The following is a 53288-nucleotide window of genomic DNA, read 5'->3' as shown; positions in this document are numbered from 1 at the left end:
GATTTAGCCATGAACCTGGCCGCCTGTGAATGATGGGGTTTGTGGATCGCTTACCCGGGATGAGCATCAGCGGGCCATTGAACTCGTTGTTGTCGGTGAGCATGATCGACGCGCTGATCGCGCGCATGCGCGGCATGCCGTCCTCGGCGTGCCAGGTTTCAAAGTCCGAGTGCCAGTCGAAGCCGGAACCCTGAAAGCCGTATTTGTCGTTGATCCGCGACTGATGAATGTAGACGTCGCCCCCCAGCAGCTGCTGAACCATGCCGAGGATGCGCGCGTCGCGGGTCAACTCGTCAAAGCGCGGCGAGATGCGGTGCATGTCGAACACCGAACGAATCGCACCGCTTTTCGGATCGCGAATGACGCCCTCGGACTCCAGAAGTTCCGGATCATGGCTCATCTGTTCGAGTTCCTTGAAGAACGGCGCCACGCGATCCTGGGAGAAGAACCCCTCGAACCACAGAAAACCGTCGCGCTCGAAGGCCGACAGCGCCACCTCGCCGAGCGGGCCGTTCCAGCGCTCGCTCGGCCCCGAGTGCACCACCGGATCGCGCCGGTTGTGGCGCGGCAAAGGCTGTTCGGTACGGCTGACGTAATCGTCGTTGCGCATGCTTGCGTCCTCCGTGATGACCTGACTCGTGCGCGTCGCGCACAGCGGTCGCGGTGCGGCCGGCAGACGAAAGACGAAAAACACCGGCCCCGCCCGCGAAACCGCTGCCGCGCGCGTCGTGTCCATGCCCTGTTTGTTACGAAATGCTAACGAAAGCAACCATGGCTTACCAACCGGCCGGGCCGCCCGCCGGCGGCAAAAAGAAACGGGGCCCAGAGGGCCCCGTCCCGGCGTCCGCCGACAATCAGTTCGAGGTCGTGGACTTGACCTCGATACGGCGTGGCTGGCTCTGGGCCTTTTTCGGCACCGTCACCTGCAACACGCCGTTCTCGGCATGGGCTTCCACCGCATCCGCATCCGCGGTGTCCGGCAGCGTGAAGCGGCGTACGAAACGCCCATAGCGGCGCTCGACGTGACGCGTCATGTGGCCCGTGTTACCGGATTCGTCGTCCGGCTTATCCTGCGCGCTGTCGTAGTGATAGTTGCGTTCGCCGCTCAATGTCAGCACGCCATTGCGCAGCGTGATCTCGATATCCCCGGGATCGATGCCCGGCACTTCGGCGTCGATCAGGTAGGCCTCGTCGCTTTCATGGATATCGATGGCCGGACGCCAGCTGCCACCGTAGACCGCCGGCACGTCATCCGCCTGGCCGTGGAACATGCGGTTGATTTCGTCGTTGAACTGCTGCAGAAGAGTCGACGGTTCATAACGCTGAATGGCCATAGTTACCCTCCTTTGTTGCTGGCTTGCTGAGCCTGTTTCTCTACTCCGGAGCTTGGGGACGACGGCCAACGTTTCAATAGTTACTTGATCGTTTTTTTGTACCCGATCGCCTGCACGCCCCGGCTGTTTCGTGCCTGCCCGGCCTCCGGCATACTGCTTCACTTTGCAGACATCATCCGGCGCGGCGCAGACGCCCGCCAGGCCATCCTTTATCATCAGGCGTTGGCGCCGGCTTTCGACTTGTGGGGAGTATTCGTAGTGTCCACGTCCCGTTTTTCCTTCCGACCCAATACAACACCGGTGGCGAGCCACGTGCGCGACACGATTCTGGCCGACCCGGGTTTCGGCCGGCACTTCAGCGATCACATGAGTCATGCCCGCTGGACCGCCGAACAGGGCTGGCACGCATGTGAAGTGCGTCCCTATGGTCCCCTGACCCTGGACCCGGCTTCCCCGGTGCTGCATTACGCCCAGGAAATCTTTGAGGGCCTGAAGGCCTACCGGCATGCCGACGGCTCGGTGTGGGGATTCCGCCCGACACGCAACGCCGCGCGCTTCCGGCAATCGGCCCGCCGACTGGCGTTGCCGGAGCTCGACGACCAGACGTTCGTCGAGTCCATTCGCGCGCTGATCGAGCAGGACAGCGCCTGGGTGCCCACCCCGCGCGACGAACGCGAGGAATGCAGCCTCTATATCCGGCCGTTCATGATTGCGAACGGCCGTTTCCTGGGCGTGAAGCCGGCCGCGGCAGTGGATTACTACGTCATCGCCTCGCCCGCCGCCTCATACTTCAAGGGCGCCGGCAAGCCGATCTCCATCTGGCTGTCGTCGCATTACAATCGCGCCGCCCCCGGCGGCACGGGCGCAGCCAAGTGCGGCGGCAATTATGCCGCCTCGCTGGTCGCCCAGCAGGAAGCGATCGACCACGGCTGCGAGCAGGTGGCGTTTCTCGATGCCGCGGAAAACAAGTGGGTCGAGGAACTGGGCGGGATGAACCTGTTCTTCGTCTACCGCGACGGCCGTCTGGTCACGCCCGCCCTGACCGGCACCATTCTCGAGGGTGTGACGCGCGATTCGGTGCTCACGCTGGCCAGGGAAATCGGCCTGCAGCCCGAACAGCGCGCCATCAGCATCGACGAATGGCGTGAGGGGGTGAACAGCGGTGAGATCAGCGAGGTCTTCGCCTGCGGCACCGCCGCCGTGATCACGACCATCGGTGCGTTGATGACCGAACACGACACCATCGGCGACCCCGAGCGCGGCAACGGCGAAGTCGCCCAGCGGCTGCGCAAGGCCCTGCTCGACCTGCAGTACGGCCGTGCCGAGGACAAGCACGGCTGGCTCACGCGTCTGGCCTGATAGCGCCGTCGCCCCGGGCGTCGACCGCCGGCCGGGGCGATCTCGTCATCACGCGCGAAGGTCGGCACGGTGCGTTCGCGCGATGGGTGTCGAGGCATTCTTGCGCATTCCGGAAGGCCCGGCGACGCGCCGTATCCGGTCATGCGGCGACAGGCCACCGCAGGTCGAAGCCGAGCGTCATCCCATGGCCGTGATCCATGGCAGCCGGGATCGGCCGAGCGCACCGTTCACGCTCGCCACATCGCCCTTCTTGCCATGGCCGTCGGCCGGAAGTCGTGTCCGGCGCCACATTCGTTCCGGCTTGGTATTACGAAAATAAAACGAAAAATAAACGAAATACGCACACATTAACCCCCAGTATTGCGCCACCCAGCACGCCCGGGAGGACCGCCATGACCCATGCGAAGCGCGATACGTCACGCCCGTCGCCCCGTCGCAATGCCGGCAAGGGCGCGCATCGAATCTATCCCGACGAGAACTCGATGCAGAACGCCGATCTGATCACGCGTCTGCGGGCGCGCCGGCTGACGCCGCGGGTGCTGTTGGCCTACGTCGCAGCACTGGGGCTGTTGCTGTTTGCCGCGCCCTGGCCGCCAACGTTCGCGTTCGGCAGCGTGATCGTGGTCCTCGGGCTGCTGTTGCGTATCTGGACCTTCGGCCATCTACGCAAGAACCAGAACGTCATCACCACCGGACCGTATGCGCACACCCGCAATCCGGCGTACGTGGGCTCGGCGCTGGTCATGACCGGGCTGTTCATCGCGGCCGGCAACCCCTACGACTATCAGGGGCTCGCCATCTGGATGGCCGGGATCGCGGGGCTGTATGTGTTTTTCAGGCACTACATGCCGCGCAAGTATCGTCGCGAGTACGGCAAGCTACGCGAGCTGTTCGGGCCCGCCGTGGATGAACACGCGGCCCACGTGCCGGATTTCTTCCCCCGGCTGACGCCCTGGCGCAGTGGCGACACCCAGCGTTTCTCCTGGGCCTGCGTGCGCGCGAACCACGAGCTGATCTGGCCGGTCGCCGGAATCGTGGCGCTGATCATCATCGGACTCGGCTGAAGCCGGAAGTCGCGGCGCCGAAAGCCGCTCTGGCAAAACGGCCGACAGGGTCGCGGCCCTTGCCCCATGGTTCCGGCGCCGCCGGATCCAGGCAACCATAAGGGCAACGCCTCGCGCTCGACCTCGCGAACATGTTCGGCGTACTGGCGGCGCGGCCGATGGCGAACCGGTTCACCCCGTTCCTGTACCGGGCGGCGCCGCGCATTCGCGTTGATCTCGATCAACAGCGCCATGGCGCGACGGCGATAACGTCGATGTCGGATTTTGTCTCTCCAGAGGATGACGACATGACGCAGATGATGAACGCCGCCGTGGTGCGCACCTTCGGCCAGCCGCTGACGCTCGACGAAATTCCGATTCCGGAACCCGGCCCGAACGAGGTGCTGGTCAAGATCATGGCCAGCGGCATCTGCCATACCGACCTGCACGCGGCCAACGGCGACTGGCCGGTCAAGCCCACGCCGCCGTTCGTGCCGGGCCATGAAGGCGCCGGCATCGTCGCTCGCGTGGGCCCGGGCGTGACGCATCTCAAGGAAGGCGACGCCGTTGGCATTGCCTGGCTGCACGATGCCTGCGGACGCTGTGAACACTGCATTACCGGATGGGAGACGCTGTGCGAAACCCAGAACATGAGCGGCTACACGGTCAACGGCAGCTTCGCCGAATACGCCATCGGGCATGCCGACTATGTCGCGCGCCTGCCGGACAACGTCGACTTTCTTTCCATCGCCCCCGTTCTCTGCGCCGGCATCACCACCTACAAGGGCCTGAAGGAAACCGAGGCCAAACCGGGCGAATGGGTGGCCATCTCCGGCGTCGGCGGGCTCGGCCATGTCGCGATCCAGTACGCCAAGGCGATGGGGCTGCACGTGGTCGCGCTCGACGTTACCGCCGACAAGCTGGCCCTGGCGCGCGATCTGGGCGCGGATGTCGCGGTCGATGCCACCGAGGCCACGGCCGTCGAGCAGGTCATCGATGAAACCGGCGGCGGCGCGCATGGCGTGCTCGTGACCGCGGTGTCGGTGCCGGCCTTCAACCAGGCCTTGTCGCTGGTCCGGCGGCGCGGCACCATTGCCCTGAACGGTCTGCCGCCGGGCGAGTTCAACACGCCGATTTTCGACGTGGTGCTCAAGCGTCTCACAATTCGCGGCTCGATCGTCGGCACCCGCAAGGACATGGCCGAGGCACTGGCTTTCGCGGCGGATGGCCACGTGCGCCCGCATATCCATGAAACGCGGCTGGAAAACATCAACGATGTGTTCGCCGACCTTGCCGTCGGCACGGTCGATGGGCGTATGGTCATTCGCATGTAGCACAGGGCTCCCATCGTGAAGCCCAGCCCGGAGGATGCGATATGCGCGCCATGGTTCTCGATGCGCCCGGCCGGCCGCTCCGACTCGACCACGCACGCGCCCGGCCCGAACCCGGTGCCGGCGAGTTGCTGATCCGGGTGCATGCCTGCGGGGTCTGCCGCACGGATCTGCATGTCGTCGACGGCGATCTGCCCGGGCCCGCCGCCGCGCTCGTGCCCGGGCACGAAATCGTCGGCACGGTCGCGGCCGTCGGCGATGGCGTGGCCGACATCGGCATCGGCGCCCGTGTCGGCGTGCCCTGGCTCGGCTGGACCTGCGGCGAGTGCCCGTTCTGTTTGAGCGGGCGGGAGAATCTTTGCGACCGCGCGCGCTTCACCGGCTATCAGATTGATGGCGGGTACGCCGATTATGCCGTCGCCAACGCCGGCTTCTGCTTCCCCATCCCGGCGGCATTCAGCGACCAGGCCGCCGCGCCGCTGCTCTGCGCCGGGCTGATCGGCTACCGCGCCTGGCGCATGGCGGGCAAGGCCCGGAATATCGGCTTCTACGGCTTCGGCGCCGCGGCCCATATCGCGATCCAGGTGGCACGGTTTCATGGCCAGAACGTCTATGCCTTTACCCGCCCGGGCGACGCCGCGGGCCAGGATTTTGCCCGCGGGCTCGGTGCGGTCTGGGCCGGCGACTCCGAAACACGGCCGCCCGACAAACTCGACGCCGCACTGATCTTCGCCCCGGTCGGCGCCCTTGTGCCTGCTGCGCTCGCCGCGACCGACAAGGGCGGCGTGGTGGTCTGCGCCGGCATCCACATGAGCGACATCCCGAGCTTCGCCTATCGCCTGCTCTGGGAGGAGCGCACGCTGCGCTCGGTCGCCAACCTCACACGCCGAGACGGCGAGGAATTCTTCGAAATCGCCGGCCGGATTCCCATCCAGACCACGACCACGGCTTATGACCTGGAGCAGGCAAACGAGGCATTGAGCGCGCTGCGCGACGGGCGGCTCGAAGGCGCCGCCGTCCTGCTCACCAATGGCCACGACGCCCAGGAACCACGCGCGGAGGAATCGCGATCATGACCACGGACGACAGGCTCGCCCAGCATGACGGCGTCGACGCACGCGCCACACAGCAGCAGGTGATCGACGCGCTCTGCGCGCCGGCGCGCTACGCGCACCCCGCGGATACGGTCGTGCGCATCGACACCCATATTTCGACGCTGCTGCTGGCCGGCGACTATGTCTACAAGATCAAGAAGGCACTGAAACTGGCGTTCGTGGACTACAGCACGCTGGCGCGGCGGCGCGCTTGCTGCGAAGCCGAGATTCAGCTGAATCGGCGGTTCGCGCCCGATCTCTATCTCGGCTGCGTGGCGATACGCGACGGCGACGACGGGCCCGGCTTTCGCGGCAACGGGCCGGTGCTCGAGTACGCGGTCCAGATGACGCGATTCGCCCCGGAAGCCCAGGGCGACGCCTGTGCGCGAGCCGGTCGGATCACCGCCGAAGCCGTGGACGGTCTCGCCGCCACCATTGCCCGCTACCACGAAAATGCGCCGACCGGCCTGCCCGAAACCCGCTACGGCAGTGCAGACTCGATCATGGCCGCCGCGCGGGCCAACCTCGACGAACTCGCCGCGCTGCTCGAGCCGGCCGCCAAGCCGTCATTCGCGTCATTGAACACCTGGCTGCGCGACCGCTTCGCCGAGGCAGCCCCCGAGCTCGCGCACCGCCGGGCCGACGGTTTCGTGCGCGAATGCCATGGCGACATGCATCTGGCCAACCTGATCTTCCGCGCCGGGCGCTGGGAGGCCTTCGACTGCGTCGAGTTCGACCCCGCATTGCGCTGGCTCGACGTCATGGACGACATGGCGTTCACGCTGATGGATCTGCATGCCCACGGTCTGTCCCAAGCCGGGCATCGGTTTCTCAACCACTATCTCGAGATCACCGGCGATTACGACGGGCTGGCCGTGTTGCGGCCCTACCTCGTACATCGCGCGCTGGTACGCGAAAAGGTGGCGCGACTCACCGGCGACCGCCCCGACACCGATCGCGACCGGCCGCGCTATCTCGATACCGCGCATGCGCTGTCGATGGCGCGGCCGCGGCTCGTCATCACCCACGGCGTCTCCGGTTCCGGCAAGAGCTGGGCGGCACAACGCGTGGCCGAGCATTTCGGCTATATCCGCATTCGCTCGGACATCGAGCGCAAGCGCATGCACGGGATTTGCCCACTCACCCACCTGGCCGACGCGCCCGGCGATGGTCTGTACGACGCGCAGACCTCGGCAGCAACCTACCAGCGCCTGTTCGCACTCGCGCAAATGGCGCTGCGCGGTGGATGGCCGGTCATTCTCGACGCCACCTTCCTCGACCGCGATCAACGACAGGCCGCGCGCGATGCCGCCCACGCGGCGGGCTGTCCGTTTCATATCCTCGACATGGATGTGTCGCCGGAAACCGCGCGTCGCCGTATACAGGCCCGCGGCACGTCGGATGCCTCCGATGCCGATACGCGCATTCTGGACCACCAACTCGCCAACTATCACCCGCTGGCGCGGCACGAGCGCGAAGACGCCCTGTGTACCTCGGGCGCATTCAGCGAATTGTGCGCGCTGTTCGAGTCGATCGAGGCCCGGGCCAGCGCCTGATCGCGGCCGGCGGCTCAGGCGTCGCCGCCGGCCGCGATCAGGCGTTCGCAGTGACGCGCGATCTGCTGTTCCTCGTCGGTCGGGATCACCCAGGCGCGCACCGCACTGTCGCGGGTGCTGATCCGCAACGCATCGGCGGCATTCGCGGCGCGATCGATTGCCACGCCCAGCCAGGCCAGCGGGGCCAGGATTCGGTCGCGGACCGGCGCGGCATGCTCGCCGATCCCGCCCGTGAACACCAGCGCATCGACGCCGCCGAGCGCTGCCGCCATGGCACCGATCTCGCACACGCAGCGATGAACGAACAACGCAACCGCTTCGGCCGCTTGCGACGTATCGCTGGCCAATAGCGCCCGCATGTCGTCGCTCAAGCCCGACACGCCCAGCAGGCCCGAACGGTTGTAGAGCATATCGTCGATATCGCCCACCGACTGCCCCGCCTGCTGCAGCAAGTACAGCACAACGCCGGCATCCAGCGCGCCGCAGCGCGTGCCCATCGGCAGACCGTCGAGCGTACTGAAGCCCATCGACGTGGCCACACTGCGCCCGGCCTCCAGCGCGCACAGACTCGCGCCGTGCCCCAGATGCGCCACGATCACGCGTGCCCGGGCCGCCGCCGGATCGATCGCGTCCAGACGGCCGGCGATGTATTCGTACGACAGACCGTGAAAGCCGTAGCGCCGGACCCCCTGCTCGAACCAGTGTCGCGGCAATGCGAATCGTTGCGCCACCAACGGCTGGCTGCGATGAAACGCGGTATCGAAGCACGCAACCTGCGCCAGCCCGGGATGAAGGCGCGCGATGGTGTGGATACCGGCCAGGTTATGCGGCTGGTGCTGGGGCGCGAGCGGCACCAGCGTTTCCAGCGCCGCCAGGCTGGCAGGATCGATGCGCACCGGCGCGGCAAAGCGCGTTCCGCCATGCACCACGCGGTGGCCGACCGCGGTCAAAGCCGCCCCACCGGCGCTGTCTTCGCATGCGGCCAGCACCCGTTCGAGCGCCGCGGGGAGACGTTCGGGGCCATCGGGCAGATCCGTTTCCCGGCGCAACCGTCCCTGGGCATCGCACAAGTGCAGGCGCGCGGGGTTGTCGTGATAGTCGACGAATGCGCGCAGGTGACGCACCAGCGCCCCGCCGCGGGCACGGCCGAACAGCGCCATCTTCAGCGACGACGAGCCCGCATTGACGACCAGATAACTCATGCGCGACTGCAGGCGGTGGCGCGGCGACGGCATCCCGGGGCGGCCATTCGCACCGCCCATTGATGCATGTCAACGCCCGGCGAATGGACACGGCCTATCGTTGGATTTTCGCACCAGGTAGAGCATCCCATGCAATCACTTCCTCATCATTATCACGTCCATGCCCGGGGTTCGACGGAAGGCGAGATTCGCCTCGGCGCCGATGGACTGCCCGAACTCGCGGCCACCGCGCCGCCGGAATTCGATGGCCCGGCCGGCTACTGGTCGCCCGAGACCCTGCTGATGGCCGCCGTGGCCGGCTGTTTCGTGCTCACGTTCCGCGGCGTCGCGCGCGCCTCCAGGCTCGATTGGGCGCGCATCGAGTGCGACGTCCACGGCGTGCTGGAACGCCACGAGGGCCGCAACCATTTTTCGCGCCTCACCGTGAAACCGCATCTGGTGGTCCGCGACGCGGCCGACGAGCACCTGGCGCGCCAGTGTCTGGACAAGGCCGAAACGGCCTGTCTGGTCACCAATTCGCTGACCGCCGACATCCAGCTCAAGCCGCGTATCGAGGTGATCGAAGACGCCTGATCGGCCGTGGTACCGACATCCACCGGCGCCCATCACGCCGCGCGATCCGGCGCGGCGTCCTCACCCAATGCCTTGATCGCCTGGACCATCCGGGTAAGCACGGCCTGGGCATCGCCGTACACCATGTTGCAGTTGTCGGCATAGAACAATGCATTCTCCACCCCGGCATAGCCCTTGCCCTGGCCCCGCTTGATCACATAGATCTGATGCGCCCGATCGACATCGAGAATCGGCATGCCGTAGATCGGCGACGATTTCTCGGTGCGCGCCGCGGGGTTGACCACATCGTTTGCTCCAATCACCAGCGCGATATCGGTGTCGGCGAATTCCGCATTGATGTCATCGCGCTCATAGAGCAGGTCGTAGGGCACGCCGGCCTCGGCCAACAGCACATCCATATGCCCCGGCATACGGCCCGCCACCGGGTGAATGGCAAATTTCACGGCCACGCCCGCGGCCTGCAGCAGTTTCACCAATTCATACAGCTTGTGCTGCGCCTGGGCCGCCGCCAACCCATAGCCGGGCGCGATGATCACCTTGCCCGCATAACGCATGGCGATGGCGGCGTCGCTGGCTTCCGTGGGCTTGAGACGGCCGCTCATCGCCGCGCCGGACGCCTCCTCGGCGATGGCGCCGAAATTGCTGAACAGCACGTTGCGCACCGAGCGGTTCATGGCGCGCGCCATCAACAGCGTAAGCAGGGTGCCGGCCGAGCCGACCACCATGCCGGCGATCATCAGCACCGGATTGCCGAGCACATATCCATCCAGGCCGACCGCCAGGCCAGTGAAAGCGTTGTAGAGTGAAATCACCACCGGCATATCGGCCCCGCCGATCGGCAGCGTCACCAGAACACCGAGCGCGAACGCGGCCCCAAAGAATGACACAGCGAGCGCCGACGTTCCGGCGCCGCCCGGCATGATCAGGATACCGGCGCCGAGCAGCACCAGGGCCGCCAGCACGCCGGCGTTGATGAACTGTTGCCCGCGCACGCGCCAGGGTGCGCCCAGCCGGCCATCGAGCTTGGCCCAGGCCACCACCGAGCCCGATAACGATATCGAACCGATGGCGGCACCGAGCAGCGTGACGCCCCAGTGCGCCAGACCCGTGCCGGTGCCGGCGACCAGCTCGGCCGCCGCAATCGCCGCCGCGGCGCCGCCGCCCATGCCGTTGTAGAGCGCCACCATCTGCGGCATGGCCGTGATCGCCACCCGCCGGCCGGTCCATGCCGCCCAGCCCAGGCCGAGCGCCAGCGCGAGCGCGGCCAGCCCGATTTTCAGCCCCAGCCCGGCCCGCGCGGCGGCCGGGACATCCAGCACGTGTAAGAAACTGGCCACGATCACCACCAGCATGCCCGCCCCCGCGAGCACGATGCCGCCGTGCGCCGTGACCGGCGACGACATGCGCTTGAGTCCATAGATCAGCAGGAAGGCGGCGACGAGACCGGCCAGTTCGATGCACAGTTGTATATTCACGGGTGGTTCCTCAACCCGGCTTGCGATCGCTGGGTTTGAACATCTGCAGCATGCGCTCGGTGACCACGTAGGCACCCGCCACGTTGGCCGAGCCCAACAGCACGCCGATGAAACCGATGGCCATGCCGGTAACGGAATGGGCATCGAGCAGTGCATACAGCGCCCCCACCACCACGATTCCGTGCACGAAATTGGAACCGGACATGAGCGGCGTGTGCAGAATCGCCGGTACCCGGGCGATCACCTCGTAGCCGGTGAATACCGCCAGCAGAAAGATATACAGGGCGATCACGCCGCCGATGGTCAGTTGTGCGTCCATACGGGCCTCGAGTCGATGCGTTATTCGGCAGTGACAGCGGCACTCGCGCGGGCCGGCTCGGCCGTGCCCCGCAGGCGCATGGCGGCCAGCACCTCGTCGGTCCAGTCCGGGGCGAGTTCGCCGTCGACGATCAATAGTTCGAGCAGGTTGCGCAGGTTGTGGGCGTACAGTTCGCTGGCGTGCTCGGCCAGCATCGACGGCACGTTGCACGGCGCGATCACGGTGACGCCGCCCTGGCGCACGGTCTCGCCGGGCCGGCTCAGCGCACAGTTGCCGCCACTGTCGGCGGCCAGATCGACGATCACGGCCCCCGGCTTCATGCCGGCCGCCTGTTCGGTGCTGATGAGCTCCGGCGCCGGGCGGCCCGGCACGGCCGCGGTGGTGATTACCATATCCGCGGCCTGAATATGCCGGGTCACGGCCCGGGCGACGGTTTCCTTCTCCGCGGGCGTCAGTTCCCGGGCGTAACCACCCTCGCCGCTGGCCTCCACGCCGGTATCGACGAAGCGGGCGCCGAGCGAAGCGGCCTCGGCGCGTGTTTCCGGGCGTACGTCGTAACCCGCGACCACCGCGCCCAGCCGGTGCGCCGTGGCGATGGCCTGCAAACCCGCCACACCCAAGCCCATCACCAGCACCGAGGCCGGCTGCAGGGACCCGGCAGCCGTGGTCATGCGCGGCAGAATCCGCCCCATTTGGGTCGCGCCCAGCAGCGGCGCGTAATAGCCGGCGAGCGCGGCCTGGCTCGACAAGGCATCGATGCCCTGCGCGCGGCTGATCCGCGGCACGCGCTCCATCGCCAGACAGATGACATGGCGCGCGGCAAGCCGCGCCAGCGCCGGCGCGGTTGTTGCGCCGCCGTGAGCGAAGCAGATCAGCAGGCTGCCCTCGCGCATGGCCTCGATGACACCGGGTTCCGGCAGCTGGACGGCGAGCACGATATCCGCGGCACTGACCAGCGCCGGGATGTCATCCACGATCTCCACTCCGGCAAACGCCTCGTCGCGACAGCCCATGGCCGCCCCGGCGCCGGCCTGCAAGGCCAGCCTGCAGCCCCATCGGGCCAACCGCTGGGCCACCGCCGGCACCATCGCCACGCGACGCTCACCGGGCTCGGTCTCACGCAATACCGCGACTCGAATCACCACGTCACCTGTCGGGCTGGTCCACAAATCAGGATCGATCATGCCGTGTGCCCGCGATGAGGCCTTGATTTCGGTCAAGTCATGCCGTCCGATCGGTCGCCGGCGGCGCGTCAGCGACCACGTTCTACCGCAGGCGGTGGGCTATTCCGTTGCGCCGTGGCCGGGATCGACTTGCGGCCCGCGCGCGGGCGGGCCGGCCGCCGCAAGGGCCGCAATCTCGGCGTCGGTGAACAGGCGCGAGCGCACGATGAAACGCACGCCATCGGCCGCTTCCAGGGAAAAGCTGTCGCCGCCCGCGGTCGTGACATCGATCGTGAGTTCGCATGACGCCCAATACTCGAACTGCGCCGGGCCGACGTAGAAGGGACAGCCTTCGATCTCGCCCAGCAGCACATCCCGGCTGCCCGCGCGGAAATCGGCCTGGCGCAAACACATCGGCGCGCTGCCCTCGCAGCAGCCGCCGGATAGATGAAAGATCAACGGTCCGTGGACGGCCGCCAGCCGGCGCACGAGCGCCGCCGCCCGCGGCGTGAATTGCAGTCGATCCGGCATACGACACCTCCCTCGACCCCGCGACCATCACCGGAACGCCCCGACGCTGGCGCCGGGGCGTTCGGGCTCAGCGATAGACCATGCCACCGTCGATGAGCACGGCCTGACCGGTCATGTAGTCGGAATCCGGGCCGGCGAGATAGGACACCAGTGCAGCCACGTCGTCGGGCGTCTCCGCTCGGCCGAGCGCAATGCCGCCCACGTATTTGTCGTAGGTTTCGCCCTTGGCTGCGCCCGTGAGCGAGGCGAACCGCGCATCGATCTCGTCCCACATGTCGGTGCCGACCACGCCCGGGCAGTAGGCATTGACGTTGATGCCCGAGGCGGCGAGTTCGCGTGCCGCGGCCTGGGTCAACGCCCGTACCGCGAATTTGGTGGCCGAATAGACGCCAAGCATGGCGAAACCCTCGTGGCCGGCAATCGAGGACGCATTGATGATCTTGCCCTTCTGGTTGCGCGCCCGGAATTTCTTCGCCGCCGCCTGGATGCCCCACAGCACACCCTCGATATTGACCCGGATGATACGGTCGACCTCTTCCGGCGTGACATCCAGGATCGGGTTCACCTGGGCGATGCCGGCATTATTGACCATCACATCGAATCCGCCGAGCTCGTGCTCGGCATGATCGACCGCCGCATGGACCTGATCGCGGTCCGAAACGTCGGCGACGAACGTGGTCACCCGCCGGCCGAGCGCCTCGATCTCGCGCGCCGCGGCCGCGAGCTTGTCGCCCTTGACATCGACCAGGGCGATATCCGCCCCGTCGCTGGCCAGCCGCCGGGCGATGCCCAGACCGATGCCCTGCGCACCGCCCGTGACCAGCGCGACCTTGTCTTCAATCGTCATCGTTCACTCCTTTTTCGCTAACAGTCGACGCAGAACCGGTGCCGACCCGGTCGTGATGACGCCCCGGTTCACATCCACCGCCGGCGCGCCACCCGTATCGATCCGTTCAGAACAAACCCATCGCTTTCGTGCTGTAGCTGACCAGCAGGTTCTTGGTCTGCTGATAATGATCGAGAATCATCTTGTGGGTCTCGCGCCCGAAGCCGGATTGCTTGTAGCCACCGAAGGCGGCATGGGCGGGATAGACGTGGTAGCAGTTGGTCCACACGCGGCCGGCCTGAATGGCGCGGCCGACGCGATAGGTATGATTGACGTTGCGCGACCACACGCCGGCGCCCAGCCCATAGAGCGTGTCGTTGCCGATTCGGATGGCGTCGTCCCTGTCCTTGAACGTCGTCACCGACAGCACCGGGCCGAAGATCTCTTCCTGGAAGATGCGCATCCTGTTCTGGCCGACGAAGACGGTCGGCTCGACGTAGTAGCCGTTGGCGAGCGCCTCGGCCACCTCGGCGCGTTGACCGCCGGTGCGACAGTCCGCGCCTTCCTGCTTGCCGACGTCGATGTAATTGAGAATCTTTTCGAGCTGGCCGGCCGAACACTGCGGCCCCATCTGGGTTTCGGGATCCAGCGGATCGCCGACCTTGATGGCGGCCACGCGGGCCACCGCCCGCTCCATGAACGCGTCGAAGATCGATTCCTGCACCAGTGCCCGGGACGGGCAGGTGCAGACCTCGCCCTTGTTGAAGGCGAACAACGCAAAGCCTTCCAGCGCCTTGTCGAAGAAGTCGTCGTCGGCGTCCATGACATCGGCAAAAAAGATGTTCGGCGACTTGCCGCCCAGTTCCATGGTCTGCGGAATGATGGTCTCCGCGGCGTACTGCATGATCTGGCGCCCAGTCGTGGTCTCGCCGGTGAACGCGATCTTGGCGATGCGCGGGCTGCGTGCCAGCGGGCCGCCGACTTCCGAGCCATGGCCGAACACGACATTCAGCACGCCGTCGGGCAACAGATCGCCGATCAGGTCCATGAGCACGGCCAGGCTCATCGGCGTATCCGAGGCCGGCTTGATCACCACACAGTTGCCCGCCGCCAGCGCCGGCGCCATCTTCCAGGCCGCCATCAGGAGCGGGAAGTTCCAGGGGATGATCTGGCCGACGACGCCCATCGGTTCCTTGAAGTGATAGGCAATCGTGTCGTGGTCGATCTCGCCGATGCTGCCCTCCTCGGCGCGGATGCAGCTCGCGAAGTAACGAAAATGATCGGCCGCCAGCGGAATGTCGGCGTTCAGCGTCTCGCGGATCGGCTTGCCGTTGTCGCGGGTTTCCACCCGGGCCAGCAGCTCGAGGTTGTCGGTGATGCGATCGGCGATGCGGTTGAGTATCGCCGCGCGCTGGCTCGGCGATTTCCGGGCCCACCCGGCCTTGGCGGCATGCGCCGCATCCAGCGCATGCTCGACGTCCTCGGCATCGGAACGCGCGATTTCGCACAGCGCACTGCCATCGATCGGGCTGGCATCGCTGAAGTAGCGCCCGTTCGCCGGCGCGCGCCATTCGCCGCCGATGAAGTTGTCATAGCGTGATCGCAGAATGCTTTCATCCAGTCTTGCGGATTGCGTCGGGTTCGGCATGGGTCCACTCCTGCATGTAAGGCCGCCTGGGCCGGTGGTAACGCGTGTGGCGCGCGCGGCGCGCCACCATGCCAAGGAGTCTAGGCCGCTGCCGCGCGCCGTCTTTGATCCTGATCACAGCAGCAAGACCCGGCGCTGCGCCCGGGCGCGACGGGTGGGTTATTCGACGCCGGCCGGGCCAGTTGCCACTGCCGCTAAAAGACCGCGCGGCGCCAGCGCGCTGTCGGCGCGACTGGCAATCACGACCGGCACGCGGGCGCCGACCACAGCCGCCAGATGCGCCAGATGCGTACCGGCACGATACTCGATCTGCCTGGCCCGCATGTTGCGGGCTTCGAGATCCGGCACGACCCGAACATCGGCCTGGCCCGCCAGCACCGACACGGTGCCCTTGGCCCGTGCGAGGCGCCGTAAAGTGCCATCAGCCGTTTCTGAACGCGGTGTTGTGGCGCCCGCACCCCGCCGGGATCAAGCGCCGGGCCGGGCGCCCCGATACGCCGTCATCGATTGCGTGCGGCGCCGACGATAAAAAATCATGGATTGGGATAGTATCGAAGTTTCGGTGCGGAAAAGTATTGATCCAGATCACAAGTCCATTTCCCAGAACGCCTACATTCGACACATATTCATCGTCTCGCAGGGCTCAGGCCCAGGAGAAGTCAGATGTCGATTCCCCGAATGGCCACGGTATCCGGTCGCCCCACCACGACCGCGCCGAGCCGCCCCTGGCCGCGACCGGCGGGGCCAACCACGGCCGGGCACGGCAAGTGTGTGGCCTGCATCTTCAAACCGCACTGCCTGCCCGCCGATCTCGACGGTGACAGCCTCAGTACCTTCGAGCATCAGATCTGGCGTTACTCGCGCCCGGTGAAAGCGGGCCAGACCCTCGTTCATCAGGGCGATGCAATCGATTCGCTCTATGCCTTGCGGGTCGGCTCCCTGAAGGCCTATATCGATGAGGCCGACGGCACCGAGCGGGTGATGGCCTTCCGGTTCCCCGGCGCGATCATCGGCCTTGCCGAACCGTACCAGAAGCAATGGGCGCGCAGCTTTGCGGCCCTCGAGGACAGCTGGCTGTGCCGCATCCCCTTGAACGCGATACACGATTCGCTGCAGCGCCAGTTGATTCGGCTGATGAGCGACTGTCTGCGGCGTGAGTACGAGTCGCATCTCACCCTGGCGCTGACCAGCGGCAGCCGAAGAGTCGTGTCGTTCCTGCTGGAGCTGAGCGGCATATTCAAGGCGCTGGGCCAGTCCCCGGGACATCTGCGCCTGCCCATGACTTACCTCGATGCCGCCAGCTATCTGGGCATGCGGCATGAGTCGCTCTCGCGCACGCTTTCCCAACTACAGAAACAGGGCCTGATCCGGAAAAGCGGCAAGGAGATTCATATCGACGATCTGCCCGGATTGAACCGCCTCAAGAACGACGACGCCGTCGTGCCCGCCGCCGACCGCTTCATCACAAGGCCAAAATCGGATGACGGGTCCCCCGCGGCCGACCCGGGCCGAACCGATACCCGGCGACGTGCCATCATCTGAGACGGGCGCAGGCGACGGACGGGCTCAGGAGTCGTCGTTCGGCCGTTCCTGCAGCCGGTAGCCATCGAAGGCATTCACCGATGGCGGCTGCGCCTGGTTGTCGCCTTCCGGGTCGCGCCCCTGCAGCCGCTCGGCGAATGCCTGCAGCAGGGCCTCGCTCTGCGGCAGCGCCTCCAGCAGACTATGCCCGGTGCGGCCATGCGCCGCGAACAGCCTGATCAGCGCGGTGAGTTCCCGGCACGACGGCTCGGTCCGCCGCGCCGACACATGCGCCCGCAGACGCTGCCGACGCTGCAGGATGAGCTGTTCCTGGCGCCGCAGACGCAGCCACCGATGCCGATGGACGGGTGACGCCGTGCAGGGCTGCGGCTCGAGCAACGCCGTTTCAGCAGACAAGTAGGCATCCGCCCGGGCGCTGAATATCCGGAGGCGCTCGCCTGCGCGCGCCCATTCCGACGCTTCGATCGCCGTCTGCATCTCCTTGAGCAGCGATACGCAGTAGTGGTTGCCGAGCATCGCCAGAACTGAAAAAGTCGTCATCGATTGATTTTATCATGGAACATTCGATTATCTTTGCGCTCCGGGACGCCGATCCCCTTGACTTCGCTCAATAATCGGCTGTCTACGCCCGCACTGTCGACACTGGATAAACGGTCGCAGATCACCGGCACATCCGGCACCCCGGCAACGGCGCGGCCCCGACCGCAAGCATACGCGCCCGGAGCCAACGGTCGCGCAAGACGCTGCGCCGGCGGCGCCGCTCAGTACGTCTCGGACCAGTCCTCGGTGGCGCATCGGGTCAGGCGTGCCGGATCCGTGAGGGTCACGTTTTTGCCTCGCACGGTGAGCATTCCCGCCGTCTGCAAACGGCGAAAGGCGCGGGATACGGTTTCCTGGGTCAAACCCAGATAGTTGGCAATCTCGGCACGCGACATGGGCAGCCGCAGCACGGTCGCGGCGCGCCCATTGCGGCCCAGCCGACAGCTGAAACTCAGCAACAGGATGGCGAGGCGTTCTATCGAGCGTCGCTGGTTGACGACCAGCAAGAGCTGCTCGTGTTGTGCCAGGGCACGACCGACCAGGTCCACGAACGCGTCGCGCAAGGCCGGCGCCTGGTGCATCGCTTCCTGCAGGCGGTGCAGCGGGAGGACGCGGACCCGGCTGGCGGTCACCGCGCTGGCCATACAGACGTGTTCACGTCGGGGCAGCGCATCCAGCCCCGCCAGCTCGGTGGGAAAATGAAATCCGGTGATCTGTTCGCGCCCTTCATTATCGACAATGACGGTTTTGAGCAGCCCGTACGTGACGCAGTACAAGGCGTGCATGCCGTGGCCCTGGCGGAACAGCGTTTCGCCGCGGACCAATTGACGCTCGCGCCACACTTCGTCGCCCAGCTGAGCCAGCGCAAGCGGGGACAGCGAATGCGGCAGGCAGAGCTCGTGGATGCTGGCGTTGCGGCTGTAATGCAGCAAGTCGGCGACGCGCAAACCCGGGTCGGATGCATGCTCGGTCATGCCTCAACACGCCACTAGCGTGGGCACCATCATGTTGCGCATCAGCGCCCGGCTCGTGGCGCCGACCACCAGTTTGCGCAGCCTGGCGTGTCCGTATGCCCCCATGCAGAGCAGATCCCCGCCCTTGTCCGCGACCACGGAAAGCAGCACTTCACTGACTTCCAACGCACCCGCCGCGACCGTCGTGATCGAGGCCTCGACCCGATGGCGCGCGAGATACGATGCGATGTCATCGCCGGTCACGGGGGCGACGGTCCCGGGCGGGCGCGTTGTCTCGGTCACGATGACGATATCGACAGCTCGGGCATGCATCAGCAGGGGCAATGCCGCACTGACCATGCGCGCCGACTCGGGCGATGCATTCCATGCCAGCACCACACGGCTGCCCACGCTGGAAAACCGATCCGCACGCGGGACAACCAGCACGGGACGCCCGGACAGCAGCGCGATGTGCACCGGCGCGTCGTAGCCGGCGTACCGCGAGCCATCGTTCGGATCGAACTGCCGGGTCATGATGAGATCCGAGTAAAGCCCCTCCTGCGCGATGGTATCGACCCACGACCCGGTTGCGGAAAACCGGCGCCAGGCCACATCCGGATATTGCTGCGCCAGCGCGTCGAATTCATCCATCGCCGCAGCGCCCTGGGCCGAGGCACGACTCGGATTGTCGGCATCGGCCGCGCCGGGATGCACGGCCGTAACCTGGGCGCGATGCTCACGTGCCAGCAGCAGCGCGTATTCACATACGGCCGCTCGTTCGCGGCGACTGCTCACGTCCAGCAGAATATGGGTGTAATTCATCATCGTCCCGCCCTCGATCCCGGGGCCGCGTCACGGGCCCCGCATTCATCCGCAGGCATCATATGCCGGCCCGCCGGGGTCAAGATTAAACAGGCCCCGCCCGGCGTGCATGCCTGACCGGGCGCGATGGCCCGCCGCGTCGCCGGCGCCGCGGCCTTCCACGCATGCGCTGTAACGCCGCCGTAACCAGACTGAATGAGTCGCCACGTCAGGACGTTGACTCCGGTCAACGACGTCGGCCGCGCCGAACAAGCAACCGCCCCATGATCGGCACCGGACACCCGCCGCCTCAGGCCGTGTACGCCGGATCGCATGATCGCCGTGTGGTATTCATGACATAAGTCATAAAACACGATGTGGGCGTGGCTAGCATGGGGTCCTCGTCCGACCACTTCGATTCCAAGCATGAAAGCGTCGACCCGGGACCCGACATGCCGCCCGCCCCGCGCGGGCCGGATCGACCGGCCCTCGGCGCGAACGCGTCGAAACGGCAATTGCCATGCATGCGTGTTCAAGTCGGGCTGCCTGCCGGCCGAGCTCGAGGACCAGCACCTGACCCGCTTTGAACAGACAGTCGGGCGCCCACAGCACCCACTGCGCGCCGGCCAGATACTGGTGCGCCAGGGGGACCCGATCGATACCCTGTATGCCCTGCGCGCCGGCGCCATGAAGGCTTTTTTCGACGCCGCCGATGGTACCGAGCGCGTGATGGCCTTTCGGTTCCCGGGGACGATCATCGGCCTGGCCGAGGCCTATCAAACGCGCTGGTCGCGAAGTCTTTCCGCCCTGGAAGACTCATGGCTGTGTCACATCCCGCTGCATGCGATCGACAATGTCCTTCAGCGCCAGTTGATGCATTTGATGAGCGAGTGCCTGCGGCGTGAATACGAGGCGCATCTCACGCTTGCCCTGAACGGCGGCGCGCGAAGAGTCATTGCGTTTCTGCTCGACCTGAGCGCGATATTCAGCGCCCGCGGGCAATCGGCCGTTGATCTGCGGCTGCCCATGACCTACCTCGATATCGCCAGCCATCTCGGCATGCGTCATGAATCCCTTTCGCGCACACTCTCGCAACTCGAACAACAAGGGCTTATTCAAAAAAGCGGCCGGATCATACATCTGAGCGATATCGACCGGCTGCGCCGTATCAAACACGAGATGGAAACACCGTGATCACGATGGCCATGCGCCCCGGCGCCAGCCGATGCCGGGGTTTTTCAGTTGTTCTTGTGCCAGTAATAGGAGCGCTCCCCGCCGGGACTGGCCTCGATCCGCGTACCGGCACGGCCCACAAGCAACAGTTCCGCATCGTTGAGGCGCCCGATCGCCGCGAAGCCGCCGGTCTCGCGAACAAACGCCTGGGCTGCGGCGATCTTCGGCGCCATGGAACCACCGGCAAACGTAATATCGTCCAGCGCGTCGGCGCCGACACGGCGCAGACGGCGGGCCTGCGGGGTACCGAAATCGGTCTGTACCGCATCGACATCCGTGAGCATCAATAACGCGTCCGCTTTAAGCTGGCGGGCCAGCAGGGCGCTGGTCGCATCCTTGTCGATGACCGCCTCGACGCCGGCATAGCGGTCATCCTCACGTCGCACCACCGGAATCCCCCCGCCGCCGGCGCAGATCGGGATCATGCGATGCCTGAGCAACAGGCCGATTGCGTCCAGCTCCAGAATGCGCCGCGGCGCCGGCGACGGCACCACCCGGCGATACGACGCCCCATCGGCGGCAATGTTCCAGCCATGTCGGACGGACAGGGCGTCGGCCTCGTGGCGGCTATACACCGGACCAATCGGCTTGGAGGGCGTTGCGAACGCCGCGTCATGCCGATCCACCTCCACCTGGGTCAGCAACGTCACCACGCGACGATTCAGCGGCAGTACGTTGGCCAGTTCCTGCTCCAGCAGATAGCCGATCATGCCCTCGGACTCGGCCCCCAGGACATCGAGTGGATACGCCTCGTCCGCCTTGTAGGCGTCGTTTTGCAACGCCAACAGTCCGACCTGGGGCCCGTTGCCATGCGCGATCACCAGCTCGTGACCAGCGGCCACGATGGGCAGCAGCGCTTCGGCCGCCACCCGGGCATTCTCGCGTTGATTTTCGGCACTCAGGGGCTGTCCGCGCCGCAGTAGCGCATTCCCGCCGAGTGCGGCCACGACCCGCATCTCAGCGCCCCAGCGTGGCGACCATGATCGCCTTGATGGTATGCAGCCGGTTCTCGGCCTGATCGAATACGATGGAGTGCCCGGATTCGAAGACCTCGTCGGTGACCTCCATCGCCTCGAGACCGTGGGTCTGAAATATCTTCTCACCGTAGGTGGTCTCGCGGTTGTGGAACGCCGGCAGGCAGTGCATGACGCCTACGCCCGGGTTGCCGGTCAGATCGAGCATGCGCCGATTGATCTGGTACGGCTGCAGCAAGTCGATCCGCGCGGCCCAGGCCTGTTCCGGCTCGCCCATCGAAACCCATACATCGGTGTAGAGAAAATCCACGCCGGCCACCGCCTCGCTCACGTCATCGCTGACCCGAATACGCGCGCCGGTGTGCTCAGCGAGCTCGCGGCAGTATGCCAGGTGCTCGGCAGCCGGCTGGCGCGCGGCCGGTGCCGCGATATGACACCCCATGCCGAGCTTGGCGGCGCCCACCATGAGCGATATGGCGACGTTGTTGTGGCCGTCGCCGACGAAGCAGAAAGTGATGTCCTTGAGCGGCTTGTCGCTGTGCTCGCGCATGGTCAGGAAATCGGCGAGCACCTGGGTCGGATGGAAGTCGGCCGTCAGCCCGTTCCAGACCGGTACGCCGGCATACGCTGCCAGCTCTTCGACGATGTTCTGGCCGAAACCGCGATACTCGATGGCATCGAACATGCGCCCGAGCACCCGCGCGGTGTCCTTGATGCTTTCCTTGACTCCCATATGCGACCCGCTCGGGCCGAGATAGGTCACATGCGCGCCCTGGTCGTGGGCCGCGACCTCGAAAGCGCAGCGCGTACGGGTGCTGTCCTTTTCGAACAACAGCGCGATATTGCGACCGAGCAGCCGCGGCTGCTCGGTGCCGGCGGCCTTGGCCGCCTTCAACTCGCGCGACAGATCGAGCAGATAGCCGATCTCCGCCGGACTGAAATCCTTGAGGGTGAGAAAACTGCGGTTGCAGAGATTGAAAGGCATAATCGGATTCCTTGGGAACAGGCGAACTAGACGGGATCGCGCTCGAGCGGGCAGCTCATGCAGTGCGCCCCGCCACGTCCGCGCGACAACTCGAAGCCGGGGATGGTGATCACCTCGACGCCGGCCTTGCGCAGCTGGGTATTGCTGTAGACATTGCGGTCGTAGGCGACAACCACGCCGGGCGCGATCGCCAGTACGTTGTTGCCGTCGTCCCATTGCTCGCGTTCGGCTTCGTATTCGTCGCCGCCGGTGGCGATCACGCGCAGCGTCCTGACCCCGAGCGCATCCGTCACCGCGTCGAGGAAGCTGGTCTCGGGGCGCAGATCGAGCGTGCCTTCGCGCTCGCCGGGGCGAAGGCTCCAGGTCCGGAACGATTCGACGGCGGCGGGAAACATCGTCGCCGCATCGCGGTCGAGCAATGTGAATACCGTATCCAGGTGCATGGCCGCACGCGCCTTGGGGAACGCGGCGGCGATCACGCGCTCGGCCCCGCCGCCGGCGAACAGATTCAGCGCCAGCGCTTCGACCGCCTGTGGCGTCGTGCGCTCGCCCATGCCGACAAGCACGGTGCCCTGGCCGATGGGCATGACGTCGCCGCCCTCGATGGTCTGGCCGTCGTAGCTGCGTGCCTCGTCACCGAACCAGAACGCAAACGGCTGATCGCGGAACAGTGGGTGGAAGCGATAGATCGCCTGGTAATTGAGTGTTTCGCGGCGCCGCGCCGGCTTGGCCATCGGGTTCACCGAGACCCCGCCGTAGATCCAGCATGAGGTATCGCGCGTAAACAGATTATTCGGCAGTGGCGGCAGGATGAAGTCGTGGCCATCCATGACTTCGGTCGTCAGGCCCGTACCGTGGAACGGGCTCTCGGCGCGGGCAAGGCCGCCGATGAGCAGGTCAGTCAGTTCCCGGGCCGGCAGCTCGGCGAGATAGGCCCGCACTTCGGCGCACAGCGCGACACCGATATTGCCGGGCGTAATCGCGCGCTCGAGCAACCAATGCCGCGCCTCGGCATCCTCGAGGGTCTCGGTGAGCAGGCGCTGGAGATACAGCACTTCGACGTCGCGCTCACGCAGCGAATCCACGAACACATCGTGCTCCTCGCGGGCGCGCTTGACCCAGAGCACATCGTCGAACAACAGGGCTTCGCGGTTGCCCGGCGTCAGCCGGCGCAAACTCAGATCGGGACGATGGACCAGCACGCGCCGCAGCGTGCCGACTTCGGAATGGGTGCCCAGCTGGCTCATGATCTAACTCCTCGGAACGGACAAACGTCGACGCGCGCGGCGGCCCGCCGCATCGATGCCGGGTAGACGGCGCCCGCCGACGCCGACGCGGCTCATTCGTGCACCACGTAGGTGTACAGCCGCGTGCGACCATCGCCTTCGGCGACCGCGTACAGGCCCTGGATTTCGTTGGCAAAACCGGCGAAGCGATTGGCCGCGGCCTCGAACACACGGAAATAATCGAGCATCGGGCGGGCCGCTTCGTCATAGCGCTCGCCGGGCACGATGACGCCGATGCCCGGCGGATAGACCAGCGCGAGCGTGGCCGCGATACGGCCCTCGATCTCGTCGATCGGCAGAAAATCCACGTCGTTTGCAATCAGGCGGTCGGTCGCCTGCTTGGGCGTGAGCGCGATCTCGGGAAAATGGGCGACACGGAACTGTTCACGTTGCAGGCTGGCGGTGTCGGCATCGCGATAGAAGGCATGCATCTCGGCGCACAAATCGCGCAGGCCGAGACCGGCGTAGCGCGCGCCGTGCGCCGCCACGAATGCCGGAATCACCGCGTCCAGCGGCGCATTGGCGTCATGCAGCCGTTTGAAGGCAACCAGGGCACTCAACAACGTACCGGCCTTGCTCGCCTCCAGGCCCGGCGTCAGCAGGAACAACAGGCTGTTGAGATCGTTCTTCTCGGGCACGATGCCCTGCTCGCGCAGATACTGCGCCACCACCGGGGCGGCAATACCGTGCTCGGCGTAGGCGCCGGTGGCCGGATTCAGCCCCGGCGTGAGCAAGGTAAGCTTGTTCGGATCGGTCATCGCATAGCCCGGCACGAGATGGCCGAAGCCGTGCCAGTCCGCCCCGGGGGCGAGCGCCCAGCAGGCCGGGTCGCTGGCCAGCCGATCGGTCTCGATGTCCGCCCAGGCGACCTCCTCGTCGATGGCTTCCCAGGGGCCCGACTGTGACAACCGCAGCCGATCCGGCACGAAGGGATCGAAGAACCAGCGCTTCGCCCGATCGGATTCGGTTGTCTCGTAATGGTGCTTGAGCTGGCGAATCTTCTTGCGCAGCTCGATGCCCAGACGAATGGTCTCGTCCCAGAGCACCTGACCGGAACGCCCCTTCATCATCTGCGCGCCCACATCCAGCGAGGCGAACAAGGGATAGTAGGGCGACGTCGAGGCATGCAGCATGTACATCTCGTTGAAGCGACGATGCTCGATGCAGCGTTTCTGGCCCGCGATATGCGCGTCGCGCACATGAATCTGCGACGCCTGCGAGAACCCGGCGAGCTGCTTGTGGGTCGACTGCGTGGCGATGATGCCGGGCTGCTTGTCGCCCAGGGATTCCAGCCCCATCGCGAAATGACCCGCAAACAGCGGGTGGAATTTCATGAAACCGGCCCAGGCTTCGTCGAAAAGAATGTAGTCGCAAAGCGGGCCCAGTTTTTCCAGGATCATCTGCGCGTTGTAGATGCTGCCGTCGTAACTGCATTGTTCGATCACGGCGACACGGAACGGCCGCTCGCGATCGGCGATCGAGGCATCGGCGACCAGCGGATTGCGGCGAATCGACTCGCGGATGCGGTTTTCATCCAGTGCGTCGTGATCGATCGGCCCGATCAGGCCGTAGCCGTTGCGCTGGGTCGGCAGATAGACCGGAATGCCGCCGGCCAGCACCAGCGCGCCGTGATGGGCCGACTTGTGGTTGTTGCGATCGAACAGCACCAGGTCGTCGCGGCCGACCAGGGCGCTGAGTACGACCTTGTTCGACGTCGAGGTGCCGTTGAGCACGAAATAGGTGCGGTCGGCACCGAAGATCTTCGCTGCCTCGCGCTGGGCTGCCAGCGCCGGGCCTTCGTGGGTGAGCAGATCGCCGAGTTCGACCACCGAGTTGTCCAGGTCGTTACGGAAGATCGCTTCGCCGAAATGTTCGACGAACACCCGCCCGATCGGGCTTTTGCTGTAGAACACCCCGCCGTTGTGCCCCGGACAGGTCCAGACCTGGTTACCCTGTGCCGCGTAATCGACCATCGCGCCGAAGAACGGCGTCTTGAGCGATTCCGCATAGCCATGCAGGTGGCGCGCCAGGTTCTCGGCAATGAACCCCGGCGAATCCTCGGACAGGAAGATATAGCCGGTCACCCGATCGAGCGTGGCCTCCGAAATCGCGGCCAACTGCATGCGCTCTGTCAGCAGAAAAATCGGGCATTCGAGCCCCCGTTCGCGCACCCAGGCCACCAGGGCGTCCGTGTGTTCGGTATCGCCCTGCTCGTCCCACTGCAGCACGAGACAGCCGAATGAGGCATTGCTGCGGATGAGAAAACGCGTCTCCTCCACCGAGGCGGCCCGAGCTACCTCATAACCCAGTTCCTCGATCGCGTCCACGATCCGTTGCAGGTGGCGTCGTTCGGCTGTGTCCCGGCCGCCGTCGGCACCGTAGAACAGAAACTGGAACAGATGATCGTAGGACATCGGGGTGGCCTTGATGGCAGACATGGAATTGCGGATCAGTGAGGGCGCGGCCATACTCAGCCGATGCCGACGGTGCCGGTGACAATCAGCGCCAGCGCGACCGCGGCCACCCCCACAAGGCCAATGCTGGCCGCGCTCTCACGACGACTGAACACGGGCATATCCGGGCTGTTGTGGCGCCGGGTGTACCAGTACACCGGGATGCCGAGGGCGAAGATGATGGTCGACAACAGAATGAATTGCGGGCCGGCCGCGTACAGCATCCACACGGCGTAGACCGTGCCGAGGATGCCGCTGATCAGCGCCGGGCGCCGGTGTTCGTGACCATGGGCCTCGGCAAAAGCCGGCGTACGTGCATAGCGCCACAGATAGGCGGTGCTCGCCAGATAGGGCGGCAACACCATCACGCCGGTGATCGCCACCAGCCACAACCACGCGTTATGCGCGAACAGCACCACGAACATCGTGGCCTGCATCACCGCCGAGGATAGCCACAGCGACGGCGCCGGCGAGTGATGCCGGTTCTCATGCCCCAGCGCCGCCGGAAACACGCCATCCTTGGCGCCCTCGAACGGCAGTTCGGCCACCATGATGGTCCAGGCCAGCCAGCAACTCAGCAGCGAGACCAGCACGGAAAGAATCATGGCGAAGGCACCCCAGTTGCCCACGGCCTGCTTGAGCACATACGCGGTTGAGGGGCCCTTCAGAGCGGCCAGTTCCGGCTGCGACAACAGCGCGAACGGCAGCACCGACACCAGGAAATACAGAAGCAGACAAAGGATGAGCCCGATAAAGGTCGCCCGGCCGACCTCCTCTTTGTTCCGGGCACGGCCGGAGACGACAACCGCGCCCTCGATGCCGATGAATACCCAGAGCGTGACCATCATCGTGCTCTTGACCTGTGTCAGCAGGTTACCGAGATGCAGCTGGCGCCCCCAGATGTCGCTGGAAAACTGGGCACTATTGAAGAATACGGCCAGAATGACGATAAAAGCGATGATCGGCACGATCTTGGTCGCTGTCGCGATCGCGTTGAGGAACGCCGCGCGCTTGACACCCAACAACACCACGAAGTGCATGGCCCAGATCAACAGCGAGCCGCCGATGATCGCCGGCCAGCCAGTGGCCACGTTCGGAAAGTAGTAGCCGAATGTCTGCATGACGAGCACAGCGAACGCCACGTTGCCGAAGGCCGCGCTGAGCCAGTAGCCCCAGGCCATCTGAAAGCCGGCGAAGCGCCCGAAACCTTCGCGCGCGTAGGTATAGATACCGGCATCCAGGTCCGGGCGCTTGTCGGCCAGGGTGCGGAAGGTATTGGCAAGGAAGAACATGCCGACGCCGGTCACGACCCAGGCGATGACCACCGCCATCAGCGACGCCCCGACCGCCATGTTCTGCGGCAGGTTGAACACCCCGCCACCAATCATGGCGCCCACCACCATGCCGACCAGGCTGATCAGGCCGACCTTGCGGCCGGCCGGCTGTTCTGCCACGGCGACCTTGTCCTCGACTAGCGCACTCATGCGTCCAACCTCCGCGTGGCCGTTTTCGGCCTCGAAAATTTGTTAACCCCCAGCAAACCGGGCCATCGATGACAAGACCCGGCTCGAAAACAAAGATAGAGGGCTTTGCCGGTCGCCGAATTGACCGGCGTCAACTCCAACGCGGAAAGTCGCTCAATCGATGCAAATACACGGCACGCTATAGCGTGGGCCGTCATCGGACTCGGCGATCGAAAGGCCGTGCACTTCGCCGGCGAAGCCCGGAAACTCCACTTCGGTTGCTCGACAGAATTCCAGATAGGTCTCGATCGCGCGCTCCGCCCTGCCAAAGCGCTCGCCCGGCATGATGAGTGGGATGCCCGGGGGATACGGCACCAGCATGACGGCGGCGATCCGCCCTTCGAGGGCATCGATCGGCACGTTGTCCACACGTCGGCGCACGAGTGCGTCGTAGGCCTCGGCCGGCGTCATCGCCGCGTCGGGGATGGTGGTGTAGATCTCCTGCATCAGACGCAGCGCGCCGCGGCGCGCAATCAACGCGTGCATGCGCTGACAGAGATCGCGCAGCCCGAGCCCGGCGTAGACCGCTTCGTGCTCGGCGTACAGCGCGGGAAACACCTGCGCGACCGGCGCGTTGGTATCGAACAGCGCCTTGAACTCGAACAGCTCGGCGAGCAGGCTGCCCCACTTGCCGCGGGTGACCCCGATCGAAAACAACACGAGGAAGGAGTACAGGCCGGTCTTTTCGACCACCAGGCCGCGATTCCAGAGAAACCGTGCCACCACGGCCGCGGGTATGCCCCACCCGCCCGACACGCCGTCTGCGCCGATGCCGGGGGTGAGAATCGTGACCTTGATCGGATCCAGCATCACATGGCCGCTGGCCAGCACATCGAAGCCGTGCCAGTCCTCGCCGTGACGCACCCACCAGTCCGCCGGTGCCAGCGTTTGCGCCGGGTTGCCAGCCGTCGTCGGCCCCGGCTCGCCGATCGCCGCGGGCGATTGCCATAGTTGAAACCACCAGTCCTGGCTACTCAGTTCCCCGGCGACTTGAGCGAAGCGTTGGCGAAACGCCAGGGCTTCGTTGAGCGTGTCGTCGATCAACGCCTGACCGCCCGGGCCGCGCATCATGCGGGTGGCCACGTCCAGCGACGCGATGATGCCGTACTGCGGCGAGGTCGACGTATGCATCATGAACGCTTCGTTGAAGCGCTCGGCATCATGCGGCTGTTCGTCGGTCTCGCGTACATGCACCATCGAGGCCTGCGAGAACGCGGCCAGCAGCTTGTGCGTGGATTGCGTGGCGAACGTGGCCGGCTGGCCCGGGCGCGCGGCGCCTTCGGCCATGCCGAAGCGCCCGGCATAGAATGGATGAAACCGGGCGTAGGCGAACCAGGCCTCGTCGAAATGCAGCACGTCCACGGTCCCGGCCAACGTCTCGCGTAGAGCGTCGATGTCGTAGCACAGCCCGTCGTAGGTGGAATTGGTGATCACCGCCAGCCGGGCGTGTGCCTGGCCGGCCGGTACCAGCGGATGCGCCGCCAGACGCTCGGCGATGCGTTCGGCGGTGAGTTCCGCGCGCGGAATCGGGCCGATGATGCCGTAGGCATTGCGAGTGGTCGGCAGATAGATCGGTATCGCGCCGGTCATGACGATCGCGTGCAGGATCGACTTGTGGCAGTTGCGATCGACCAGCACCACATCGCCGCGCGCGACGTTGGCATGCCAGACGATCTTGTTGGCGGTCGACGTACCGTTGGTGACGAAATAGGTGCGATCGGCGCCGAAGGTCTCCGCCGCCTCGCGTTCGGCAGCGCCGACCACGCCGGAGTGTTCCAGCAGCGAACCCAGCTCCGGCACGGATACCGACAGGTCCGAACGCAGCACGTTCTCGCCGAAATATTCGAAGAACGCCCGGCCCACCGGCGACTTGAGAAACGCCACCCCGCCGCTGTGGCCCGGCGTGTGCCAGGAGTACTTGTACCGTTCGCCGTAGCGCACGAGCTCGGCAAAGAACGGCGGCAACAGCCGGTCCAGATATTCGCTGGCCGCCTCCTCGATATGGCCGGCGATGAAGACCGGCGTATCCTCGAGCTTCCAGAAATACCCGCGCACATGACGCAGCGCCTCGATGCTGATCGACTTGAGCGCGACCTTGTCGGTGCACAGAAAGATCGGGACCTCGGCATTGCGTGCGCGCACGCGCTCGATCAGCGTTTCGAGCGGCCCGCTCGATGCCACGCCGTCAATGTCGCCATTGATGACGACCGTGCTTATTTCCGGATGCGCCTGGATCAGGGCGGCGCCGTCGGCCGCACTGGCCGCATGCAGCACCGTGTGCAATCCCTCTTCCAGACGTCTTTTCAGGGCATGCACCATCTGGCCGCCGGCTCCCGTCTCCCGCCACTCGGGATCAATGATCAGGATCGGGAAATGCTGTCTCCAACTCATGACAAACCACTCGTATTCGATCCGGATCGGGCCCCATATTCCGGCAGGCTGCGGGTTGGCCATCCGCCGCGCGGCTCGATCGGCATTGCATCGAGGCCGCGACGGGCAACCGGCACCACAGGCGGCATGGCCGGTTCCGGGGCGATCGGTGTACGCGCAGGGGATCGGTCGCACCGGTCGCCTCGCGTACCCGAAGCCGTTTCGGAGTTTGCAGCGCATGCCCGCGTTGCTGCCGGCCTTGGTGAGGCCCGGATGGCTGAGAGAGCCCTTAACCTAGAGCGGTCACGGCAGGTGACTGTTGACCTCGGTCAAACGGGGAGCGGACACGGCCGCGCGGGCGAACCCGCGCTGCGGCGAACGGCACGGCGCGATTCCGGCGCGGTGCGCGGCCATATCGACGACTCGCGGGGCCGGTTCGTGGTTTGCGCGCGCTCGGACGGCGGCCCGGGCCGGGCCGCGCTTATTTCGCCGCGCCGAGGCGCAACGGCTTGGCCGGCGAGCGCCCCGGGTCGGCGAGATCCCGCTCCAGCCGATCGAGATCGGCTGCTTCCAGCGTCTCGTGCTCGAGCAGTTCCTGTGCCCCCCGTTCGAGCACGGCGCGATTTTTTTCCAGCGCGGTGTAAACGCGTTCGAACACGTCATGGATGATCGTGCGCACGGCGCGGTCGATGGCATCGGCGGTGTGTTCGCTGAACAGTCGCTCGCCCTGGCCGGGATAGCCGGGACCGAGATAGCTCGGCCGCTCGTTGTCGTAGGTCACATAACCGAGCTGTTCGTCCATGCCGTAACGCGCGACCATGCTGCGCGCGAGATCGGTCGCCTTGGACAGATCGTCGGCTGCGCCGGTCGACAGATGCTCGAAGATCAGTTTTTCCGCCGCCCGCCCTCCAAGCAGTACGGCAATCTTGTTCTCCAGTTCCTCGCGCGTCATGAGAAAGCGGTCCTCGATGGGCCGCTGCAGGGTGTAGCCCAACGCGCCGATCCCGCGCGGGATGATCGAGACCTTGTGCACCGGGTCCACGCCGGGCAGCAGCCGTGCCATCAGCGCGTGGCCCATCTCGTGGTGGGCGACGATTTCGCGCTCACGCGCGTTCAGGATGCGATTCTTCTTCTCGAGCCCCGCCACAATACGCTCGATGGCGTTGTTGAAATCGGCCATGGTGACGCCGTCGGCGCGGCGTCGAGTGGCCAGCAGTGCCGCCTCGTTGACCAGATTGGCCAGATCCGCGCCGGTGAAACCGGTGGTGAGGGCCGCCACCTGCTCCAACGCGACATCCTCGGCCAGCCGAATTTTCTTCGCATGCACCTGAAGGATTTGAATACGCCCGGCCTTGTCGGGTCGATCCACCAGAACCTGGCGGTCGAAACGCCCGGCGCGCAACAACGCGGGATCGAGGACCTCCGGCCGGTTGGTGGCCGCCAGCAGCACCAGGCCCCCGCTCGGATCGAAACCATCGAGTTCGACCAGCAGCTGATTGAGCGTCTGTTCGCGTTCGTCGTTACCGCCCTGATTGAACACACCACGAGCACGGCCCAGCGCGTCCAGCTCATCGATGAAGATGATGGCCGGCGCCTTGGCCCGCGCCTGCTGGAACAGATCGCGCACGCGTGCGGCGCCCACACCGACGAACATCTCGACGAATTCGGAGCCGCTGATCGAGAAGAACGGCACCTCGGCCTCGCCGGCCACGGCGCGCGCCAGCAGGGTCTTGCCCGTGCCGGGCGGGCCGACCAGCAGCACCCCCTTGGGAATATGCGCCCCGAGCGTGCCGTAGCGCTTGGGATCCTTGAGAAAATCGATCAGTTCGACCAGTTCCTCCTTGGCCTCGTCCACGCCGGCGACATCATCGAACGCGACCTTGGTATCGGTCTCGACATAAATCTTGGCCCGGCTCTTGCCGACCTGCATGAAACCACCGGCGCCGGCGTTACCGCCCCCCATCCGCCGCATGAGAAAGACCCAGACGGCCAGAAACAAACCCATCGGCAGAATCCACGACAACAGCGCGCCGATCCAGCTCGTATCGGGCGCACCGCGATAGGTCACCCCGGCCTTGTCCAGTTCAGCGCGGATGTCCGCGGGCACCCGCAGGGTGGTGAACTGGCGCTTGCCGTTCTGCGGTTGCTTGAATTCGCCGCTGATCGATTGCTGACCGACCACCACGCTCTTGATATGGCCTTGCGCGAGTTCGTGCTGGAACGCGCTGTAGGGCAGCTTGGCCGGCTGCGATCCGCCGGTCGAAAACTGCACCATCGCGATCAGCACCAGAACGGGGATCAGCACCGACCAGATATAAGGGTAGAGATTCTTGTTTATATTCATGAAATGTCAGTCCCGGTGATCGGATCGATTGGCCTCGTGCCGCGGGCCGCACCCGACCTGCCGTCGCCTTGATCGCGCATGGTCTTCATGCCGTTGTGATCGGCCCCGATTGATTGGCCCCGCCAGGCGAGACGCTGTCCTGCCTGGCGAACCGGATCTCGACCGCGCCATCCTCGCGCGTGACCTCGAAGCCCTCGCACGAGGCATCCACGGGCAGGCTGAGACTTCGCGCGAAGTGGCGCTGATGGCCGAGACGCGGCGCATAACCGCGATGTTCACCGTGCCAGAGACGCGGCCGCTCGCCGGTCAGCAACAGCACGCCATTGTTCACCGACAATCCGATATCGCGGGCCGCGACCCCCGGCAGCTCGATGCGAATCAGGTAGTGCCGGGCGAACCCGCGAATATCCACGCTCAGCATCCAGTCGTCGCCATACGCCGGCAACGCTCGCGTGACCGCGCCTGTGTCGACGCTGTGCCCCGGTGCACGAGGGGTCCGATTCATGCCTGCCTCCGACCGCATATCGCCCGGCGATCGCCGTGCCAACCATTGCATTCTGCGCGGCTTGCGGCCGCCATGGCTTGATCCGGGTCAATGACACCGCAACCGCCCGCGGCCGATTGGCGCGACAGTCGCGCGGCAACGTCGGTGCGTGCCTACGGCGCCGGCCAGCACCAGTCGCGGACTTCCGGCATGTCTTCACCGTGGTGCCGGATATACTGGCGGTGCTGAATGAGCTTGTCGTCCAGCAACCGCTTGAGCCGTGCCGCGCGGGCGTGCGGGCGCGGCAACTGGTCGATGGCATCGATTGTCAGGTGAAAGCGGTCGAGTCCGTTGAGCACGGTCATGTCGAACGGCGTGGTGATGGTGCCCTCCTCCTGGTAGCCATGAACGCGAATCCGCCGGTTACGCCGCTGATAGGTCAGGCGATGAATCAGCCACGGGTAGCCGTGGAACGCGAACACGACCGGCCGGTCCGTGGTGAACAGATCGTCGAAATCGGCATCGCTCAGGCCATGCGGATGTTCGCTGGCCGGCTGCAGCTTCATCAGATCGACCACGTTCACCACACGGACGGCGAGTTCCGGCAGATGCTCGCGCAGGATCGAGACGGCGGCCAGCGTCTCGAGCGTCGGCACATCGCCACAGCAGGCCATCACCAGATCCGGCTCGGCGTCGGCCTCGTTGCCGGCCCATTCCCACACCCCGATGCCCCGGCTGCAGTGCACGATGGCCTCGCCGGCCGCCAGCCATTGCGGTGCCGGGTGCTTGCCTGCGATCACTACATTCACGTAGTGGCAGCTGCGCAGACAGTGATCCATCACCGACAATAAACAGTTGCTATCCGGCGGAAGATAGACCCGCACGACTTCGGCCTTCTTGTTCACCACATGATCGATGAAACCCGGATCCTGGTGCGAGAAGCCATTGTGGTCCTGCCGCCACACATGCGAGGCGATCAGGTAGTTGAGCGATGCCAGAGGCGGCCGCCACGGCAGCCGCGCGGTGACCTTCAACCATTTCGCATGCTGGTTGAACATCGAGTCGATAATGTGGATGAAGGCCTCGTAGCAGTTGAACAGGCCGTGGCGGCCGGTCAGCAGGTAGCCTTCGAGCCAGCCCTGGCATTGATGCTCGCTGAGCACCTCCATCACCCGCCCGTCCGGGGCGAGCCATGCGTCGTCGTCCTGGATGTCGCCGAGCCACTGCCGCCGGGTCGCCTCGAACACCGCTTCGAGACCATTCGACAACGTTTCGTCGGGGCCGAAGATCCGGAAATTGCGGCGCGCTTCGTTCAGGCGGATCACGTCGCGCAGGAACGGGCCGAGCGCATGGGTATCGCCGATCCCCGGCGTGCCGGGCGCCGGTACATCGACCGCATAGTCGCGGAAGTCCGGCATCCGCAGATCGCGGCGCAACAATCCGCCATTGGCGTGCGGATTGGCCCCCATGCGACGGCCGCCCACCGGCGCCAGGTCGGCCAGTTCCGGGCGCAGCCTGCCACCCTCGTCGAACAGCTCGTCCGGGCGATAGCTTTGCAGCCAGGCTTCGAGCTGCGCCAGATGCGCCGGATTGCACCGCGGATCGGAAATCGGCACCTGATGGGCGCGGAACGTGCCCTCGACGGGTCGACCGTCGACCCGGACCGGCCCGGTCCACCCCTTGGGCGAGCGCAGCACGATCATTGGCCAGCGCGGACGTGCGCCGTGGCCGCCCGCCGCGACCCGCTCGCGGGCGCCGCGCCGGGCGGCGTCGATCTGTTCGATGGCCGCGTCCAGCGCCGTTGCCATGGCCTCATGCATGAGCGCCGGTTCACGGCCGGCGACCCGGATCGGCGTCCAGCCGTAGCCGCGCAGCAGCTGATCCAGTTCATCGTCGCCGATACGCGCCAGAATCGTGGGATTGGCGATTTTGTAGCCGTTGAGATGCAGGATCGGCAACACGGCGCCGTCGGTCGCCGGGTTCAGAAACTTGTTGCCATGCCAGGCCGTCGCCAGCGGCCCGGTCTCGGCCTCGCCATCGCCGATCACACAGGCGGCAATGAGCGCCGGGTTATCGTAGACGGCGCCGAAGGCATGGCTGAGTGAATAACCCAGCTCGCCACCTTCGTGGATCGAGCCGGGGCACTCCGGCGATGCGTGGCTCGGCACGCCGCCGGGAAAAGAGAACTGGACGAACAATTGCCGCAGGCCCGCCTCGTCGCAGCCCACGTTCGGATAGATCTCGCTGTACGTGCCCTCGAGATAGGTGTTCGCGTACACCGCCGGCCCACCATGCCCCGGGCCGGACAGATAGATCATGTCGAGATCGTACGCCTTGATCACCCGATTCAGGTGCGCATAGATGAAATTCTGGCCAGGCGTCGTTCCCCAGTGGCCCAGCAGCATGCGCTTGATATCGCCTGGTTCGAGCGGCCGGCGCAGCAGTGGATTGTCGAACAGATACATCTGCCCGACCGAGAGATAATTCGCCGCGCGCCAGTAGGCGTCGATGCGCTGCAACAGATCCGCGTCAAGCGTGGTCATCCCGTCTTTCCTTGCCGGGCGCGCGGAACGAATCCGGCGCCGCGCCGACCGGCGTCGCCGTCATTGCGTGTCTTGCCACGGGGGCCGCGAACGCGGGGCAATCGAAATCCCGCGGGCAGCACCCGCCCACAGGGTATGGTCATCGCCTGCCCAAGCGCGTCAGCGGCCTTCAACGGCCGCCTCTCAAGGCGGGGCATCGAGCGCGTGTCCGCGCAGGGCCGTCACGACGGCGATCCGGTGCCACGCGAACGCCACGGCTGCTATCGCTTCCATGCCGCGCGTCGCGCGCGACACTGCGGTCGCCACGGGCAATCGTATTCTTCGCACATGTTGCGTTCGTCGGTGCCGAAACAGGGAATCCCGCCGCGGCGAACCTGCTCGGCCCAGATCGCCCAGCGCCGGTGGGCGGCATCCGGCGCGCCGTGCAATACGGCGATTCGATCGTCGTAGACCTGTTGAAACTGCGTCGTTCGTGGCATGCCCATACTCCTCGCACGCGGCGGGCGCAAAAACCAGCACCCGCGAAAATCAAAGCTCCGTATCAAAGCTACGCCGGGGCTCCGACAGGAGTTTTGAGCGAGATCAAAAACGCCGGCGCCGATAACGCAATCGATCAGCGCCCCGGGCCGGCGCGATCGTAGATTTCGAGGTAGCGCGCGGCACTGGCCTGCCAGCTGAAATCCCGGGCCATGCCGGCGCGCTGCAGGCGCCGCCATTGATGCGGCTGGGCGAAACACGCGAGCGCCCGGTCCAGCGCGTGCATATAGGCGTCTTCCGTGGCCGGCTGAAATACGAAGCCGGTGGCGTGGCCGGCCGCGAGCGTCGTGTCGTCGGTGTCGGTGACGCTGTCGGCCAGACCGCCGCAACGATGCACCAGCGGCGGCGTGCCGTAACGCTGGCTGTACATCTGGTTCAGGCCGCAGGGCTCGAACCGTGACGGCATGAGAAATAGATCGGCCCCGGCCTCGATGCGATGCGCCAGCCCTTCGTCGAACTCGAGCCGGACGGCCACCGCATCCGGGTGCATGGCGGCGATGTCCCGCAGTTGCGCCTCGAGTGCCGGGTCGCCGCGCCCGAGCAATGCGAGTTGACCGCCACGTTCGAGCAACCACGGCAACCCGGCCGTCACCAGGTCGATCCCCTTCTGCGCCACGAGCCGGGAGATCACGCCGCACAACGGTGCGTCGGCCCGTTCGGCCAGGCCCAGTTCGCGCTGGAGAGCGGCCTTGCAGATCGCTTTGCCGCCCAGGTCGTCGACGTCGAAACTCGCGGGCAGATGCCGATCGTCGGCCGGGTTCCAGATATCCACATCCAACCCGTTCAGGACGCCGGACAGGCGATCGCCGCGGGCCTGAAGCAGACCGTCCAGACCCTGGCCCGATTGCGGCGTCCGGATCTCATCGGCATAAGTCGGGCTCACCGTGGTCACGCTGTCCGCGAATGCCAGCCCTCCCTTGATGAACGCGAGTTGACCATAGAACTCAAGCGCATCCGGATGCCAGAGCCAGGCCGGCAAGCCCAGTGATTCCCGGGTCCGGGGCTCGAACAGGCCGCGATACGCCAGGTTATGGATCGTGAATACCGTTGTTGCGGGAATACGCTCGAGCATGGCATGCACCGGCGCCAGGCCGGTTTGCCAATCGTTGCAGTGCAGCACATCGGCCTGCCAGGCCAGACCCGCGCGCCCGCCGGCCAGCCGGGCCGCGATGTGCGAGAACGTCCCGAAACGATAGGCATTGTCGGGCCAGTCCTGCATCTGTTGATCGTGGTATGGATTGCCGCGCCGGTCGCCGAAGCCCGGCAGGTCGACCAGCCAGGTTCGCAGTCCGGTCGAATCGGCGGGCGCCGTCAACAGCCGCGCCCCGGGAACCGGCGCTCGGAACGCCGACACCGGGCTCCAGCCGGCGTGTCGCGCCAGGATATCGCCATAGGCCGGGAGCAGCAGACGCACGTCGTGGCCGGCCGCGGCGAGTGCCCGCGGCAGGCTACCGGCGACATCCGCCAGCCCGCCGGTCTTGATCCAGGGGACCGCCTCGCTGGCGACGAACAGTATGCGCCGCCGCGCGTCGTGCCGGTTCGGCGCCGCCGTCATGAGCGCCGATCCCGCTGCAGAATCAGCCCACCCAGGGGCGGCAGGGTCAGCACCACGGACTGGTTCTGGCGCATGCAGGCAACGGGTTCGCTGATCACCCCGCCCAGGTTACCCACATCGCCGCCGCCGTAGATGGCCGCGTCGGAGTTGAAACACTCGCGATAGCGGCCGGCCTCGGGCACTCCGAGCCGATATCCGGGGCGCGCCTCGGGGGTGAAATTCAGCACCACCAGAACTTCCCGATCACCATCGCAACGGCGATAGGCGATGATCGAGTGCACGGCGTCGTCGCAATCGAGCCAGGCGAAGCCGTCGGGCTGGAAATCTCGGCGATGCAGGGCCGGCTCCGCGCTGTACAGACGCCCCAGATCGCCGACCAGGGTCGCGATGCCCCGCCGCTCGGGTTCGTCGAGCAGAAAATGCGGTAGGGCAAGCTGGTCGTTCCATTCCCAGGGATTGGCCATCTCGGCGCCCATGAACAGCAGTTTCTTGCCCGGGTAGGTGAACTGATAGGTATAAAGCAGCCGCAGGTTCGCGCGTTTCTGCCACGGGTCGCCGGCCATCTTGCCGTAAAGCGAGCCTTTTTCGTGCACCACTTCGTCGTGCGACAGCGGTAGCACGAAATTCTCGTTAAAGGCGTACAGCAGACCGAACGTGAGCTCCTTGTGGTGATAGGCGCGGTGAACGGGCGCCCGGTGCAGATAATCCAGCGTGTCGTGCATCCAGCCCATGTTCCATTTCATGGAAAACCCGAGCCCGCCGGCCTCGGGCGGGCGCGACACGCCCGGCCAGCTGGTGGATTCCTCGGCGATGGTGACACTGCCGGGACATTCGCCGTGGGTCAGGGTATTGAGGCTGCGCAGGAATTCGATGGCCTCGATATCCTCGTTGCCGCCGTGCTGGTTGCGCCGCCAGCGATCGGGCGCGCGGGCATAGTCGAGATACAGCATCGACGCCACCCCGTCGACACGCAGACCGTCGAAGTGAAACTCCTGCAGCCAGTACAACGCACTCGACAACAGGAAACTGCGTACCTCGGGCCGCCCGTAATCGAATTGCAATGTGCCCCACTCCGGGTGTTCGCCGCGCAGCGGGTCGGCATGCTCGTACAGCGGGCTGCCGTCGAAGCGGGCCAGGCCGAAGTCGTCGCGCGGGAAATGGCCCGGCACCCAGTCCAGATAGACGCCGATGCCGGCTTGATGGCATCGGTCGACGAAGTAGCGCAGGTCGTCCGGTTCGCCGTAACGGCTGGTGGGCGCGAAATAACCCGTCGGCTGGTAGCCCCAGGACGCATCGAAGGGGTGCTCGGTCAGGGGCATGATCTCGATATGCGTCATGCCAAGATCGCGCACATGCGGCAACAGACGGTCGGCGAGCTGCCGATAATCGAGAAACCGGCCATCGGGCTCCCGCTGCCAGCAGCCCAGATGCACTTCATAGATCGCGATCGGCGCGGTTTGCCAGTCACCACGCGTGGCCATCCAGTCCTGGTCGCCCCAGACATGCCGCGACGGCCCGGTCACGATCGCAGCAGTCGCCGGGCGCCGTTCGAATCGCCGGCCATAGGGATCGGTCTTGGTGCGTACGCAATCCTCGCTATCGCGGATCTCGAACTTGTATAGCGCGCCTTCGGTCAGCCCGGGGACGAAAAGCTCCCACACGCCGCTTCGACCATGAATGCGCATGGGATGCGCGCGACCATCCCAGCGATTGAAGTCGCCGATCACACTCACGCGCGCCGCCCGCGGCGCCCAGACGGCAAAACGCGTGCCTTCGATGCCCTGATCGGTTGCGAGATGCGCGCCGAGCAAGCGCCAGGCCTGCGTATGCTCACCCGCGTTGAAGCGCGCCAGGTCGGTCGCGTGCAATAGCGAGGCAAAGGCATAGGCGTCGTGCTGCTCGTGCCGGTGGCCGTATTCGTCGACCCAACGCAGCCGGTAGTCGTCCGGCAACCGGCCATCGGCGCCGCGCCAGACGAACAGTGCGGAATTGCCATGGCGCTCCATCGGCTCGTCCAAGGGCATGAGCCAGGCCTGGCGAGCATGCGGCAGGAAGGCGCGAACCACTTCGCCCTCCGCGTCCACATGCCGCCCGAGCAGTCGATGCGGATCGTGCAGGCGCGCATCCAGCAACCGGATCAGTGGTTCGTCCTGTGCGTCAGTCACAACGTTTGCGCCCCGGGTCGAATTGGCCGTCCCACTTTGCACGATAGTCCCTCGCACGATTTTGCGCGAGATCAACCCGGCGGGCCCGTTTTTGGACTAATCTCGATATTGCGGGCTCATCGGAGGGTAAGGCGGTCATGACTGCAGAAAAACAACCGGCGCATGCGAATCGTTTCATCAGTCTGGTTACACGCGACACCCTCGCCATGGTGCTGGCCGGCGGCCGCGGTACCCGGCTCGGCGGCCTGACCCGACGCCGGGCCAAGCCCGCCGTGCCCTTCGGCGGCGAATTCCGGATCATCGATTTCGTTCTGTCGAACTGTATCAATTCCGGCATCCGGCGCGTTTCGGTGCTCACCCAATACATGGCGCATCCATTAATCCGCCACATGCATCAGGCCTGGGGCTTTCTGCGCGGCGAGTTCGGTGAGTTCGTAGAAGTGGTGCCGGCCCAGCAACGCATGGGCGAAGCCTGGTATCTCGGCACCGCCGACGCGGTCTATCAGAATCTGGACATCATCGCCGAACATGAGCCGCAGTTCGTGCTGGTGTTGGGCGGCGACCATGTCTACAAGATGGATTACGGCCCGATGCTGGGCTTCCACGTCAGCCACGATGCGGACGTCACGGTCGGCTGCGTCGATGTGACGCTGGCCGAAGCCCGCGGGTTCGGCGTGATGTCGATCGATGACGAACAGCGCGTCATCGCCTTCGACGAAAAACCCGCCGAGCCGACCTCGATGCCCGGCCAGCCCGATCGCGCTCTTGCCTCCATGGGCATTTATGTTTTCAGCACCCGCTACCTCATCGAAATGCTCGAGGCCGATGCCCGCGACCCGGACTCGAGCCGCGATTTCGGCAAGGATATTCTGCCGCGCGCGGTGACCGAAGCTCATGGCGTGTATGCCTATCACTTCAACAAGAACGCCGAGGCCGGCACCGGCTACTGGCGCGACGTCGGCACCCTGGACGGCTATTGGCGGGCCAATCTCGAACTGATCAACGTAACGCCGGAACTCAATCTCTACGATCGCGACTGGCCGATCTGGACCTATCAGGAACAGGTGCCGCCGGCCAAGTTCGTGTTCGACGATCACGGGCGGCGCGGCGAAGCCGTCAACTCCATGGTCGCTGGGGGCTGCATCGTCTCCGGTGCGACCGTGCGCCGTTCGTTGTTGTTCTCCAGCGTGCTCGTCGCCGAACGCAGCGTGATCGAGGATTCGGTGATTCTGCCGGACGTGGTCGTCGGCGCCGACTGCCGGATCTGCAACGCCGTGATCGACAGCGACTGCCATATTCCGGACGGCACCCAGATCGGCATCGACGAGACCGCCGATTTCCGTCGCTTTGAAGTCACCGACGAAGGCATTGTGCTGGTGACCCGGGAGGCGCTCCTCAATGCCTAAAACCGCACCGCCACCGCTTCAGATCGTGTTGTGCTGGCACATGCACCAGCCGGATTATTTCGATCCCACCAGCGGACGATTCCAGGATCCCTGGACTTACCTGCATGCCACCAAGGATTACGTGGACATGGTCGCGCATCTGGAAGCGCACCCCGATGTTCGCGCGGTGGTGAATTTTTCGCCGGTGCTGCTGGAGCAGATCGAGGCGTACGCCACCGACCTCAGCGCCGTCGCGGTCGGCGGCGGGCCGATTCACGATCCCCTGCTGGCCGCGCTGCAGCAGCCGCTGATTCCCAACGAACGCGAAGAGCGGCTGATGTTGCTCCGGGCCTGCCTGCGCGGCGCGGAAAACCCATTGTTCGCGCATTTTCCCGTGTATCAGAAACTGGTCGATACGGCGCGTCACATGCTCGCCCAGCCGGATGAGATCAGTTATCTGCACGATCAATTCTTCGTCGATCTGCTGGTCTGGTATCACCTCGGCTGGATCGGCGAAACGGTGCGGCGCACGGATCAGCGCGTGCAGGATTTGCTGGCGCATCAACGCCACTACAGCATGCTGCAATGCCGCACGCTGGTCGCGGTCATCAGTGAACTGATCGCGGCTGTGGTGGACCGGTACCGGGCGCTCGCCGACGCCGGCCGCATCGAGCTGTCGATCACCCCGTACAGCCACCCTATTCTACCGCTGCTGCTGGACCTTAACAGCGCGCGCGCCGCCTGGCCGGAATGCCCGATGCCGCTGAGCGCTGCCTACCCGGAAGGCGAAACCCGGGCGCGCTGGCAGCTTGCCCGGGCGCGTGAGGCCTTCGAACGGTTCTTCGGTAAACCGCCGGCCGGCTGCTGGCCGGCCGAAGGCGGCGTCTGCCGGCGCAGTGTGGCACTGGCAGGCGAGGCCGGCTTCGACTGGGTGGCCAGCGGCCAGGCCGTGCTGCGCCATAGCCTGGACGCCGACGACCCGGGCGCGGACGCGCTCTATCGCGCCTACCGCCTGGACCCGGACGGGCCGGCCTGCTTCTTTCGCGACGATGCATTGGCCGACGCCATCGGTTTCGTCTATCGCGACTGGCACGCCGACGACGCCGTGGCCGATCTCGTCCAGCGCCTGGAGGCGATCGACGCTGCGCGAACGGATGACAGCCCCATGGTGGTGCCGATCATTCTCGACGGCGAAAACGCCTGGGAATACTATCCCGACAACGGCTACCATTTTCTCGATGCGCTCTACACCGCGCTGGCGGCCCACGAGCGCCTGGCCACCACCACCTTTTCGCGCTATCTGGTCGAACATGGCCAGGCTACGGCCCGCCTGCCGCGACTCGTCGCCGGCAGCTGGGTCTACGGCACGTTCTCGACCTGGATCGGGGACAGCGAGAAAAATCGGGCGTGGGACATGCTGGCGGCCGCCAAGCATGTGTTCGACCAGTCAGCGCCGGCGCTGGACGAGGCCACGCGCGCGGCGGCGGAGCGCCAACTCTCGCTGTGCGAGGCCTCGGACTGGTTCTGGTGGTTCGGCGGTGACAGTGCGGCCGATACGGTGACCCACTTCGAACGGCTGTTCCGGGTACATCTGGCGGCGCTGTATCAGCTCCTCGGTCGCGATCCACCGGATACGCTGGCCCATGTATTCACGCATGGCGTAAGCCGGGGCCACGTGGATACCATGCGTCGCGCCCACTGACGATCATGCGGCAAGCGCTCGATGTACGACGCAGCGGCGTCCTGCTGCACCCGACCTCGCTGCCCGGGCCCGGCGCACCGGGCCACCTGGGCGCCGAGGCCGTGCGGTTCTGCGATTTTCTCTGCGCTGCGGGCTTCAGCGTGTGGCAGACGCTGCCACTGAACCCGCGCGATGAGACGGGCAGCCCCTATCGCAGTGCCTCGGTATTCGCGATCGACCCGACGCTGATCGACCCCGCCGATGCATGCGCGGCCGGCGATCCGGCCCATCTGTCCTCGTTTGTCGCCGCACAGCATTACTGGCTGCCGGATTATGCCCTTTACATGGCGCTGCGACAGGAACACCGCCGGCCCTGGTATGAGTGGCCGCCCGGCCTGCGCAATCGCGAACCCCGGGCGCTCGAGGCGGCCGGCAAGCGCCATGCCGAGCGCATTCACGCCATCTACCGGCGCCAGTATCGCTGCCACCGCGCCTGGTCGCAGCTCCTTGAACAGGCGCACCAGCGCGGCATCCGGCTATTCGGCGATCTGGCGTTTTTCGTCGCCTACGATAGCGCCGACGTCTGGGCGCAGCGTCCACTGTTCCAGATCGACGGCCAGGGCCGCATGACCGCCAACACCGGCGTGCCACCGGATTATTTTTCCGCCGGCGGGCAGCTCTGGGGCATGCCGCATTACGACTGGACGGCGATGCGGGCAAACGGCTGGCAGTGGTGGATCGAGCGCCTGCGGCGCCAACTGGCCCTGTTCGATCTCGTGCGGCTGGATCATTTCCGCGGGCTGGTCGCCGCCTGGCAAGTGCCGATGGATAGCCCGGACGCGGCCACCGGCCAGTGGGCGCCCGGCCCGGGCGCGGCGCTGCTCGCAGGTCTGGCCGCGGCGCTCGGCCCGCTGCCGCTCGTAGCCGAAGACCTGGGCCAGATCACCGCGGACGTCGACCAGTTACGTCATCGTGCCGGCCTGGCGGGCATGCGGGTGATGCAGTTCGCATTCGGCGGCGGAGCCGACAATGTGCACTTATCGCACAACCACGTCCCGCAGACCGTCGTCTACAGCGGAACGCACGACAACAACACGCTGGTCGGCTGGTGGACCGAGGACTGCAGCGACGCGGTGCAACAGCACGCCCGGGATTATCTGGGCGGCCCGGCGGACGTACCCGCGGCGCTGCGCCGTGAAGTCCTGGCCTCGGTTGCACAACTGGCCGTACTGCCGATGCAGGATCTGCTGGGCCTGGGCGCCGGAGCCCGCATGAATCGTCCCGGCACCGCGGTCGGCAACTGGTCGTGGCGACTCGACCGGGTGCCGGACGACGGCCATACGAGCGCCGAATATCGATCGCTCAACCAGCTGTACGGTCGTCTGGTGCCCGGCTAGTGTCCTGCCCTGGGCCCTCAGAGCCAGCGCATCAGGCCGGTCTCGAACGGATGCGCCAGCATCGGATGACAAGGATAGGCTCGCACCTGGTACTCATAGCGCCCCGGCACCTCGATGGGTTCAGCCAGCCGATAGATCGCGGTCCCGTTGTCGCCGTTCTCGGGCACCAGGCGGCAGCAGATCGCCGACTCGCTCTCGCCGTCATCGCGGACCCGGGTCATCACGCATTCAAGCTGCAGGTCATCGGCCTCCAACCCCTGAAGCTCGACCGCCACATGCAACTCCAGCGTATCGCCGCTGTCGATCTGCTCGGCGCGCCCATTGCTGCGACTGAGCGTCACGCCCGGCCAGGCCTGCGCCACGCGTTGTTTCCAGGCGACCAGATCGGCCGCGGGCTGGCCGCCGTCGGCCGCGAGCCGGCGGCCGTGGCGAGTGGCCGGAAGATACAGGTTTTCGATGTAATCGAGCAGCATGCGCTGGGCATTGAAACGCGGCAGCACGGTATAAATCGCGGCCTTGGCACGCGCTATCCAGCCGGGTGAATAACCCAGGTCGCCACGGTTGAAGTAAAGGGGCACCACCTCGTCTTCCAGCAGATCGAGCAGGTCTTCGGCTTCGTAGTGGTCGCGCCGGTCGGGATCGCTGTGGCTGTAGGGCGTGATGCCCCAGCCGTTGTCGCCCTGAAACCCCTCGCCCCACCAGCCGTCGAGGACACTCACATTGAGCGCGCCGTTGAGCGCTGCCTTCTGGCCCGACGTACCACAGGCCTCCATCGGGTATAAAGGCGTATTGAGCCAGACGTCCGCGCCGGCCACGAGCTGGCGGCCCAGCGCCAGGTCATAATCCTCCAGTACGAACAACCGGCCCGCGAATTGCGGCTTTCTCGAATACTCCACGAGCGTGCGGATCAGTGCCTGGCCGGGTTCGTCCGCAGGATGAGCCTTGCCCGCAAACAGCAGGATGACCGGCCGCTCGGCGTCATTGAGCAACGCCGCCAGCCGGTCCGGATCGCGCAGCAGCAACGTCGCCCGCTTGTAGGTGGCGAACCGCCGCGCGAACACCATGACCATGGGATCGCGTCCGAAGGTGGGCCGCAGCACCGCCAGCCGGCGCTCGATATGGGCGTCGCCGACGCCTTGGCGCCGATACTGGCGCGTCAGACACCGGGCGACGTAATCCAGCATATCGGCCTTGATCGACATGCGCTGGAGCCAGAACTGCTGATCGGGGATGGATTCGACCAGATTGCGCCAGAAATGGTGGTCGCACTGCCGAACGCGCCAGCCCGGCGCATGCATGTCAAAGAAATAACTCCATTGCCGCGACAGAAAAGTCTGCACGTGTACCCCGTTGGTCACGTACTGCAACGGCGACTCATCAACCGGCACCTGGGGCCAGATATGGCTCTCCATCCCGGCCGTCACGCCGCGGTGGATACGACTCACCGCGTTCTGATAACGCGACGTGCGCAGCGCCAGCGTGGTCATGTTGAAGGCCGCGTCGTTCTGCTCGCTCTGCCCGAGTGCGAGCAACTCATCAAGATCGAGGTTCATGGCCCTGGCATACGGGCCAAGGTAGGCCGCCGCCAGATCGGGCTCGAACACATCATGCCCGGCCGCTACCGGCGTATGGGTGGTGAAAACGGTCGCACCGGCCACCTGCTCCATAGCGGCCTCGAAGCGCATGCCGGCTTCGATCGCCTCGCGGCAGCGCTCGATCATCAGAAACGCTGCATGCCCTTCATTGACGTGCCACACCGACGGCTTCAGCCCGAGGGCGCGCAGGGCGCGCACGCCGCCGATACCGAGGATCAGCTCCTGCTCGATCCGGCGGCGCCGGTCGCCGCCATAGAGTTGAAAAGTGATCGAACAATCGGACCTGGCATTGTCGGCGACATCGGTATCGAGCAGGTACAGTGCGAGATGGCCGATCTCGGCCTTCCAGATCTGGACCGCCACCTCGCGATCCGGGAACGGCACAGTGATCTGCAGCGGCTCGCCATCATCCCCATCGACCCGCGTAATCGGCAGATCGCGCAGATCATGGGGCTGAAATATCGCATTCTGGGTGCCGTCGCGCTCGATCTGCTGCCGGAAATAGCCCTGTCGATACATCAGGCCCACGGCCACGAAGGGCAGCCCCAGCCCGCTGGCCGCCTTGCAATGATCTCCGGCCAGAATACCCAGCCCGCCAGAATAGATGGGCAGACTCTCATGCAGTCCGTACTCGGCGCAGAAATAGGCGACCAAGCCGTCTTCCGCCCCCATCTTTTCCGCCACAAGCGCTGACGGGGCCCGGGTCTGGTCCCGGTAAGTGCGGAACAGGCCGAGCACATACTGGTATTCCTCCAGAAACGCTGCGTTGCCGGCCAGCTCGGCCAGGCGCTCCTGCGAAATACGGCGCAGAAAAACCTTGGGATTGTGGCCGCATCGCTCCCACAAGGCCGTATCCATGCGCCAGAAAAGACCGCGGATATGACGGTCCCACGCATAAAGCAGATTCTCGGATAGTGCCTTGAGCTCCGACAACGCATCCGGCAACCGGGCCTGAACTTCCAGAACATACTTCTGACCTGACATACCGTTACCCTTGCGCACTTGGGAGCGACCGCCAATGGGCCATCCGATAACCGAAACAGACACTCAATATATAGCCTGCGCGGGACGATACATCGCCTTTTTGCGAGATATATGTGCTCATCCACGCCCGACATCCGCTCCGGCGCCCGGATCGCCCCGTGCCATCCGACGCGGAGAGGTTCCGCCGACGCCCGGCCTTCCGAAGAAATCGTGCCCGGCAAACCGCGGACGGCCGCGACCGCAACGCCGCCCTCTCATGGCGGCGACAAGCCTTAGCCTGTCACCCGATCATTTCAGGACGGCGGCGATGCGCACTTGATACACATCAACCCGGCCACAGACGGTTAGTGCAGCATCGCTCGTGTAATTCGGTCGGGGGCGGAAAAGGTCACAGGCCACTCGGTACCCCTCGCCGGATTTGTTAGAGCTACGCTCGAAAGTGGTATACAGGCGGGGTTGAAATAGTCGGCAACGGGGCCCCTCGGTTTCCGGAAAGTCAACGCCCAGGTGTCTCCGACCACCGCCATCAGCGCTGCTGGGTCGACGAGACCGCGAACGTCCTGAACAACAAATCGCCGAAGAAAACCCAGCCCAAGGCCAAGTCGGCGCAGCAGGCGATCTGGATGGCCGGGACCCGCGCCGATGCCGACACCGCCTTCGATGCCTTTATTGGCGCCTATAGCGACAAGTCGCCGAACGCGGCTGACGGGCTGGCCAAGGAGCGGGACGCACTGCTGACGTTCTACGATTTCCCGGGGGCGCACTGGCAACCGATCCGCACCACGAACCCGATCGAATCGACGTTTGCGACGGGGCGTCTGCGAATCGCCAGGACATGCGGTTGCGTGACACGGGCCACAATCCTGAGTCGGACCTTCAAGCTCGGGCAGTCGCCAACCAAACGCCGACTCCGCGGCTATCAATGGCTCGCACGGCTCAAGCAAGGCGCCACTGTCGTCGACCGCATTGAGCAGACGAGCGAGTCAACGATCACCGGAGCGCCGCTAGATCAAGTCCCCGCATGTACCAGATTTGCATATAGCTCTCGCGAACGGATCATAACGGCAATTTAAGCACGGCATCGAGCATGCGCTTAGCATAAGCTGCTTCGTTGTCATACCAACATTGAACCTTGACCATGCGATCCGCGACCATGCGCGTAGACTGGGCATGGACGATGCTTGAGCGCGGATCGCCTATGATGTCGGAAGACACCAAGTCTTCTTCGCTGTAGCCGAGAATGCCGGCCAGCGGACCTTGCGCCGAAGCCGCCTGGAATGCCGCATTCACAGTTTCGACCGTGGCTGTTTTTTCGAGAACAGCGCTGATATCGGTGATGGCACCGTCGAGGATCGGCGTACGTATCGCAAGCGCTCGCAGTCGACCGGTCAATTCCGGCAACACCTGCGTCGTCGCCACATCCGAGCCAGTGCTGGTGGGGATAAGGTTGACGGCGGCAGCCCGGCCCCGGATTCTTTTCTTTTCCGGATGATCGACCAGTCCCTGTGTCGCAGTGTAAGCATGCACGGTAGTGACCATTGCCATTGCCACCCCGAAATTATCCAGGAGTACCTTGAGAGGCGGTACTAGGGAATTCGTGGTGCAGGACGCATTGGAGATAATCCGATGCTGGGCCGCATCGAAATCATCTTCATTGACGCCCAAAATCAAAGTGAAGTCGGCGTCTTTAGCCGGAGCCCCAATCACGACACGTCTGGCGCCTGCATCAATATGGGCAGCTGCGGCTTCCCGCCGAGTGAAACGACCGGTGCACTCCAACACCACGTCCACGCCGAGCTCTCCCCAAGGAAGTTCCGCGGGATCCTCGGCGGCAAATACCTGGATCTCGCGATCCCCAAGCCGAAGCATATCCGCTGTGGCTTCCACGGAAAAAGGCGCCCGTCCGTGTACAGAATCGTAGCGAATCAGATAGGCCAGATCATCCGTCGACACTAAGTCATTCGCTGCGACGATATGCACATCGTCGACAGACTCGTTCATGTAATGACGAATAATCAGGCGGCCAATGCGGCCAAGGCCGTTAATGGCAATACGTGTCATGGCGAAATCCTATTGGCTGTGGCCCTGCAATTCATAGGTCTGCATGTGGCCGGCCCCTTGGAAAGCAGGGTTCAGCCGCGCTTTGGCCAGTGTGTCCCGAACAACGCGCCTGGAAGTTGATCCGCGTCACTACATGCGCATTTCCAGAAAGGCCTAACCGGACGTGCTTGGATATGCCATGAAAGACGCTCGTACGGCCATGACTGACTGGCATCTCGCAAAATAGGAGGCCCGGTACCGATATCTCAGGTGTTCGGTATAAGAATGAAACAGCTATGCATGCACAACGGGTATCTGAGCGGCGCGCGCTGGTGCTGATTCGCGTGGATCTGAAACCCCTGCCAACCCCGGTATCGAGCGGATACAGCGCCACATGCCCGACTTCGACCAGCCGGGCGCCCGGCCTGCGCCTCGATCCAAGGCATCGACACCGCAACGCCCAGCAGCCGGCCAGCGCTATCCAGCACCGTCGCGATCAGCAGGTCGCGCAAATGGCGAGGGAGGAAACTGGCGCGTTGCGTGCCAACGCGCTCGGTCTAGTGGCGAAAATAAAACAGCTGGCACATCAAGGCAGGACCAGCGCGTTCGCCACCTTGCAGTAGTCACCGGCCAGAATGCGCAGGCCCCGGACTATAGCGGCAGAGTTCGGTGCAAGCCGTACTCGGCACGGAACTAGGCGATCAGACCTCGTCCAGCGGCAACTTGGGTGCGAGCAACGCCAGGATGGCGGCTTGTCTGGTCACGATAGATCGAAACAGACCCAGCACATCATCATTCCTCCAAGGATTCGGCGTTCCAGGCCCAGCTCGCGCCGACCGCATGACGAATGAGCACGAAGGGCGAGCCTTGACACCAAGCCCGCGCCCCGGACTGCCTCCCCGGGGATCGCATTGTCCTTGTTTCAGCAAGCGTACTGACATGCGTGCGCCACGGGGTCAACGGATCCATGCGGAACGGGCTTATATCTAATACTTCCTTCTCTTCAATTAGTTCCATTTTGCGCCGCGCTTATGATTTCGATCAATTTCGACTTCATAGACTCGGGCTACCGTTTTCGGGTCGCCGTAAGCCACCGCGGCTCACGACCCACTGTTGAGCTCCGATGATCTCTGCCGCCCGCCTGATCATGAACGCTTCTGACTCATAGCCTGAAACACGCCGAGCCGACCATGCCGACCTATCAATACCTGCGTTTCTTTAACGAACTATGCATTGATGATGTGCCGCTGGTTGGAGGCAAGAACGCTTCTCTGGGCGAGCTTTATCGCGAGCTGGTACCACAAGGCGTGCCCATACCCAACGGATTTGCCATCACGGCCGACACCTACCGGCTGATGCTGGACCGCGCCGATGCCTGGCAGGGCCTGCACGAGGCCCTGGACGACCTCGATGGCGATGACGTGGCCACACTCGCCCAACGCGGCAAGCAGGCCCGCGAGATTGTCTACGGCGCCGGCCTGCCGCCCGAGGTGGCGCGCGAAATCATCGATGCCTACGGGCGCTTGCAAAGCCAATATGGCCCCGGCCTCAGTCTGGCGGTGCGCAGTTCGGCGACCGCCGAGGATCTGCCAACCGCCAGCTTCGCCGGCCAGCAGGACAGTTTTCTCAACGTGCACGGTGAGCATTCCCTGCTCGACGCCTGTCGACGCTGCTTCGCCAGCCTGTTCACCGACCGCGCCATCCATTACCGCATCGATCAGGGCTTCGACCATTTCAAGGTGGCGCTGTCGATCGGCGTCATGAAGATGGTGCGCTCGGACCAGGCAGCCAGCGGTGTGATGTTCACTCTGGATACCGAATCCGGCTTTCGGGACGTGGTCTTCATCACCGGCGCCTGGGGGCTGGGAGAAAATATCGTGCAGGGCGCCGTCGATCCCGACGAGTTCTATGTGCACAAGCCCTCGCTGCGATCCGGCCACCGCGCGGTACTGCGCCGTGCACTGGGCGCCAAACACATGAAAATGGTCTATGCCGAGGGCCGTACCCGCGCAGCCACACGCAACGTGCCCACCCCCGAGGCGGATAGCTCGCGCTTTTGCATTGACGATGAAGAGGTGCTCACACTGGCCGACTATGCCCTGCGCATCGAAGCGCACTACAGCGAGCGGGCAAGCGCGGACCGGCCCATGGATATCGAGTGGGCCAAGGACGGCACCGACGGCCGGCTCTACATCGTGCAGGCCCGGCCCGAGACGGTGGCCTCGCAAAGGCGCGGCACAGTCCTGGAAAGCTACCGGCTGACCGGCGGCGGCCCGGTGCTGGCCGAAGGCCGTTCGGTTGGCGCCCGCATCGCGACCGGCATCACCCGGGTGATCACGGACGTGGCACGCCTGCGCGAATTCCAGCCCGGCGAGGTGCTGGTGGCGGACACCACCACCCCGGACTGGGAGCCGGTCATGAAACAGGCCGCGGCCATCGTCACCAATCGCGGCGGCCGAACCTGCCACGCCGCCATCGTCGCCCGCGAGCTGGGCATCCCCGCGGTCATCGGCGCCGGTAACGCCACCACTCGCGTAGCCACGGGCACGCAAGTGACCGTGTCCTGCGCCGAGGGCGACAAGGGGCGCGTCTACGCCGGCCAGGTGGCATACACCGTGGACGAGATCGATCTGGCCGACCTTTCGCGACCGGCCACCCGCATCATGATCAACCTGGGCAACCCCGATCTGGCGTTCAAGGCCTCGTTCCTGCCCAACGACGGCATCGGTCTGGCGCGCATGGAATTCATCATCAACGAATCCATCAAGGCCCATCCACTGGCCCTGCTGCAGCCGGCGCGGGTCTCGGACCCGGCCGAGCGGGCGAAGATCGAAACGCTGCTCCACGGTTACGCGGACGGACACCAGTATTTCGTGGCCCGATTGTCGGAAGGCGTCGGCACCATTGCCGCGGCATTCTGGCCGAAGCCGGTCGTGGTGCGCATGTCCGATTTCAAGAGCAATGAATACGCCGCGCTGCTCGGCGGCAGCGACTTCGAGCCGGTCGAATCGAACCCGATGATCGGCTTTCGCGGCGCCTCGCGCTACACCCACCCCGCCTACGCCGACGGCTTCGCCATGGAGTGCGCCGCCATGAAACGCGTGCGCGACGAAATGGGACTCACCAACGTGATACTCATGATCCCGTTCGTGCGCCGTATCCCGGAAGCCGATGCGGTGCTGCGGAAAATGGCCGAGTGCGGTCTGCAAAGTGGCGAGAACGGCCTTGAAATCTATGCCATGTGCGAAATTCCGAACAACGTGATCCTGATCGACGCCTTCGCCAGCCGTTTTGCGGGTTTTTCCATCGGCTCCAACGATCTCACCCAGCTCACGCTGGGTGTGGACCGTGACTCCGAAATCGTCGCCTTCGACTACGACGAGCGCGACGACGGAGTGAAGACCATGATCCGTCTCGCCGTGGAAGGCTGTCGACGCAATGGCATCCACTCCGGATTCTGCGGCCAGGCGCCCTCGGACTACCCGGAGATGGCGGAATTTCTGGTCGAACTCGGTATCGACGCGATCAGCCTCAATCCCGACTCCGTTCTTGCCACCACCCGTCATGTGCTGGCAGTGGAGAGCCGTCTGGGACGCGCGCCACGAAACGAGCTTGGCGACCCGGTGCCAAGCGACAAAACAAAGATGAAAAGTTCACCCTGATCAAAACACCCGATCCCCGAAGGCGGCACGCTAGTGCCTGTAATTCAGTCGGAAGACGGCCCCTGCCGGCAGACCTCATGCTCTGCCGGCGCATTCACCACCCGTGAGGAAGTCATGGCCAAGAAAAGCAATGCTCCAGTAACAGAGCATGACATTCGTCAGCGCAGCTATTTCATCTGGGAAAGCGAAAGCTATCCCGAAGGCAAGGAGGAAGAACACTGGTTCCGTGCAGAAGCCGAACTCCTATCGGCGGCCACGAAGAAACCCGAGAAGGCGAAAAAGTCGGCAGGCCCCGACATGACCACCTCGAAAGCTCCATCAAAGCCGTCTTCCAAAAAGAAGGGTACAAGCCCAAGTTGATTGGTGAACTGTGATTGCTTTTACAGGACATAGCGCAAATCACTGATTATCGTTGTCTGCCAGCAGTCGAAGTCGGGGTGCTCTGGCACCACGCCGCTGGCGGTGCCAAGCAATCGCGCTGCTTGCTGGCGCCGGACGGGATACCCAAAGGCTGAAGCCGGACAAGGGTCCGGCCTCTATCACCATGGGTACCGAAAAATCACAGTGGGCGGCGTGGTTCGGGTCTCAAGGAAGGTACGCCATAGCCGAGCCATCGGGCGTGTCAAAGCGGCAGGCAATGCTGTGCCGGTACACACGCCCGGTCCGACTATCGTACAAGTGTGATCGCCGAGCATCGTCAATGTGTCGTATATCGAATCACGCTCTTCCACCGGCGGCCGTGGCTCGGGTCTAGGGCCTGTTGCCGTTTCGTACACGTGCCGCGTTGGAGACCGCAAATCCG

Annotated in this window: 41 protein-coding genes and 1 pseudogene; 15 read left to right on the top strand and 27 right to left on the bottom strand. The window is 65.1% G+C overall.

The genetic code is table 11. The features are described from left to right. Both ACS8Y6_RS16640 and ACS8Y6_RS16635 read right to left on the bottom strand, forming a co-directional pair. Positions 1–610: phytanoyl-CoA dioxygenase family protein (locus ACS8Y6_RS16640; RefSeq protein ID WP_440856074.1), on the bottom strand; the 610-nt coding region annotated here is incomplete at its 3' end. A 244-nt stretch (positions 611–854) separates the two neighbouring features. Continuing rightward, complete coding sequence (locus tag ACS8Y6_RS16635; protein WP_440850483.1) at positions 855–1334, bottom strand: Hsp20/alpha crystallin family protein; 480 nt, start codon at positions 1332–1334, stop codon at positions 855–857. 258 nt (positions 1335–1592) lie between these two features. On the opposite strand from ACS8Y6_RS16635, the gene ACS8Y6_RS16630 reads away from it, so the two are divergent. The 5 genes from ACS8Y6_RS16630 to ACS8Y6_RS16610 all read left to right on the top strand — a co-directional run bounded on the left by ACS8Y6_RS16630 (position 1593) and on the right by ACS8Y6_RS16610 (position 7717). Then, positions 1593–2693 carry a branched-chain amino acid aminotransferase gene (locus ACS8Y6_RS16630; RefSeq protein WP_440856073.1) on the top strand — a complete coding sequence of 367 codons (1101 nt, stop codon included), beginning with the start codon at positions 1593–1595 and terminating at the stop codon, positions 2691–2693. 392 nt (positions 2694–3085) lie between these two features. Continuing rightward, positions 3086–3757 (top strand): methyltransferase family protein, encoded by a 672-nt coding sequence (locus tag ACS8Y6_RS16625; RefSeq protein WP_440856072.1) that lies wholly within the window; start codon positions 3086–3088, stop codon positions 3755–3757. A gap of 287 nt (positions 3758–4044) precedes the next feature. Further along, positions 4045–5070 carry an alcohol dehydrogenase AdhP gene (gene adhP / locus ACS8Y6_RS16620; protein ID WP_440856077.1) on the top strand — a complete coding sequence of 342 codons (1026 nt, stop codon included), beginning with the start codon at positions 4045–4047 and terminating at the stop codon, positions 5068–5070. Between the two features lie 41 nt (positions 5071–5111). After that, entirely contained in the window at positions 5112–6143 is a 1032-nt protein-coding gene (locus ACS8Y6_RS16615) for a zinc-dependent alcohol dehydrogenase family protein (protein WP_440856071.1), read from the top strand. After that, positions 6140–7717, top strand: coding sequence for an AAA family ATPase (locus tag ACS8Y6_RS16610; protein ID WP_440856070.1), 1578 nt, complete (start codon positions 6140–6142; stop codon positions 7715–7717). The genes ACS8Y6_RS16615 and ACS8Y6_RS16610 overlap by 4 nt, the downstream gene beginning before the upstream one ends. Before the next feature lie 14 nt (positions 7718–7731). On the opposite strand, the gene ACS8Y6_RS16605 is transcribed toward ACS8Y6_RS16610, so the two are convergent. Continuing rightward, positions 7732–8919: an acetate/propionate family kinase gene (locus ACS8Y6_RS16605; RefSeq protein WP_440856069.1), complete on the bottom strand. Its 1188-nt coding sequence runs from the start codon at positions 8917–8919 to the stop codon at positions 7732–7734. A gap of 129 nt (positions 8920–9048) precedes the next feature. On the opposite strand from ACS8Y6_RS16605, the gene ACS8Y6_RS16600 reads away from it, so the two are divergent. Then, positions 9049–9492: an OsmC family protein gene (locus ACS8Y6_RS16600; protein WP_440856068.1), complete on the top strand. Its 444-nt coding sequence runs from the start codon at positions 9049–9051 to the stop codon at positions 9490–9492. Between the two features lie 32 nt (positions 9493–9524). Here the strand turns inward: ACS8Y6_RS16600 and ACS8Y6_RS16595 are convergent, their stop codons facing one another. The 7 genes and pseudogenes from ACS8Y6_RS16595 to ACS8Y6_RS16565 form a co-directional block, all read right to left on the bottom strand. Next, positions 9525–10967: an NAD(P)(+) transhydrogenase (Re/Si-specific) subunit beta gene (locus ACS8Y6_RS16595; RefSeq protein ID WP_440856067.1), complete on the bottom strand. Its 1443-nt coding sequence runs from the start codon at positions 10965–10967 to the stop codon at positions 9525–9527. 10 nt (positions 10968–10977) lie between these two features. Then, a complete protein-coding gene (locus tag ACS8Y6_RS16590) occupies positions 10978–11286 on the bottom strand; it encodes an NAD(P) transhydrogenase subunit alpha (protein WP_440856066.1) in 309 nt (102 codons plus the stop codon). A gap of 20 nt (positions 11287–11306) precedes the next feature. Further along, the gene (locus ACS8Y6_RS16585) at positions 11307–12470 is read right to left on the bottom strand and encodes an NAD(P) transhydrogenase subunit alpha (protein WP_440850473.1); all 1164 of its coding nucleotides are present in this window, start codon (positions 12468–12470) and stop codon (positions 11307–11309) included. A gap of 99 nt (positions 12471–12569) precedes the next feature. After that, positions 12570–12980, bottom strand: a complete 411-nt coding sequence (locus tag ACS8Y6_RS16580) for a DUF779 domain-containing protein (protein WP_440850472.1) — start codon at positions 12978–12980, stop codon at positions 12570–12572. Between the two features lie 67 nt (positions 12981–13047). Beyond that, on the bottom strand, positions 13048–13827 hold the full coding sequence (locus ACS8Y6_RS16575) for an acetoin reductase (RefSeq protein WP_440850471.1): 780 nt from the start codon (positions 13825–13827) through the stop codon (positions 13048–13050). Positions 13828–13933: 106 nt separating this feature from the next. Beyond that, positions 13934–15454, bottom strand: coding sequence for an aldehyde dehydrogenase family protein (locus tag ACS8Y6_RS16570; RefSeq protein WP_440856065.1), 1521 nt, complete (start codon positions 15452–15454; stop codon positions 13934–13936). A gap of 159 nt (positions 15455–15613) precedes the next feature. Then, positions 15614–15850, bottom strand: a pseudogene (locus tag ACS8Y6_RS16565) (hypothetical protein); the annotation flags it as partial. 267 nt (positions 15851–16117) lie between these two features. Here ACS8Y6_RS16565 and ACS8Y6_RS16560 point away from each other — a divergent pair. Continuing rightward, positions 16118–16996, top strand: coding sequence for a Crp/Fnr family transcriptional regulator (locus tag ACS8Y6_RS16560; protein WP_440856064.1), 879 nt, complete (start codon positions 16118–16120; stop codon positions 16994–16996). A gap of 24 nt (positions 16997–17020) precedes the next feature. Here the strand turns inward: ACS8Y6_RS16560 and ACS8Y6_RS16555 are convergent, their stop codons facing one another. From ACS8Y6_RS16555 to ACS8Y6_RS16545, 3 genes are all read right to left on the bottom strand, one after another. Continuing rightward, positions 17021–17536, bottom strand: a complete 516-nt coding sequence (locus tag ACS8Y6_RS16555; RefSeq protein WP_440850468.1) for a hypothetical protein — start codon at positions 17534–17536, stop codon at positions 17021–17023. A gap of 221 nt (positions 17537–17757) precedes the next feature. After that, the gene (locus tag ACS8Y6_RS16550; protein ID WP_440856063.1) at positions 17758–18483 is read right to left on the bottom strand and encodes a helix-turn-helix domain-containing protein; all 726 of its coding nucleotides are present in this window, start codon (positions 18481–18483) and stop codon (positions 17758–17760) included. Between the two features lie 30 nt (positions 18484–18513). Then, entirely contained in the window at positions 18514–19311 is a 798-nt protein-coding gene (locus ACS8Y6_RS16545) for a universal stress protein (RefSeq protein WP_440856062.1), read from the bottom strand. A 507-nt stretch (positions 19312–19818) separates the two neighbouring features. Between ACS8Y6_RS16545 and ACS8Y6_RS16540 the strand changes: the two genes are divergently transcribed. Further along, positions 19819–20484, top strand: coding sequence for a Crp/Fnr family transcriptional regulator (locus tag ACS8Y6_RS16540; RefSeq protein WP_440856061.1), 666 nt, complete (start codon positions 19819–19821; stop codon positions 20482–20484). A gap of 44 nt (positions 20485–20528) precedes the next feature. Here ACS8Y6_RS16540 and arcC read toward each other — a convergent pair whose 3' ends face one another. The 12 genes from arcC to glgB all read right to left on the bottom strand — a co-directional run bounded on the left by arcC (position 20529) and on the right by glgB (position 39742). Further along, positions 20529–21479, bottom strand: a complete 951-nt coding sequence (gene arcC, locus ACS8Y6_RS16535) for a carbamate kinase (RefSeq protein WP_440850464.1) — start codon at positions 21477–21479, stop codon at positions 20529–20531. Position 21480: 1 nt separating this feature from the next. Beyond that, complete coding sequence (argF, locus tag ACS8Y6_RS16530; RefSeq protein ID WP_440850463.1) at positions 21481–22482, bottom strand: ornithine carbamoyltransferase; 1002 nt, start codon at positions 22480–22482, stop codon at positions 21481–21483. Between the two features lie 26 nt (positions 22483–22508). Then, on the bottom strand, positions 22509–23729 hold the full coding sequence (gene arcA / locus ACS8Y6_RS16525) for an arginine deiminase (RefSeq protein ID WP_440856060.1): 1221 nt from the start codon (positions 23727–23729) through the stop codon (positions 22509–22511). 92 nt (positions 23730–23821) lie between these two features. Continuing rightward, positions 23822–26182, bottom strand: a complete 2361-nt coding sequence (locus ACS8Y6_RS16520; protein WP_440856076.1) for an Orn/Lys/Arg decarboxylase N-terminal domain-containing protein — start codon at positions 26180–26182, stop codon at positions 23822–23824. A 56-nt stretch (positions 26183–26238) separates the two neighbouring features. Further along, positions 26239–27705 (bottom strand): basic amino acid/polyamine antiporter, encoded by a 1467-nt coding sequence (locus ACS8Y6_RS16515; protein WP_440850461.1) that lies wholly within the window; start codon positions 27703–27705, stop codon positions 26239–26241. A gap of 153 nt (positions 27706–27858) precedes the next feature. Beyond that, positions 27859–30135 (bottom strand): Orn/Lys/Arg decarboxylase N-terminal domain-containing protein, encoded by a 2277-nt coding sequence (locus ACS8Y6_RS16510; protein WP_440856059.1) that lies wholly within the window; start codon positions 30133–30135, stop codon positions 27859–27861. A 460-nt stretch (positions 30136–30595) separates the two neighbouring features. After that, a complete protein-coding gene (ftsH, locus tag ACS8Y6_RS16505; protein WP_440856058.1) occupies positions 30596–32458 on the bottom strand; it encodes an ATP-dependent zinc metalloprotease FtsH in 1863 nt (620 codons plus the stop codon). An 85-nt stretch (positions 32459–32543) separates the two neighbouring features. Further along, positions 32544–32963, bottom strand: coding sequence for an Hsp20/alpha crystallin family protein (locus ACS8Y6_RS16500; RefSeq protein WP_440856057.1), 420 nt, complete (start codon positions 32961–32963; stop codon positions 32544–32546). Between the two features lie 152 nt (positions 32964–33115). Beyond that, the gene (locus tag ACS8Y6_RS16495) at positions 33116–35485 is read right to left on the bottom strand and encodes a phosphoketolase family protein (RefSeq protein WP_440856056.1); all 2370 of its coding nucleotides are present in this window, start codon (positions 35483–35485) and stop codon (positions 33116–33118) included. Between the two features lie 260 nt (positions 35486–35745). Next, on the bottom strand, positions 35746–35964 hold the full coding sequence (locus ACS8Y6_RS16490; protein WP_440850452.1) for a hypothetical protein: 219 nt from the start codon (positions 35962–35964) through the stop codon (positions 35746–35748). Positions 35965–36098: 134 nt separating this feature from the next. After that, positions 36099–37577, bottom strand: a complete 1479-nt coding sequence (glgA, locus tag ACS8Y6_RS16485) for a glycogen synthase GlgA (protein WP_440856055.1) — start codon at positions 37575–37577, stop codon at positions 36099–36101. Next, positions 37574–39742 (bottom strand): 1,4-alpha-glucan branching protein GlgB, encoded by a 2169-nt coding sequence (glgB, locus tag ACS8Y6_RS16480; RefSeq protein WP_440856054.1) that lies wholly within the window; start codon positions 39740–39742, stop codon positions 37574–37576. Before glgB ends, glgA begins: the two co-directional genes overlap by 4 nt. Positions 39743–39879: 137 nt before the next feature. Between glgB and glgC the strand changes: the two genes are divergently transcribed. Genes glgC through malQ form a run of 3 tightly spaced genes read left to right on the top strand, consistent with a single transcriptional unit; the run spans position 39880 to position 44205 of the window. Then, complete coding sequence (glgC, locus tag ACS8Y6_RS16475) at positions 39880–41148, top strand: glucose-1-phosphate adenylyltransferase (protein ID WP_440856053.1); 1269 nt, start codon at positions 39880–39882, stop codon at positions 41146–41148. Further along, positions 41141–42829 carry a glycoside hydrolase gene (locus ACS8Y6_RS16470; RefSeq protein WP_440856052.1) on the top strand — a complete coding sequence of 563 codons (1689 nt, stop codon included), beginning with the start codon at positions 41141–41143 and terminating at the stop codon, positions 42827–42829. Before glgC ends, ACS8Y6_RS16470 begins: the two co-directional genes overlap by 8 nt. Before the next feature lie 5 nt (positions 42830–42834). Continuing rightward, positions 42835–44205, top strand: coding sequence for a 4-alpha-glucanotransferase (malQ, locus tag ACS8Y6_RS16465; RefSeq protein WP_440856051.1), 1371 nt, complete (start codon positions 42835–42837; stop codon positions 44203–44205). A gap of 17 nt (positions 44206–44222) precedes the next feature. On the opposite strand, the gene glgP is transcribed toward malQ, so the two are convergent. Beyond that, positions 44223–46784, bottom strand: a complete 2562-nt coding sequence (gene glgP / locus ACS8Y6_RS16460) for an alpha-glucan family phosphorylase (protein WP_440856050.1) — start codon at positions 46782–46784, stop codon at positions 44223–44225. A gap of 461 nt (positions 46785–47245) precedes the next feature. Between glgP and ACS8Y6_RS16455 the strand changes: the two genes are divergently transcribed. After that, complete coding sequence (locus ACS8Y6_RS16455) at positions 47246–47857, top strand: transposase (RefSeq protein WP_440856075.1); 612 nt, start codon at positions 47246–47248, stop codon at positions 47855–47857. On the opposite strand, the gene gap is transcribed toward ACS8Y6_RS16455, so the two are convergent. After that, a complete protein-coding gene (gene gap, locus ACS8Y6_RS16450) occupies positions 47841–48845 on the bottom strand; it encodes a type I glyceraldehyde-3-phosphate dehydrogenase (RefSeq protein WP_440856049.1) in 1005 nt (334 codons plus the stop codon). The genes ACS8Y6_RS16455 and gap overlap by 17 nt on opposite strands. A gap of 275 nt (positions 48846–49120) precedes the next feature. On the opposite strand from gap, the gene ACS8Y6_RS16445 reads away from it, so the two are divergent. The 3 genes from ACS8Y6_RS16445 (at position 49121) to ACS8Y6_RS16435 (ending at position 52846) form a co-directional block, all read left to right on the top strand. After that, entirely contained in the window at positions 49121–49447 is a 327-nt protein-coding gene (locus ACS8Y6_RS16445; RefSeq protein WP_440856048.1) for a hypothetical protein, read from the top strand. A 567-nt stretch (positions 49448–50014) separates the two neighbouring features. Continuing rightward, positions 50015–52486: a phosphoenolpyruvate synthase gene (gene ppsA / locus ACS8Y6_RS16440; RefSeq protein WP_440850443.1), complete on the top strand. Its 2472-nt coding sequence runs from the start codon at positions 50015–50017 to the stop codon at positions 52484–52486. Between the two features lie 114 nt (positions 52487–52600). Continuing rightward, positions 52601–52846, top strand: coding sequence for a DUF2934 domain-containing protein (locus tag ACS8Y6_RS16435; protein ID WP_440850442.1), 246 nt, complete (start codon positions 52601–52603; stop codon positions 52844–52846). The last annotated feature ends 442 nt before the right edge of the window (positions 52847–53288 follow it).

The organism is Salinisphaera sp. RV14 (assembly GCF_052044135.1).
Lineage (GTDB): Bacteria > Pseudomonadota > Gammaproteobacteria > Nevskiales > Salinisphaeraceae > Salinisphaera.
The sequence above is the reverse complement of the archived record's forward strand: the minus strand, read 5'-3'. Positions and strand labels throughout refer to the sequence as shown.

Coding starts and splice junctions, on each gene's coding strand:
- ACS8Y6_RS16635 (WP_440850483.1), bottom strand. CDS start 1,334: ATGGCCATTCAGCGTTATGAACCGTCGACTCTTCTGCAGCAGTTCAAC.
- ACS8Y6_RS16625 (WP_440856072.1), top strand. CDS start 3,086: ATGACCCATGCGAAGCGCGATACGTCACGCCCGTCGCCCCGTCGCAAT.
- adhP (WP_440856077.1), top strand. CDS start 4,045: ATGACGCAGATGATGAACGCCGCCGTGGTGCGCACCTTCGGCCAGCCG.
- ACS8Y6_RS16615 (WP_440856071.1), top strand. CDS start 5,112: ATGCGCGCCATGGTTCTCGATGCGCCCGGCCGGCCGCTCCGACTCGAC.
- ACS8Y6_RS16610 (WP_440856070.1), top strand. CDS start 6,140: ATGACCACGGACGACAGGCTCGCCCAGCATGACGGCGTCGACGCACGC.
- ACS8Y6_RS16605 (WP_440856069.1), bottom strand. CDS start 8,919: ATGAGTTATCTGGTCGTCAATGCGGGCTCGTCGTCGCTGAAGATGGCG.
- ACS8Y6_RS16600 (WP_440856068.1), top strand. CDS start 9,049: ATGCAATCACTTCCTCATCATTATCACGTCCATGCCCGGGGTTCGACG.
- ACS8Y6_RS16590 (WP_440856066.1), bottom strand. CDS start 11,286: ATGGACGCACAACTGACCATCGGCGGCGTGATCGCCCTGTATATCTTT.
- ACS8Y6_RS16585 (WP_440850473.1), bottom strand. CDS start 12,470: ATGATCGATCCTGATTTGTGGACCAGCCCGACAGGTGACGTGGTGATT.
- ACS8Y6_RS16580 (WP_440850472.1), bottom strand. CDS start 12,980: ATGCCGGATCGACTGCAATTCACGCCGCGGGCGGCGGCGCTCGTGCGC.
- ACS8Y6_RS16575 (WP_440850471.1), bottom strand. CDS start 13,827: ATGACGATTGAAGACAAGGTCGCGCTGGTCACGGGCGGTGCGCAGGGC.
- ACS8Y6_RS16570 (WP_440856065.1), bottom strand. CDS start 15,454: ATGCCGAACCCGACGCAATCCGCAAGACTGGATGAAAGCATTCTGCGA.
- ACS8Y6_RS16560 (WP_440856064.1), top strand. CDS start 16,118: ATGTCGATTCCCCGAATGGCCACGGTATCCGGTCGCCCCACCACGACC.
- ACS8Y6_RS16555 (WP_440850468.1), bottom strand. CDS start 17,536: ATGACGACTTTTTCAGTTCTGGCGATGCTCGGCAACCACTACTGCGTA.
- ACS8Y6_RS16545 (WP_440856062.1), bottom strand. CDS start 19,311: ATGAATTACACCCATATTCTGCTGGACGTGAGCAGTCGCCGCGAACGA.
- arcC (WP_440850464.1), bottom strand. CDS start 21,479: ATGCGGGTCGTGGCCGCACTCGGCGGGAATGCGCTACTGCGGCGCGGA.
- argF (WP_440850463.1), bottom strand. CDS start 22,482: ATGCCTTTCAATCTCTGCAACCGCAGTTTTCTCACCCTCAAGGATTTC.
- arcA (WP_440856060.1), bottom strand. CDS start 23,729: ATGAGCCAGCTGGGCACCCATTCCGAAGTCGGCACGCTGCGGCGCGTG.
- ACS8Y6_RS16520 (WP_440856076.1), bottom strand. CDS start 26,182: ATGTCCTACGATCATCTGTTCCAGTTTCTGTTCTACGGTGCCGACGGC.
- ACS8Y6_RS16515 (WP_440850461.1), bottom strand. CDS start 27,705: ATGAGTGCGCTAGTCGAGGACAAGGTCGCCGTGGCAGAACAGCCGGCC.
- ACS8Y6_RS16510 (WP_440856059.1), bottom strand. CDS start 30,135: ATGAGTTGGAGACAGCATTTCCCGATCCTGATCATTGATCCCGAGTGG.
- ftsH (WP_440856058.1), bottom strand. CDS start 32,458: ATGAATATAAACAAGAATCTCTACCCTTATATCTGGTCGGTGCTGATC.
- ACS8Y6_RS16500 (WP_440856057.1), bottom strand. CDS start 32,963: ATGAATCGGACCCCTCGTGCACCGGGGCACAGCGTCGACACAGGCGCG.
- ACS8Y6_RS16495 (WP_440856056.1), bottom strand. CDS start 35,485: ATGACCACGCTTGACGCGGATCTGTTGCAGCGCATCGACGCCTACTGG.
- ACS8Y6_RS16490 (WP_440850452.1), bottom strand. CDS start 35,964: ATGCCACGAACGACGCAGTTTCAACAGGTCTACGACGATCGAATCGCC.
- glgA (WP_440856055.1), bottom strand. CDS start 37,577: ATGACGGCGGCGCCGAACCGGCACGACGCGCGGCGGCGCATACTGTTC.
- glgC (WP_440856053.1), top strand. CDS start 39,880: ATGACTGCAGAAAAACAACCGGCGCATGCGAATCGTTTCATCAGTCTG.
- ACS8Y6_RS16470 (WP_440856052.1), top strand. CDS start 41,141: ATGCCTAAAACCGCACCGCCACCGCTTCAGATCGTGTTGTGCTGGCAC.
- malQ (WP_440856051.1), top strand. CDS start 42,835: ATGCGGCAAGCGCTCGATGTACGACGCAGCGGCGTCCTGCTGCACCCG.
- glgP (WP_440856050.1), bottom strand. CDS start 46,784: ATGTCAGGTCAGAAGTATGTTCTGGAAGTTCAGGCCCGGTTGCCGGAT.
- gap (WP_440856049.1), bottom strand. CDS start 48,845: ATGACACGTATTGCCATTAACGGCCTTGGCCGCATTGGCCGCCTGATT.
- ACS8Y6_RS16445 (WP_440856048.1), top strand. CDS start 49,121: ATGCATGCACAACGGGTATCTGAGCGGCGCGCGCTGGTGCTGATTCGC.
- ppsA (WP_440850443.1), top strand. CDS start 50,015: ATGCCGACCTATCAATACCTGCGTTTCTTTAACGAACTATGCATTGAT.
- ACS8Y6_RS16435 (WP_440850442.1), top strand. CDS start 52,601: ATGGCCAAGAAAAGCAATGCTCCAGTAACAGAGCATGACATTCGTCAG.